Annotated in this window: 54 protein-coding genes and 1 tRNA gene (2 of these 55 running past the window's edge); 29 read left to right on the top strand and 26 right to left on the bottom strand. The window is 66.0% G+C overall.

Translation table 11 applies throughout. The annotated features are described in order from the left end of the window. Positions 1-100: the 3' portion of a DASH family cryptochrome gene (locus F9Z44_RS18145; protein WP_159608107.1), read on the top strand. It extends 1,223 nt beyond the left edge of the window; 100 of the gene's 1,323 nt are visible here — the last part of the coding sequence; its start codon lies beyond the left edge, outside the window; it ends in the stop codon at positions 98-100. Positions 101-112: 12 nt separating this feature from the next. Here F9Z44_RS18145 and F9Z44_RS18140 read toward each other — a convergent pair whose 3' ends face one another. The 4 genes from F9Z44_RS18140 to F9Z44_RS18125 form a co-directional block, all read right to left on the bottom strand. Then, positions 113-673 (bottom strand): YaeQ family protein, encoded by a 561-nt coding sequence (locus F9Z44_RS18140; RefSeq protein ID WP_159608803.1) that lies wholly within the window; start codon positions 671-673, stop codon positions 113-115. Between the two features lie 82 nt (positions 674-755). Next, positions 756-832 (bottom strand) — tRNA-Met (locus F9Z44_RS18135). Between the two features lie 67 nt (positions 833-899). Continuing rightward, positions 900-1,289 (bottom strand): high-potential iron-sulfur protein, encoded by a 390-nt coding sequence (locus F9Z44_RS18130; protein ID WP_236574183.1) that lies wholly within the window; start codon positions 1,287-1,289, stop codon positions 900-902. 160 nt (positions 1,290-1,449) lie between these two features. Beyond that, positions 1,450-2,238 (bottom strand): enoyl-CoA hydratase, encoded by a 789-nt coding sequence (locus F9Z44_RS18125; protein WP_159608106.1) that lies wholly within the window; start codon positions 2,236-2,238, stop codon positions 1,450-1,452. A 157-nt stretch (positions 2,239-2,395) separates the two neighbouring features. Here F9Z44_RS18125 and F9Z44_RS18120 point away from each other — a divergent pair, with 157 nt between their 5' ends. The 3 genes from F9Z44_RS18120 to paaK are packed head-to-tail and all read left to right on the top strand — an operon-like array spanning position 2,396 to position 4,928. Beyond that, positions 2,396-3,190 carry an enoyl-CoA hydratase-related protein gene (locus tag F9Z44_RS18120; protein ID WP_159608105.1) on the top strand — a complete coding sequence of 265 codons (795 nt, stop codon included), beginning with the start codon at positions 2,396-2,398 and terminating at the stop codon, positions 3,188-3,190. Further along, positions 3,190-3,630 carry a hydroxyphenylacetyl-CoA thioesterase PaaI gene (gene paaI, locus F9Z44_RS18115; protein WP_159608104.1) on the top strand — a complete coding sequence of 147 codons (441 nt, stop codon included), beginning with the start codon at positions 3,190-3,192 and terminating at the stop codon, positions 3,628-3,630. Before F9Z44_RS18120 ends, paaI begins: the two co-directional genes overlap by 1 nt. Continuing rightward, positions 3,627-4,928, top strand: coding sequence for a phenylacetate--CoA ligase PaaK (gene paaK / locus F9Z44_RS18110; RefSeq protein ID WP_236574182.1), 1,302 nt, complete (start codon positions 3,627-3,629; stop codon positions 4,926-4,928). The genes paaI and paaK overlap by 4 nt, the downstream gene beginning before the upstream one ends. An 11-nt stretch (positions 4,929-4,939) precedes the next feature. Here paaK and F9Z44_RS18105 read toward each other — a convergent pair whose 3' ends face one another. The 4 genes from F9Z44_RS18105 to F9Z44_RS18090 are packed head-to-tail and all read right to left on the bottom strand — an operon-like array spanning position 4,940 to position 9,119. Continuing rightward, positions 4,940-6,751: a M61 family metallopeptidase gene (locus F9Z44_RS18105; RefSeq protein WP_159608102.1), complete on the bottom strand. Its 1,812-nt coding sequence runs from the start codon at positions 6,749-6,751 to the stop codon at positions 4,940-4,942. Then, positions 6,751-7,209: a DUF3429 domain-containing protein gene (locus F9Z44_RS18100; RefSeq protein ID WP_159608101.1), complete on the bottom strand. Its 459-nt coding sequence runs from the start codon at positions 7,207-7,209 to the stop codon at positions 6,751-6,753. Before F9Z44_RS18100 ends, F9Z44_RS18105 begins: the two co-directional genes overlap by 1 nt. 11 nt (positions 7,210-7,220) lie before the next feature. After that, the gene (locus F9Z44_RS18095; protein WP_159608100.1) at positions 7,221-7,922 is read right to left on the bottom strand and encodes a DsbC family protein; all 702 of its coding nucleotides are present in this window, start codon (positions 7,920-7,922) and stop codon (positions 7,221-7,223) included. Positions 7,923-7,955: 33 nt separating this feature from the next. Beyond that, a complete protein-coding gene (locus tag F9Z44_RS18090) occupies positions 7,956-9,119 on the bottom strand; it encodes an FAD-dependent monooxygenase (protein WP_159608099.1) in 1,164 nt (387 codons plus the stop codon). A 100-nt stretch (positions 9,120-9,219) separates the two neighbouring features. Between F9Z44_RS18090 and F9Z44_RS18085 the strand changes: the two genes are divergently transcribed. Continuing rightward, positions 9,220-10,113, top strand: coding sequence for an MOSC domain-containing protein (locus tag F9Z44_RS18085; protein ID WP_159608098.1), 894 nt, complete (start codon positions 9,220-9,222; stop codon positions 10,111-10,113). A gap of 138 nt (positions 10,114-10,251) precedes the next feature. On the opposite strand, the gene F9Z44_RS18080 is transcribed toward F9Z44_RS18085, so the two are convergent. Next, positions 10,252-10,704 carry a hypothetical protein gene (locus F9Z44_RS18080; RefSeq protein WP_159608097.1) on the bottom strand — a complete coding sequence of 151 codons (453 nt, stop codon included), beginning with the start codon at positions 10,702-10,704 and terminating at the stop codon, positions 10,252-10,254. A 415-nt stretch (positions 10,705-11,119) separates the two neighbouring features. Between F9Z44_RS18080 and ychF the strand changes: the two genes are divergently transcribed. Further along, a complete protein-coding gene (gene ychF / locus F9Z44_RS18075) occupies positions 11,120-12,211 on the top strand; it encodes a redox-regulated ATPase YchF (RefSeq protein WP_159608096.1) in 1,092 nt (363 codons plus the stop codon). Positions 12,212-12,219: 8 nt separating this feature from the next. Beyond that, positions 12,220-12,993, top strand: a complete 774-nt coding sequence (locus F9Z44_RS18070; protein WP_159608095.1) for an RNA pseudouridine synthase — start codon at positions 12,220-12,222, stop codon at positions 12,991-12,993. Here the strand turns inward: F9Z44_RS18070 and F9Z44_RS18065 are convergent. Beyond that, complete coding sequence (locus F9Z44_RS18065) at positions 12,978-14,162, bottom strand: MFS transporter (RefSeq protein ID WP_159608094.1); 1,185 nt, start codon at positions 14,160-14,162, stop codon at positions 12,978-12,980. The genes F9Z44_RS18070 and F9Z44_RS18065 overlap by 16 nt on opposite strands. Continuing rightward, the gene (locus F9Z44_RS18060; protein WP_159608093.1) at positions 14,159-14,641 is read right to left on the bottom strand and encodes a YqaA family protein; all 483 of its coding nucleotides are present in this window, start codon (positions 14,639-14,641) and stop codon (positions 14,159-14,161) included. The genes F9Z44_RS18065 and F9Z44_RS18060 overlap by 4 nt, the downstream gene beginning before the upstream one ends. A 185-nt stretch (positions 14,642-14,826) precedes the next feature. On the opposite strand from F9Z44_RS18060, the gene dusB reads away from it, so the two are divergent. From dusB to purH, 3 genes are read left to right on the top strand one after another with little or no spacing between them, the layout of a single operon-like run. Beyond that, positions 14,827-15,858, top strand: coding sequence for a tRNA dihydrouridine synthase DusB (gene dusB, locus F9Z44_RS18055; protein ID WP_159608092.1), 1,032 nt, complete (start codon positions 14,827-14,829; stop codon positions 15,856-15,858). Continuing rightward, the gene (locus F9Z44_RS18050) at positions 15,855-16,091 is read left to right on the top strand and encodes a helix-turn-helix domain-containing protein (RefSeq protein ID WP_159608091.1); all 237 of its coding nucleotides are present in this window, start codon (positions 15,855-15,857) and stop codon (positions 16,089-16,091) included. Before dusB ends, F9Z44_RS18050 begins: the two co-directional genes overlap by 4 nt. Before the next feature lie 37 nt (positions 16,092-16,128). After that, positions 16,129-17,715, top strand: a complete 1,587-nt coding sequence (gene purH, locus F9Z44_RS18045) for a bifunctional phosphoribosylaminoimidazolecarboxamide formyltransferase/IMP cyclohydrolase (RefSeq protein WP_159608090.1) — start codon at positions 16,129-16,131, stop codon at positions 17,713-17,715. A gap of 67 nt (positions 17,716-17,782) precedes the next feature. On the opposite strand, the gene hemL is transcribed toward purH, so the two are convergent. Next, positions 17,783-19,090 (bottom strand): glutamate-1-semialdehyde 2,1-aminomutase, encoded by a 1,308-nt coding sequence (gene hemL / locus F9Z44_RS18040; protein ID WP_159608089.1) that lies wholly within the window; start codon positions 19,088-19,090, stop codon positions 17,783-17,785. A gap of 57 nt (positions 19,091-19,147) precedes the next feature. Further along, on the bottom strand, positions 19,148-20,089 hold the full coding sequence (thiD, locus tag F9Z44_RS18035) for a bifunctional hydroxymethylpyrimidine kinase/phosphomethylpyrimidine kinase (protein ID WP_159608088.1): 942 nt from the start codon (positions 20,087-20,089) through the stop codon (positions 19,148-19,150). A gap of 154 nt (positions 20,090-20,243) precedes the next feature. On the opposite strand from thiD, the gene F9Z44_RS18030 reads away from it, so the two are divergent. The 6 genes from F9Z44_RS18030 (at position 20,244) to F9Z44_RS18005 (ending at position 30,197) form a co-directional block, all read left to right on the top strand. Continuing rightward, positions 20,244-20,417 carry a rubredoxin gene (locus F9Z44_RS18030; protein WP_159608087.1) on the top strand — a complete coding sequence of 58 codons (174 nt, stop codon included), beginning with the start codon at positions 20,244-20,246 and terminating at the stop codon, positions 20,415-20,417. A 92-nt stretch (positions 20,418-20,509) separates the two neighbouring features. Beyond that, positions 20,510-20,908, top strand: coding sequence for a response regulator (locus F9Z44_RS18025; protein ID WP_159608801.1), 399 nt, complete (start codon positions 20,510-20,512; stop codon positions 20,906-20,908). Next, complete coding sequence (locus F9Z44_RS18020) at positions 20,908-21,273, top strand: response regulator (protein ID WP_159608086.1); 366 nt, start codon at positions 20,908-20,910, stop codon at positions 21,271-21,273. The genes F9Z44_RS18025 and F9Z44_RS18020 overlap by 1 nt, the downstream gene beginning before the upstream one ends. Before the next feature lie 27 nt (positions 21,274-21,300). Further along, positions 21,301-21,852 carry a chemotaxis protein CheW gene (locus F9Z44_RS18015; RefSeq protein ID WP_159608085.1) on the top strand — a complete coding sequence of 184 codons (552 nt, stop codon included), beginning with the start codon at positions 21,301-21,303 and terminating at the stop codon, positions 21,850-21,852. 62 nt (positions 21,853-21,914) lie between these two features. Beyond that, positions 21,915-24,167, top strand: a complete 2,253-nt coding sequence (locus F9Z44_RS18010) for a methyl-accepting chemotaxis protein (protein WP_159608084.1) — start codon at positions 21,915-21,917, stop codon at positions 24,165-24,167. Between the two features lie 33 nt (positions 24,168-24,200). Continuing rightward, positions 24,201-30,197: a hybrid sensor histidine kinase/response regulator gene (locus F9Z44_RS18005; RefSeq protein WP_159608083.1), complete on the top strand. Its 5,997-nt coding sequence runs from the start codon at positions 24,201-24,203 to the stop codon at positions 30,195-30,197. A gap of 3 nt (positions 30,198-30,200) precedes the next feature. Here the strand turns inward: F9Z44_RS18005 and F9Z44_RS18000 are convergent, their stop codons facing one another. Next, complete coding sequence (locus F9Z44_RS18000; RefSeq protein WP_236574181.1) at positions 30,201-31,379, bottom strand: DSD1 family PLP-dependent enzyme; 1,179 nt, start codon at positions 31,377-31,379, stop codon at positions 30,201-30,203. After that, positions 31,363-32,010: a histidine phosphatase family protein gene (locus F9Z44_RS17995; protein ID WP_159608082.1), complete on the bottom strand. Its 648-nt coding sequence runs from the start codon at positions 32,008-32,010 to the stop codon at positions 31,363-31,365. The genes F9Z44_RS18000 and F9Z44_RS17995 overlap by 17 nt, the downstream gene beginning before the upstream one ends. Positions 32,011-32,114: 104 nt before the next feature. Here F9Z44_RS17995 and F9Z44_RS17990 point away from each other — a divergent pair, with 104 nt between their 5' ends. Next, entirely contained in the window at positions 32,115-34,478 is a 2,364-nt protein-coding gene (locus tag F9Z44_RS17990; RefSeq protein ID WP_159608081.1) for a hybrid sensor histidine kinase/response regulator, read from the top strand. Between the two features lie 22 nt (positions 34,479-34,500). Here F9Z44_RS17990 and F9Z44_RS17985 read toward each other — a convergent pair whose 3' ends face one another. From F9Z44_RS17985 to F9Z44_RS17970, 4 genes are read right to left on the bottom strand one after another with little or no spacing between them, the layout of a single operon-like run. Then, the gene (locus F9Z44_RS17985) at positions 34,501-35,205 is read right to left on the bottom strand and encodes a hypothetical protein (protein WP_159608080.1); all 705 of its coding nucleotides are present in this window, start codon (positions 35,203-35,205) and stop codon (positions 34,501-34,503) included. A 41-nt stretch (positions 35,206-35,246) separates the two neighbouring features. Continuing rightward, positions 35,247-36,167, bottom strand: coding sequence for a tRNA 2-thiocytidine(32) synthetase TtcA (gene ttcA, locus F9Z44_RS17980; protein WP_159608079.1), 921 nt, complete (start codon positions 36,165-36,167; stop codon positions 35,247-35,249). 8 nt (positions 36,168-36,175) lie between these two features. Continuing rightward, complete coding sequence (locus tag F9Z44_RS17975; protein WP_159608078.1) at positions 36,176-36,550, bottom strand: dihydroneopterin aldolase; 375 nt, start codon at positions 36,548-36,550, stop codon at positions 36,176-36,178. A 15-nt stretch (positions 36,551-36,565) separates the two neighbouring features. After that, positions 36,566-37,357, bottom strand: a complete 792-nt coding sequence (locus tag F9Z44_RS17970) for an SDR family oxidoreductase (RefSeq protein WP_159608077.1) — start codon at positions 37,355-37,357, stop codon at positions 36,566-36,568. A gap of 29 nt (positions 37,358-37,386) precedes the next feature. On the opposite strand from F9Z44_RS17970, the gene F9Z44_RS17965 reads away from it, so the two are divergent. The 11 genes from F9Z44_RS17965 to F9Z44_RS17915 all read left to right on the top strand — a co-directional run bounded on the left by F9Z44_RS17965 (position 37,387) and on the right by F9Z44_RS17915 (position 46,504). Then, positions 37,387-38,499, top strand: coding sequence for a class I SAM-dependent methyltransferase (locus F9Z44_RS17965; RefSeq protein ID WP_159608076.1), 1,113 nt, complete (start codon positions 37,387-37,389; stop codon positions 38,497-38,499). Between the two features lie 2 nt (positions 38,500-38,501). Next, the gene (locus F9Z44_RS17960) at positions 38,502-38,696 is read left to right on the top strand and encodes a DUF2905 domain-containing protein (RefSeq protein ID WP_159608075.1); all 195 of its coding nucleotides are present in this window, start codon (positions 38,502-38,504) and stop codon (positions 38,694-38,696) included. A 40-nt stretch (positions 38,697-38,736) separates the two neighbouring features. Further along, a complete protein-coding gene (trxC, locus tag F9Z44_RS17955; protein ID WP_159608074.1) occupies positions 38,737-39,180 on the top strand; it encodes a thioredoxin TrxC in 444 nt (147 codons plus the stop codon). Between the two features lie 90 nt (positions 39,181-39,270). Continuing rightward, on the top strand, positions 39,271-40,251 hold the full coding sequence (gene glk / locus F9Z44_RS17950; RefSeq protein WP_159608073.1) for a glucokinase: 981 nt from the start codon (positions 39,271-39,273) through the stop codon (positions 40,249-40,251). A gap of 153 nt (positions 40,252-40,404) precedes the next feature. Continuing rightward, complete coding sequence (locus tag F9Z44_RS17945) at positions 40,405-41,721, top strand: ABC transporter substrate-binding protein (protein WP_236574180.1); 1,317 nt, start codon at positions 40,405-40,407, stop codon at positions 41,719-41,721. Between the two features lie 50 nt (positions 41,722-41,771). Continuing rightward, positions 41,772-42,644 carry a carbohydrate ABC transporter permease gene (locus F9Z44_RS17940; RefSeq protein ID WP_159608072.1) on the top strand — a complete coding sequence of 291 codons (873 nt, stop codon included), beginning with the start codon at positions 41,772-41,774 and terminating at the stop codon, positions 42,642-42,644. A 61-nt stretch (positions 42,645-42,705) separates the two neighbouring features. Then, positions 42,706-43,566: a carbohydrate ABC transporter permease gene (locus tag F9Z44_RS17935; protein WP_159608071.1), complete on the top strand. Its 861-nt coding sequence runs from the start codon at positions 42,706-42,708 to the stop codon at positions 43,564-43,566. 5 nt (positions 43,567-43,571) lie between these two features. After that, positions 43,572-44,657, top strand: a complete 1,086-nt coding sequence (locus F9Z44_RS17930; protein WP_159608070.1) for an ABC transporter ATP-binding protein — start codon at positions 43,572-43,574, stop codon at positions 44,655-44,657. Further along, a complete protein-coding gene (locus F9Z44_RS17925; RefSeq protein WP_159608069.1) occupies positions 44,654-45,553 on the top strand; it encodes an aldo/keto reductase in 900 nt (299 codons plus the stop codon). Before F9Z44_RS17930 ends, F9Z44_RS17925 begins: the two co-directional genes overlap by 4 nt. Before the next feature lie 111 nt (positions 45,554-45,664). After that, on the top strand, positions 45,665-46,162 hold the full coding sequence (locus F9Z44_RS17920; protein ID WP_159608068.1) for a GAF domain-containing protein: 498 nt from the start codon (positions 45,665-45,667) through the stop codon (positions 46,160-46,162). A gap of 90 nt (positions 46,163-46,252) precedes the next feature. Further along, positions 46,253-46,504: a hypothetical protein gene (locus tag F9Z44_RS17915; protein ID WP_159608067.1), complete on the top strand. Its 252-nt coding sequence runs from the start codon at positions 46,253-46,255 to the stop codon at positions 46,502-46,504. A 9-nt stretch (positions 46,505-46,513) separates the two neighbouring features. Here F9Z44_RS17915 and F9Z44_RS17910 read toward each other — a convergent pair whose 3' ends face one another. From F9Z44_RS17910 to F9Z44_RS17880, 7 genes are all read right to left on the bottom strand, one after another. Continuing rightward, positions 46,514-47,878 (bottom strand): sensor histidine kinase, encoded by a 1,365-nt coding sequence (locus tag F9Z44_RS17910; RefSeq protein WP_159608066.1) that lies wholly within the window; start codon positions 47,876-47,878, stop codon positions 46,514-46,516. A gap of 9 nt (positions 47,879-47,887) precedes the next feature. Further along, on the bottom strand, positions 47,888-48,583 hold the full coding sequence (locus F9Z44_RS17905; protein ID WP_159608065.1) for a response regulator transcription factor: 696 nt from the start codon (positions 48,581-48,583) through the stop codon (positions 47,888-47,890). Between the two features lie 41 nt (positions 48,584-48,624). Continuing rightward, positions 48,625-49,908 (bottom strand): multifunctional CCA addition/repair protein, encoded by a 1,284-nt coding sequence (locus F9Z44_RS17900; RefSeq protein ID WP_159608064.1) that lies wholly within the window; start codon positions 49,906-49,908, stop codon positions 48,625-48,627. 124 nt (positions 49,909-50,032) lie between these two features. Beyond that, entirely contained in the window at positions 50,033-50,722 is a 690-nt protein-coding gene (locus F9Z44_RS17895; RefSeq protein WP_159608063.1) for a glutathione S-transferase family protein, read from the bottom strand. Positions 50,723-50,828: 106 nt separating this feature from the next. Beyond that, positions 50,829-51,155 (bottom strand): metal-sensitive transcriptional regulator, encoded by a 327-nt coding sequence (locus F9Z44_RS23190; protein ID WP_159608062.1) that lies wholly within the window; start codon positions 51,153-51,155, stop codon positions 50,829-50,831. A 126-nt stretch (positions 51,156-51,281) separates the two neighbouring features. Next, on the bottom strand, positions 51,282-52,250 hold the full coding sequence (locus F9Z44_RS17885) for a complex I NDUFA9 subunit family protein (protein ID WP_159608061.1): 969 nt from the start codon (positions 52,248-52,250) through the stop codon (positions 51,282-51,284). A gap of 20 nt (positions 52,251-52,270) precedes the next feature. After that, on the bottom strand, positions 52,271-54,229 hold the full coding sequence (locus F9Z44_RS17880) for a lytic transglycosylase domain-containing protein (protein WP_236574179.1): 1,959 nt from the start codon (positions 54,227-54,229) through the stop codon (positions 52,271-52,273). 96 nt (positions 54,230-54,325) lie between these two features. Here F9Z44_RS17880 and F9Z44_RS17875 point away from each other — a divergent pair, with 96 nt between their 5' ends. Continuing rightward, on the top strand, positions 54,326-54,691 hold the 5' portion of the coding sequence (locus tag F9Z44_RS17875; protein WP_159608060.1) for a 5-formyltetrahydrofolate cyclo-ligase. The gene runs 288 nt beyond the window's last position; 366 of the gene's 654 nt are visible here — the first part of the coding sequence; the start codon lies at positions 54,326-54,328; its stop codon lies beyond the right edge, outside the window.

The following is a 54,691-nucleotide window of genomic DNA, read 5'->3' as shown; positions in this document are numbered from 1 at the left end:
GCGCGGCACCGACCCGCGTGGAGGACGGCGTTTCAACGTACAGAAACAGGCGCAAGACCACGACGCCGATGGCGCCTACCGCGCGCTGTGGCTCACCTGACGTCGGGGCGGGTCATTTCCAGCGGATCGGCTCGATGGCCACGCTGCCGCGGTCGCTCGAGAGCGTGAGCACACCCTCCTGCAAGGTGGCCTGCAACTGCATGCTGCGCTCGGCCATCTGGGCCAGGGCGGGCGCCACCTCGGTGGGCAGGCGCCAGACCTGCAGCCGGTCCAGCCGGGTGAGCTTGGTCAAAATGCCGCGCCACCACACGTCGGCCGCGCTGCCGAAAGCGTAGAGCACCACCGCGTCGGCCTTGCTGCAGGCCTTGGCCAGGGGTTTGTCTTCGGGCTGGCCGACTTCGATCCACAAGCGCTTGCGGCCCGTGAAGTCGGTGAGCGAGACGTCCGGATCGTCCGGGTCCGACAGGCCGGTGCCAAACGCCAGCGTGCCGTCGCCACGGCAGGTGTCCTGCAGCTCATGGGCATGGATCGCCAGGGCCACCAGACGCACCATCATGCGTTCGTCGGTCTCGCTCGGGTGGCGGGCCAGTGTGAGCGCGTGGTCGGCGTAATAGCTGTGATCGATGTCGGCGATCTGCAGGTTTGCCTTGAAGATGGTGGACTTGATGGCCATGGAGACTCGACGGGTGAGGCCGCAGCGGCTGGCGACCATGAAAAAAGCGGGCTCTGTTGCCAGAGCCCGCTTTTCGAATTGTTGGTGGTGATAGGTGGACTTGAACCACCGACATCAGCATTATGAATGCTGCGCTCTAACCAACTGAGCTATATCACCAACGCGGACGGCATTGTAGCTCAAATCATTTCCCGGCCCGGGCGCTTGAGCGCCCGAAGGCGGGGCTTCAAGTTGCCTTCTTGGCGTAGGAGCTGCACCAGCCGGCGGCCGCCACCTGCTTGCCCGCAAACAGCGGGCACGGACCGGACTGGGAGCCGGCGGCACCCTGGTACAGCGCGCAGTTGGCGCAGTTGCTGCCCTCAACAAAAGTGGGGTATTTGGTCTTGTCGGCGTTGGCTGCCAGGGCCACATAACCCAGCGCCACGGCGGTGGGGTCGGTGGCTTCGACCATCGGGCCTGCGGCGGCCGGTGCAGGCGCAGTGGCGGCGGGCGGTGCGGCCGGTGCGGGCGCCGGCGCCGGGGCGGCTGCGGCGGGTTCTTCCTGCTTGGAGCAGGCGGCTGCGAGCACGGCGCCGCTCACGGGCACCATCATCAAAAAGCGTCGGCGTGTGGTCATGGGGTTCTCCTGAATTTATGAGAGGGATGCAGGCCGGCGGCCCGCCCGCGCAGCACCCGAACTGTTGCCTTTCGGGCTACCTCTGCGCGTTGGCCGTTATACGCCTGCAATCCGCACCGGCGTGTTACAGCCTGTGCATCCCACCCGCGCGCTGCGCCATTCAGAGGTGCTTGAACTCGGGCTTGCGCTTGTTCACGAAAGCGTCCATGCCTTCCTTTTGGTCGGCGGTGGCGAACAGCGCGTGGAAGATGCGGCGCTCGAACATCACGCCGTCGGACAACGAGCCCTCGAACGAGCGGTTGACCGATTCCTTGGCCGCCATCACGCTGGGCAGCGAGAAGCCGCAGATGATGAGCGCCGCGCCCAGCGCTTCGTCCATCAGCTTGTCCAGCGGCACCACACGGCTCACCAGGCCGGCGCGTTCCGCTTCGGTGGCGTCCATCATGCGGGCGGTCAGCACCATGTCCATGGCCTTGGACTTGCCCACCGCGCGGGGCAGGCGCTGGGTACCGCCGGCGCCGGGGATCACGCCGAGCTTGATCTCGGGCTGGCCGAACTTCGCGTTGTCGGCGGCGATGATGAAGTCGCACATCATGGCCAGCTCGCAGCCGCCGCCGAGTGCGAAGCCGCTCACGGCGCCGATCACGGGCTTGCGGATGCTGCGGATGGTTTCCCAGTTGCGGGTGATGTAGTCGCCCTTGTAGACGTCGGCGAAGGTGTAGCCAGCCATGGCGCCGATGTCGGCACCCGCGGCAAAGGCCTTCTCGCTGCCGGTGAGGATCATGCAGCCGATGTCCTCATTGGCGTCAAACGTCTTGAGTGCATCGCCCAGCTCGTTCATCAGTTGCTCGTTGAGCGCGTTGAGCTGCTTGGGGCGGTTGAGCGTGATGATGCCCACCCGGCCTTCGGTTCGGACGGTGATGCATTCGGGCGCGGCGATGGCGGACATGGGGTCTCCTCGGGGGTCGGTGTTGGTTGGAAAGCTGTCCACTATAGCGGCCGGTACCAAGGGAAAACATTAACCGACCGATTGGTTGGTTAATGGTAAATTGCACCGCCGATCCATCCCGCCGAACACCCACCGCCAGCCGAGGAGACCCCCTGCCATGTCTGAAGCCACCGTCTTGTATGAAGAGCGTGGGGCCGTGGCCCTGGTCACGCTCAACCGGCCCGATGCGCTCAACAGTTTCACCCGCCAGATGCACCGCGAGCTGTGGGCCGCGCTGGACCGGGCCGAAGCCAACCCGGAGGTGCGTGCGTTGGTGATCACGGGTGCGGGGCGGGGCTTTTGCGCCGGGGCCGACCTGGCCGAGTTCGACTTCGAGCCCGGGCCCGATCTGGCGCAGCGCGCCGACCCCGGCCCGGTGATCGAGCAGGCGTTCAACCCGACCGCGCGGCGCCTGCAGGGCTTGCGCATGCCCACCATCGCGGCGGTCAACGGCGTGGCGGCGGGCGCGGGTGCGTCGCTGGCCATGTGCTGCGACATCGCGATCGCCGCCACCGGTGCCAGCTTCATCCAGGCCTTCAGCAAGATCGGGCTGGTGCCCGACGCCGGCGGCAGCTGGCTGCTGGTGGAACGCCTGGGGCTGGCGCGCGCCATGGCGCTGGCCTTGACCGGCGACAAACTGCCGGCCACTCAGGCGAAGGAGTGGGGAATGATCTGGGACGTGGCCGATGACTGCCTGGGCAGCTCGATGGCCCTGGCGCTGAAACTGGCCGCCATGCCGACCCGGGCGCTGGTGGCCACGCGCGCACTGCTGCGCGACGCTTCCACACGCACCTTGAGCCAGCAGCTCGATGTGGAACGCGACACGCAGTCGGCGCTGGGCAAGACGCACGATTACATCGAAGGCGTGATGGCGTTTCGCGAAAAGCGCCCAGCGCGTTTCAAGGGGGAATGATGAGTCCCCACGAACGAGCCGCCAAAGTCGGTCAGACGATGTTCGCGGTCGACACCGCCAGCAAGGACACCATGGGCATGGAGCTGCTGAGTTGCGAGCCGGGTCGCGCCAGCATCCGCATGGCGGTGCAGCCGCTGCACCTCAACGGCCACCAGATCTGCCACGGTGGCTTCATCTTCACACTGGCCGATTCCACCTTTGCCTTTGCCTGCAACAGCCACAACAAAAACGCGGTGGCCGCGGGCTGCAGCATCGAGTTCCTGCGCCCGGCGCACGCGGGCGACGTGCTCACCTGCGAGGGCGTGGAACAAACGCTCTCGGGCCGCCACGGCATCTACGACATGCAGGTGAGCAACCAGCGCGGCGAGGTGGTGGCCATGTTTCGCGGCAAGAGCGCGCAGATTCCCGGGACGGTGTTTCCCGAAGAAGGATGCCCATGAAAGCCTTTGCACTTGAGCCGATCGAGAAAGCCAGCATCGACGAGCTGCGTGCCTTGCAGCTCAAGCGCCTGCAGGCCACGCTGCGCCACGCTTACACGAACTCACCCGTTTACCGCGCCAAGTTCGACGCGGCGGGCGTGCACCCGGACGACTGCCGCAGCCTGGCCGACCTGGCGAAGTTTCCCTTCACCACCAAGAAGGACCTGCGCGACAGCTATCCGTTCGGCATGTTCGCCGTGCCGCGTGAACAGTGCGCGCGCATCCACGCCAGCAGCGGCACCACCGGCAAGCCCACGGTGGTGGGCTACACGCTGAAAGACATCGACACCTGGGCCACGGTGGTGGCGCGCAGCATCCGCGCCAGCGGCGCGCGGCCGGGTGATCTGGTGCACGTGAGCTATGGCTATGGCCTCTTCACCGGCGGGCTGGGTGCGCACTACGGCGCCGAAAAGCTCGGGCTCACCGTGGTGCCGTTCGGTGGTGGCCAGACCGAGCGCCAGGTCCAGCTGATCCAGGACTTCAAACCCGACATCATCATGGTCACGCCGAGCTACATGCTGGCCATTGCGGATGAATTCGAGCGCCAGGGGATCGATCCGCGCCAGAGCAGCATGCGCATCGGCATCTTCGGCGCCGAGCCCTGGACCAACGACATGCGCGTGGCGATCGAAGCCCGCATGGGGATCGATGCGGTCGACATCTATGGCCTCTCGGAGGTGATGGGCCCGGGCGTGGCCAACGAGTGCGTGGAAACCAAGGACGGACCGACCATCTGGGAAGACCACTTCTACCCCGAGATCATCGACCCCGAGACCGGCGAACCGGTGGCCGACGGCGAGATGGGCGAGCTGGTGTTCACCAGCCTGACCAAGGAAGCGCTGCCCATCATCCGCTACCGCACGCGCGACCTCACGCGCCTGCTCCCGGGCACCGCGCGCACCATGCGCCGCATGGAAAAGATCACCGGGCGCAGCGACGACATGATGATCGTGCGCGGCGTCAACGTGTTTCCCACGCAGATCGAAGAACTGATCTTGAAGCGCCCCGAGCTCAGCGCGCACTACCAGTGCGTGCTCACGCGCGAAGGCCCGATGGACAACCTCACCGTGGTGGTGGAAACACGCGCGGGTCTCTCACCGGAGAGCCTTGAGGCGCGCGCCGCGGCCAAGCAGCTGCAGCACGAGATCAAGGTGTACGTGGGCAGCAGCGTGGCCGTGGAACTCAAGCCCGAAGGCGGTGTGGAGCGCAGCCAGGGCAAGGCCAAACGGGTGGTGGATCTTCGTCAACCCGCAGCCTGAAGCCGCCCGGCTCAGGTGGGCGAGTGCGAAAGCCAGGCGTCCAGCCTGGCCGCGTCGCCCACCGCGAGCTTGACGGCCTGGGTTTCGGTGGGCCAGTCCAGCGGGCACTTGAGCAGGCGGTTGTCGCGCGAGACCAGTGCGGTGATGCGCGGGCGCTGGCCGCGCAGCATGGTCACGTCGTCGAGTTTGTGAATGCGCCAGGCCTCGGGCGTGCCACCTCGACGCACCGCTGCCAGTTCCAGGCCCAGCCACTCGTCACCAGCGGCCATGCCGGCCGCCTCGGCCGTGCCCCCGCGCAGCACGGTCTTGATCTGCACGCTGCCGCCCGATTCGGCCACGCGCAAGCCCAGTTGCTGGGCCAGTGGTGCCTTGTCGTGCGAGACTTTCGTGCCTTGGCCCTGCAGCAGGCTCATCAGGGGCAGATCGGCCGTGCTGTGCACCCAGGCGGCGATCTCGCCTTCGAAACTGCGCTTGCCCAGGCGCTTGAGGGCGCGCAGCAGATCGGCCTGGCGCATCGGGCCACCCTGACAGCGCTGCCAGAGTTCGCGCATCACGGCGTCCAGCGTGGTGTGGCCTTCAGCACGCAGCGTGAGGTCCAGGCACAGCGCCACCAGCGAGCCCTTGGTGTAGTAGCTCACCGTCGCGTTGGGCGTGTTCTCGTTCATGCGGTAGTACTTCACCCACGCATCAAAACTGGCTTGCGCCACGCTCTGCAGGTGGCGACCCGGCGTCTGTTGCACCTGGTTGATTGTCTTGGCGACCAGCTGCAGGTAGGCTGTGTCGTCGATGAGACCGGCGCGGCGCAGGATCAGGTCGTCGTAGTAGCTGGTGAAGCCCTCGAAGAACCAGAGCAGTTCGGTGTAGTTCTCGGCGGTGTAGTCGTAGCGCTTGAACTCGGCGGGGCGCAGGCGCTTGACGTTCCAGGTGTGGAAATACTCGTGGCTGATGAGGCCCAGCAGGGTGGTGTATCCGTCGGTGGCCTTGAGCGCGGCGGGTTTCTCACTGCTGGAGGAACGCAGCCGGGGCAGGTCGGCGCGTTGGCAGATGAGCGCTGTGGAGTTGCGGTGCTCCAGCCCGCCGTAGCCGTCAGCGCTGGCGTGCAGCATGAACACGTAGCTGGAAAACGGAGGGGCGCCATCCCCATGCCAGAAAGCGATCTGCGCTTCGCAGATGCGCCGTGTGTCTTCGATCAGGCGCTCGCCATCGAGCCAGGCGCCAGCGCCGCTGATGACGAAGCGGTGTTCCACGCCACCAGCGGTGAAGCGGCCGTTCCAGAAGCGGCCCATGTCCACCGGGCAGTCGGCCAGCTCGTCGTAGTTGTCGGCGCGGTAGTGGCCAAAACCGGCGGCGTCCACGCTGTGGGCGGGCAGCCCGGTGACGAGGTTCCAGCCTTGCGTCGAGGCGCCCGCCACGATCTCCAGCGCATGGGGCAGGTCTTCCTGCCCGGTCACCCGCAGGCACAGGCTGGTGGCGTTGAAGAAGCCGCGCGTGCTGTCCAGGAAAGCGGTGCGCACCGAGGCGTCAAACGCGTACACCTCGTACTGCAGCTCCAGCGGTTGGCCGGCCACGGCTGCGGCCTGCCAGTGGTTCTTGTCGAGTTGCCTGATCGCCACCGGCTGGCCGTTTTGCCAGGCCTGCAGGTTCTGCAGGTGCTGGGAAAACTCACGCACGAGGTAGCTGCCCGGGATCCACACCGGCAAGCCCATGCGCTGGTTCTTCGCGGGATGTTCGATCTGCAACGTGACGGCAAACAGGTGGGCGTTGGCGTCCTGGACCGAGACGGTGAAGCGCACGCTGGTGGCGGGGGTGGGACGTTTGGGCATCAGAGGGCTCCTGCGCCGATGAAACAACTCAGCGCCGCCACGGCGGAGAGCCGGAAACGCAACTGCAGCCAGGCGCCCAGTCCGGCTTGTGCATAGAGCTTGCGGTCGACCAGGTAACAGACGATCAACACCAGGCCAAGCCAAGCCAGGCCCGAGTGAGGCGGCATCACCAGGCCCGGCCAGGCCAGCAGCGAGGGCATGACGCCCCACAGGAAGTGGGTCTTGCTGTCGGGCGCACGGGTCAGCTGGCTCCAGCCGATGCCCCAGTGGATGCCGCCGAGAAAGGAGGCGATGAGGGCAGCGTAGGACGCCAGTGCCAGCGCCACCCAGGACTGCAGGTCGGGTGTGACCAGCCAGACCAGGAGGGCCAGCCCCACCAGGGGAATCAGGCCGGCATGGCCCAGTCGGTGGATGAGGGGGTGCTTGTGGGGTTCGCCGCCGGCGTCGGACAAAGGCATGCTGGACGGCATCAGTTGAGCATGTCTTCGATGCGGTCGGCCGTGATGTAACCCGGCACCCGGGTGTCATTGACGAAGATCAAGGTGGGCGTGCCCTTGATGCCGTGCTTGCTGGCCAGGCGGCTGTTGCGCTCGATGGCGGCGGTGTCGCAGCTGGCCGATGCGGGCGGCAGGCTGTTCACCATCCAGTCGCTGTAGGTCTTGGCCTTGTCCTTGGAGCACCAGATGCGGCGGGCCTTGTCGACCGAATCGTCGCCGAGCACGGGGATGAGGAAGACGTGGACCGTCACGTTGTCGATCTTGGCGAACTCGCGGTGCAGGCGTTTGCAGTAGCCACAGTTGGGGTCTTCAAACACCGCCATCTTGCGTTTGCCGTTGCCACGCACGAGGGTGAAGGCGTCTTTCATGGGCAAGTCCTTGAAAGCCAGCGCGGTGAGTTTTTCCAGGCGCTGTTCGGTCAGGTTGGCGCGGGCCCGGGTGTCGATCATGGCGCCCTGGATCAGGTAGTTGCCCTCGGCATCGGTGTAGAAGATGTCACTCTGGTTGATGCGAACCTCGAAGACGCCCGGCATCGGCGTCTTGCTGACCTCGTCGATCGACGGCAGGTTGGGCAGGCGCTCGGCGAGGTTCTTGCGGATGGTGGCCTCCTGCGCCAGCGCGCTCAGGGACAGGGCGGTCAGGGCCGCGAGCAACAAGGTCTTGAAGAATTTCATCTTGGGTGCGCTTTGAAGTGATCGGAAAGGGGGTCAGGCCGCCTGGCCCATGGCTTGTCGCGCCAGCCAGCGCTTGACGGGGCCACTGCGGTTGAAGCTGTTCAGGCCCCAGTTGCGCAGCGCCTGCACGCGGCTGTCATCGTGGGCAAAGAGACCAAACAGACCGTCGGTGATCCAGCCCATGGCGCCCACCTCGGCGGCTCGCGCGCGCTCGTAGCGGCGCAGCAGCTTGAGGTCGCCGAGGTCGCGCCAGTACTCGCGTTCGTGCAGCACGCGGGCCAGTTCGGCTGCATCGGCCAGGCCCACGTTGAGGCCCTGGCCCGCCAGCGGGTGCATGGCATGCGCCGCATCGCCGGCCAGCGCAACGCCACCAGTGGCGTTGCGGGTGATCCAGCGCTGCGCGCGCGAGAGTTCGAGGGGCCAGGCCTGGGCGGGACTTTCCATGTGCAGGGTGCCCAGGGTGTTGGCGCTGCGCGCCTGCACCGCCTGGGCCAGGACGGAGGGATCGGATTGCAGCCACAAGTTGGCCTGCTCTGCTGGAACAGACCACACCAGCGCCACCGAGTTCCCCTCGGCTCCGCCCAGGGGCAGCAGAGCCATCACTTCACCCTGGGCAAACCACTGGCGCGCCACGCCACCGTGAGGCCGCTCGCAGCGCAGCCGGGCTGCCACCGCCTTGTGGGCGTAGGGGCGCACGTCGAACGCGAGGCCCAGCTGCTCGCGGGTCTGGCTGCGTTTGCCCTCGCACACCACGGTGAGGGCCGCAGCCGGTGTCTCGGTCAGGCGTTCGATGCCGCCTTGAAATCCCACGGCATCGCTCAGGCGCTGCTCCAGCGCGGGCACGTCCACGATCCAGGTGAGGGCCTCGCTGCCCTGGTCGTTGGCCGAGAACTTCAATTCGCCGCCGTCGTCGCCCCAGACCTGCATGGCGCTCACCGGGGTGATGGGGGAGGCGTGCTGGTCGTTGGCATCGGCCTCGGGCCAGGCGCGTACCGAGCGCAGCAATTCGCGCGAGGCGCTGTTCAGGGCGTAGGCGCGCACGTCGGGGGCGTCGGTGCCGCGGGGGCCGCCAACCAGCGCCACGCGCAGGCGATCGCGTGCCAGCAACAAGGCCAGTGTCTGACCCACCACGCCCGCTCCCTGCACGGCGACATCAAAACGCCGGGGGGTACCAGCTCGCGGGGGTGTTGCATTCATAGAGGGATTTTAGGAGCAGGGCACAATCCGGGCCTCCCACGGGCCAAACCCATGCGGGCCGTCCCGGCTTTTCACCCCCGACCTTGCTGCACAACCCGCCATGAACCCAGCCGCCACCCCCACCGCCGTGCAGGCCACCATCGAAGAACTTTGGGTCTACCCGGTCAAGTCGTGCGCCGGCATCCAGGTGCGCGAATCCGAGCTGACCGACACCGGTCTGCTGTACGACCGCGCCTGGATGGTGGTGGATACCGAGGGCGAATTCGTCAGCCAGCGCGAATTGCCCCGCATGGCGCTGATCCAGCCGTCGTTCAAGATGGGCCAGCTGATGCTGCGTGCGCCCGGCATGCTGTCCCTGCACCTGGCGCTGGACGCTGCCGAAGACCCGCTCAAGGTGCGGGTGTGGGACGACGCGGTGGACGCTTACGACATGGGTGATGTGGCGGCCCAGTGGTTCAGCGATTTTCTGGGGCCAGACGCACCGGCGAATCTGAAGCGCCTGCGCCTGGCACGTTTCGACCCCGACGTGAAGCGTCCCTGCGATCCCGCCTGGACCGGCGGACGCGAGGCCACCACCCAGTTTGCAGACGGCTTTGGTCTGCTGGTCACCAGCAGCGCCTCGCTGGCCGACCTCAACGCCCGTTTGGTTGTCGCCGGCCACGAGCCGGTGGACATGCGCCGTTTCCGGCCCAACGTCGTGCTGGGTGGTGTGGAGTCGCACGACGAGGACCGCGTGGGGGCGCTGCGCATCGACACCCTGGATGGCGCCGCCGTGATCGAGCCGGTGAAGCCCTGCGGCCGCTGCCCCATCCCCAACATCGACCCCAACACGGCCATTTCAAGCGCGGTGGTGGGCGACACGCTGCAGACCTACCGGCAGGACCCGAGGCTCGACGGCGCCATCACTTTCGGTATGAACGCGATCGTGATCGAGGGTGATGGGCAGGTGCTTCGCGTGGGCCAGTCGGTCAGAGCCGACTGGCGCTTTGACTGAGGATCTTGTGTCTCTAGAGTGCTGGTTGATCCAAGAGCCTGGTGCTTTCTTGATTCACGTCGCCACCGACGGGCTTCGATGGCGATCCAGTGACTGGCCGTTGAAATGGCCATTCAACTGCGACCAACCTGGCGATATTCAGCAGCCCACGGCGCCAATGCGAAGCGTGCCCGACGTGGCGGTACCCGGACTTGGCGCCGCTGGGCAAAATCCGACCGCCTGGTTGGCCACGGCGCTCGTGCCGGTGCTGCAAACGCCGTAGGAGTACGAAGTGCCTCCATAGGTGTAGGTCACGATCGCATTCGACCCACTGCCAGTGACGGCCCAGTTGCCAATCTGCGCCGTCGGATCCGTTGGATCACCGGCTCCACGTTTGAAATCCCTCAGCACCCCCCCGCCAATGTGCTGTTCTTGTGCATCCCAGGTCGGAGCGCTGCCCACACACACGGTGTTGCCCAGCAGCACAGCGTTGATCTGGTTTTGATTCGACAGTTGTGTTCCCGTGCCGGCTGGGCAAGCGCAGGATTGAGCGAAGGCGCTTCCAGATAGGCCGATGGCCACAATTGCCACGAGTGTCGAGTGCTTGCTCATCAAATCACCTCCGGTGTTGTAAACAAAAGTTTGATGGTAGCTCAGAACATATTCGCGCGCCAAGCCACGTGGCCGTTGGAAAGCGTGTGCAGGCGAAGCGTCGCGCCGTGCACCGGACACCGACAAGTACTGACGGGCGCGCCCTGTGAACAAACGCCCCATGATCCCGATCTTGCGGGCGTCAAACGGGCCTGCTGGTCGCTGCGCCGCCATTGAGCAGCAAAGATTCGCTGATCAGTACAATCACGACCACTTTCCCCCTGGCAAAACGAGGACCAAGTCCTCAAAAACTCGACGAACTCCGGCTCGGTTCTCACTGTTTGCCGCACGTTCCCGCTTGTCGCGGCTCGGGCACCTCCACCACGCCGGTGTGGGGCTCGATGGTGCAGAGGGGGTTGATTTCAAAGGAATATCCATGAGCCTCCAATGCGGCATCGTGGGCCTGCCCAACGTGGGCAAGTCCACCCTTTTCAACGCGCTGACCAAAGCCGGCATCGCGGCCGAGAACTACCCCTTCTGCACCATCGAGCCCAACACCGGCGTGGTGGAGGTGCCTGATCCGCGGCTGGCGCAGCTGGCGGCCATCGTTGAGCCCGAGCGTGTGGTGCCGGCGATCGTGGAGTTTGTGGACATTGCCGGTCTGGTGGCGGGCGCGAGCACCGGTGAAGGCCTGGGCAACAAGTTTCTGGCGCACATCCGCGAGACCGACGCCATCGTCAACGTGGTGCGCTGCTTCGAAGACGACAACGTGATCCACGTGGCCAACAAGGTCGACCCGATCGCCGACATCGAGGTCATTCAGACCGAGCTCTGCCTGGCCGACCTGGCTGCGGTGGAAAAAGCCATTCATCGAGTGAGCAAGACCGCGCGCTCGGGCGACAAGGAATCGATCAAGCAGCTTGCCATCCTGGAGAGGTGCCAGACCGCGCTGAACGACACCCAGCCCGTGCGCACCATCGACTTCAGCAAGGACGAGCAGGCGCAACTCAAACAGTTCTTCTTGATCACGGCCAAGCCCGCGATGTTCGTGGCCAACGTGTCCGAAGACGGTTTCGAGAACAACCCCTTCCTGGATCGACTGCGCGCCTTCGCCGCCAAGCAGAATGCGCCCGTGGTCGCCATCTGCGCCAAGATCGAAGCCGAACTCTCCGAGATGGACGACGCCGACCGGCTCGAATTCCTCAAGGAACTCGGGCAGGACGAACCCGGCCTGAACCGCCTGATCCGCGCCGCCTACCAGCTGCTCGGCCTGCAGACTTACTTCACCGCAGGTGTGAAAGAGGTGCGCGCCTGGACCATCCATGTGGGCGACACCGGCCCGCAGGCGGCGGGTGTGATCCACACCGATTTCGAAAAAGGCTACATCCGCGCCCAGACCATTGCGTTTGACGACTTCATCGCCTTCAAGGGCGAGCAGGGCGCGAAAGACGCGGGCAAGATGCGCGCCGAAGGCAAGGATTACGTCGTCAAGGATGGCGACGTGATGAACTTCCTGTTCAGCAGCTGAACGCCAACATGACGCAACCCGGCCAGCCCGAACTCCAGCGCCTGGCCAAACGCCTGGCCGCGCAGCTACCGTGCTCGCGCAGCGACGCCGAAAACTACATCGCGGGTGGCTGGGTGCGGGTGGACGGCAAGGTGGTTGAAGAGCCGATGGAGCGCGTGCACGATGCCCAGACCGTGTTGCTCGACCCCAAGGCCAGGCTGGAGCCACTGGAGTCGATGACGCTGATCTGGCACAAGCCGGCCACGCGGGTGCTGCCCGACGAGCCGCTGCTGCCGGATGCGCTGGCCGCCAAGTGGTTCACCAGCGCCAACCGCTTCAAGGGCGACCGCTCGGGCGTGCGCCCGCTCAAGGCACATCTGCACAAGCTGCTGCCCGTGTCACCGCTGGGCACCAAGGCCAGCGGCCTGATGGTGTTCACCCAGAACCCGAGCGTGGCGCGCAAGATGACCGACGACGCAGCGCAACTCGAACACGAGTGGCTGGCCGAGGTGGCGGCCGATCCCGAACTGGAAGATGAAGCCCGACGCGAGGCGGTGATCAAGTCACTGGGCAAGGCGCTGTTTTTTGACGGCTGGGCCGTGCCCTCCGCGCGCGCCAGCTGGCAGAGCGAACTGCGCCTGCGCCTGGCCATCAAGGGCAACCGGCCGGGCCAGGTGGCGCACCTGTGTGAGCGCGCCGGACTGCAGCTCACCGCCTTGCGCCGCTTGCGGCTCGGCCGCATTTCGCTGGCCGGGCTGCCTGTGGGCGAGTGGCGCTACCTGCTGCCCTACGAGCGTTTCTGAATCGGCAAGCCCGTATTCGTCCGAGCGGCCAACACGCTCAGGGCCATGGCAAACACCAGCACCACCAGCCCCACCTGGTTGAGCTTGAGCATGCGGCCTTGCGCGATCATCAGCCCGCCCAATGCCGCGCCCATGGCCTGACCGGCGTACATGGCCGAGGTGTTGAGCGCCACCGTGGCCGGGGCCAATGCCGGTGAGATGTGCACCAGCCGCGCCTGCTGCGCCGAATTCACCGCGAAACAGCCCAGCGCCCACGGCACCAGCACCAAAGCTTGCTGCCACACACCGCCCTGGCCAAGCGGCCACAGCAGCAGGCTCAGCACGATCAGGCCGAGCGACATGAACACGGCGCGCGCCGCACCCACGTGGTCGATCCAGCGTGACATGCCCACGTTGCCCGCCAGACCAAAGGCGCCGAACCACAAGAACATGAGCGAGAGCGCACCGCCACCCAGCCCCAGGGTCTGCAGAAAGTAGGGCGCGAAGTACGAGAACAGCGTGAACTGACCGAAGGCCGAAAGCAGCGTCACGCCCACGGCCAGCATGAGTGGCGCCGAGCCCAGCGTGGCCTGCCAGGCCTGGCGCGACAGGGCAGCGGGCCGGATGCCGTTGGGCATCTCGCGCCAGACCCAGGCCGCGCTGGCCACCGACATCAGCGCCACCAGACCGAAAGCCCAGCGCCAACCCAGCGTGCCGCCGATCCAGGCCGACAGCGGCATGCCCATGACCGAGGCCACCGACCAGCCGAGGAACACGAAGGTGATGGCGCGCCCGCGTTGGTCGGGCCGCACCAGCAGGCCTACGCAGGCCGCCGCCTGCGGCGTGAAGACGGCCGGCGAGATGACGGCCAGCACACGCAGTGGCAGCAAGCCGGCGTAGCTCGGCGCCAGCGCGCAGGCCGCGGTGAGCAGGCCGTACCAGAGCAGCGAGAGTGTGAGCAGGCGGCGGCGGTCCCAGCCGGCGACCAGACTGGCAAAGGCGGGTGCGCCCAGGCCCATGAGGATGGCCGCAGCGGTGATGAGCTGGCCGGCCTGCGGGATCGACACGTTGAGCGAGCTGCTGATGTCGGTCAGCGTGCCCGGCACCACCATCACGCCGGTGCCGATCACGAAGTTGCCGACCATCAAGGCCCAGAGGGCGCGCGGCAGGCCCTGACGAGAAGTGCTCATGTGTTCAGGGCGCCAGGAAAGAACCAGAGCAGCGCGGCTGTCATGGTGAGGTAGCGGGCGAACTTGCCGATGGCCATGTAAGCCAGACAGGGCCAGAAGGGGAATTTCATCCAGCCTGCCACTGCGCACAGCGGGTCGCCCACCACCGGCAGCCAGGCGAGCAGACAGGCTTTGGGGCCGAAGCGTTCCAGCCAGTGCAATGCACGCAGTTCGGTGGCGCTGCCGCGGGCTTTGTCCACCACCTTGTGCGTGCCCAGGCCCATGAACCAGCTGACGCCGCCGCCCAGCGTGTTGCCGGCCGTGGCCACCAGGATGGCTGGCCAGAAGAGTTCGGGGTTGAGTTTGATCAGACCGAACACCGCGGGCTCCGAGCCCAAGGGCAGCAGCGTGGCCGAAACAAAAGCCACCACGAACACGGTGCTCAGCCCGAATTCGGGCAGGGCCAGCAGTTGCAGCAGGTGGGTGGACCAGTCGGGCATGGGGGCGGAAAAAACGCCGGCAGCCGGCGTTGCGTGATGTTGCGCGTGGTGTTGTGTGAAAGGCGAAAGAAAGGGTTTGCTTATCGCCTGCTGAAAAAACAGGCAGGTAGAATCTCGCTCCTTCGCATCCCGCATTGGCTGGGCCTGCGAAGGTCCCGTCCAACCACCCGCATTCTCCCACCGCCATGCAACTCGGGGCCTTCATCTTGCCCAATGCCCTGTTTGTCGCACCCATGGCGGGTGTGACCGACCGGCCGTTCCGCAAACTGTGCAAGCGACTGGGTGCCGGCTATGCAGTGAGCGAAATGGTGACCTCGCGCCCCGATCTGCAGGACAGTCTGAAGACCTCGCGTCGCGCCAACCATGAAGGCGAAGCCGCGCCGATTGCGGTGCAGATCGCCGGCACCGACGCGCAGATGATGGCCGACGCCGCGCGCTACAACATCGACCGCGGCGCGCAGATCATCGACATCAACATGGGATGCCCGGCCAAGAAGGTCTGCAACAAGTGGGCCGGCTCCGCGCTCATGCAGGACGAGACCTTGGCCATCGAAATCGTGCAGGCCGTGGTGACCGCTTGCCAGCCACACGGTGTGCCCGTCACGCTCAAGATGCGCACCGGCTGGTGCGCCAGCGTGCGCAACGCACCCACGCTCGCGCTTGCCGCCGAGTCCGCTGGTGTGCAGATGCTCACCGTGCACGGCCGCACGCGCGAACAGGGTTACAAGGGCCAGGCCGAGCACGACACCGTGGCCCACATCAAGAGCCGCGTGCGCATCCCGGTGGTGGCCAACGGCGACATCAACAGCCCCGAGCAGGCGCGCGAAGTGCTGCGGCGCACCGGCGCCGACGCCATCATGATCGGTCGCGCCGCGCAAGGGCGGCCCTGGATATTTCGCGAGATCGCACACTTCCTGGCCACCGGTGTTCACCTGTCGCCACCCGATCTGACCGAGGTGCGGGGCTGGCTGCTGGACCACCTGCACGACCACTACGATCTTTATGGCGAATTCACCGGTGTGCGCAGCGCGCGCAAGCACCTGGGCTGGTACGCGCAGTCGCTGCCGCTGCCCGCCGGGGCCGCTGCGGTGTTCCGCGCCCGCGTCAACGCCACCACCACCGTGGACGAACAGCTGCGCTGCGTGAGCGACAGCCTGGACGAATGGTCCTTTGAGACAACAACAATCCCGAGAGACGACTGGAAACTGGCCGCATGAAACAGAACAAACTGCACGACTGTGTGCGTGCCAGCATGGAAGACTTTTTCCACGACCTCAACGGTACCGACCCGGCCAACCTGCACGACATGCTGGTCAAGGCGGTCGAGAAACCGCTGCTGGAGGTGGTGATGGAACAGGCGCAACACAACCAGTCGCGCGCCGCGCAATGGCTGGGCCTGAACCGCAACACGCTGCGCAAGAAGCTGCTCGAACACAAGCTCATCGACTGAGCACGTCCCGATTCAAAAACCACCAACACCTTTTTTCATGCGCGCACTCATCTCTGTCTCCGACAAGACCGGCATCGTCGAACTCGCTCAGGCCCTGCACAGCCTCGGCGTGTCCCTCATCTCCACCGGCGGCACCGCCAAGCTGCTGGCCGACAAAGGCTTGCCCGTGACCGAGGTGGCCGAGGTCACTGCCTTCCCCGAGATGCTGGATGGCCGGGTGAAGACGCTGCACCCCAAGGTGCATGGTGGCCTGCTGGCCCGGCGCGATCTGCCCGAGCACATGGCGGCGCTCAAGACGCACGGCATCGACACCATCGACCTGCTCATCGTCAACCTCTACCCGTTTGAAGCCACGGTGGCCAAGCCCGGCTGCACGCTCGATGACGCGATCGAGAACATCGACATCGGCGGCCCGGCCATGGTGCGCAGCGCTGCGAAGAACTGGAAAGATGTGGCGGTGTTGACCGACGCATCGCAATACGCCGGCGTGATCGAAGAGCTCAAGACCACCGGCAAAGTCGGCGATGCGACGCGCTTTGCACTCTCGGTGGCGGCATTCAACCGCATCAGCAACTACGACGGTGCCATCAGCGACTACCTCTCCAGCATCACGTTCGAGGCTGGCGCTGCAGTGCCCGCCCGCAGCGAATACCCCGCGCAGGCCAACGGCCGCTTCGTCAAGCTGCAAGACCTGCGCTACGGTGAGAACCCGCACCAGACCGCTGCTTTCTACCGCGACCTGCACCCCGCGCCCGGCTCGCTCGTGACCGCGAAACAGCTGCAAGGCAAGGAGCTCAGCTACAACAACATCGCCGACGCCGACGCGGCGTGGGAATGTGTGAAGAGCTTCGATGTGCCGGCCTGCGTGATCGTCAAACACGCCAACCCCTGCGGCGTGGCCGTGGGCCGGGACGCGCTCGAGGCCTACAGCAAGGCCTTCCAGACCGACCCGACCAGCGCCTTCGGCGGCATCATCGCGCTCAACCGCGTTCTCGATGGCGCGGGTGCGGTGGCCATCAGCAAGCAGTTTGTTGAAGTGCTGATGGCGCCGGGCTACACGCCCGAGGCGCTGGAAGTGTTCAAGGCCAAGGCCAATGTGCGCGTGCTCGAAATCGCGCTGCCACCCGGCGGCCCGACCGCCTGGGACCAGGGCCTGAACCTCACCGATGTGAAGCGCATCGGCTCAGGCCTGCTCATGCAGTCGGCCGACAACCATGTGCTCCAGCGCGCCGACCTCAAGGTGGTGACGAAGCTGCAACCCACAGAACAGCAACTCGACGACCTCATGTTCGCCTGGACTGTGGCCAAGTTCGTCAAGTCCAACGCCATCGTGTTCTGCAAGGACGGCATGACCATGGGCGTGGGCGCCGGCCAGATGAGCCGGCTCGATTCCGCGCGCATCGCCAGCATCAAGGCAGGCCACGCCAAGCTGTCGCTGCAAGGCACCGCCGTGGCGAGCGACGCCTTCTTCCCGTTCCGTGACGGGCTGGACGTGGTGGTGGACGCGGGCGCGAGCTGCGTGATCCAGCCTGGTGGTTCAATGCGCGATCAGGAGGTGATCGACGCGGCGGACGAGCGCGGCGTGGTGATGGTGTATTCGGGCGTTCGCCACTTCCGACACTGAATCTGCCCGCCCAATGACAAAGGCCGCTGTGTTCACAGCGGCCTTTGTCATTGGGCTTCAGGCTGCGTCAGCGTGGCAGCAGTTTGAAGACCTCGCGCGCGGCCGCTACCGTGTCCGCGATGTCCTGCGCGGTGTGCGCGGCGCTCACAAAGCCAGCTTCGTAAAGGGCTGGCGCGATGTACACGCCGCGATCGAGCAGGCCATGGAAGAGTTTGTTGAAGGTGGGGCCGTCGGTGGTCATCACCTTGGCGTAGTTCTGCGGCAACTCGTCGAACAGGAAGAAGCCGAACATGCCGCCCTGGCTGTCGCCACACATCGCAACACCTTCGGCGTGGGCGGCAGCAGTCAGGCCATCCACCAGCGAACGTGTGGTGGTCGAGAGGTTCTCGAAGAAGCCAGGCTTCTGAATTTCCTTCAACGTGGCCAGGCCGCAAGCAGTGGCCACCGGGTTGCCCGAGAGGGTGCCGGCCTGGTACACGCCACCCAGAGGCGCCAGCTGTTCCATCACCGCGCGCTTGGCACCAAAGGCGGCCAGCGGCATGCCGCCACCGATCACCTTGCCCATCACCGTCATGTCGGGCTCGAAGCCTGGAATCAGCTGGGCGTACACGCTTTGCGCGCCGCCCAGCGCCACACGAAAACCTGTCATCACCTCGTCGAAGGCCAACAACGCGCCGTGCTGTGTGCACAACTCGTGGCAGCGTTTCATGAACGGCACGCTGGCACGCACGAAATTCATGTTGCCGGCGATGGGCTCGATCATCAGGCAGGCCACTTCGGGACCGTGCTCGACGAAAGCCGCTTCGAGTTGCTCGATGTTGTTGTACTCCAGCACGATCGTGTGCTGCACCACCTCAGGCGGTACGCCGGCACTGGTCGGGTTGCCGAACGTGGCCAGACCGGAGCCTGCCTTGACCAGCAGCGCATCGGCGTGGCCGTGGTAACAGCCCTCGAACTTGATGATCTTCTTGCGCCCGGTCGCACCACGCGCCAGCCGGATCGTGCTCATGCCCGCCTCGGTGCCCGAGCTCACCAGCCGCACCATGTCGATGCTCGGCACGAGCTTGATGATCTCTTCGGCCAGCTCCACTTCGCGCTCGGTGGGTGCACCGTAAGAGAAGCCTTCAAGCACCGCCTTCTGCACCGCTTCCACCACTGCGGGGTGGCCATGTCCCAAGATCATCGGACCCCAGGAACCGATGTAGTCGATGTGGCGTTTGCCGTTGGCGTCCCAGAAATACGCGCCTTGCGCTCGTTGCACGAAGCGGGGCGTGCCACCCACCGCGCGGAACGCGCGCACCGGTGAATTCACACCACCAGGAATCAAGGCCTTGGCGCGGTCAAACAGTTGCTGGTTGCGGTCGACAGTGGTCATGGAGCAAAGCTGCGTTGGTGGGAAAACTCGCGCAAGCTTGCGCTGCGCGCGGGAGATTCAATGCCGGGTGGTGTCGAGGGGGAAATCGTCGGCGTCGAGCGTGCTGTCCGACGCGGATTCCGCCGAAGCGTCTTCGCCCTCTTCATCTTCCTCGTGTGCCCAGAACAACCGGTCGGGCACGGCATGGCCCATGCCGGGCTGAAAGCCCGCATCAAGGCATTGGTCCAGATACGTCAGGGCCTCGGCGCAGGCCGATTGCAGATCGGTGCCGCCAGCAATCAGTGCGCACAAGGCCGCCGACAGTGTGTCGCCCGCGCCGGTGAAGGTGGCCTCGAACCGCTCGTATCGCGCTGTGGCCAGCACCGCTTCTGGCGAAGCCAGGTGGCTCTCGAGGTATTGATCGGCGGCGTTGAAGCCGGTGACCAGGGTGTAAGGCACGCCATGCACGGCGGCCGCCCGTGCCACGTCGCGCGGGCTCGGCGGGCGGTCGCCCTCCCACTCGGGCAGCAGCCAGCGGCACAGCGTGCTGTGGTTGCCCACCAGCACGGTGGTCTGTGGCAACAGCAACTCGGCACTGGCGTCGAGGTAGGTCTCGATGGCGAGCTCATCCCACCAGGAAAGATCGGGCATGTACGCGATGACGGGCACATCGGCGTAGTCGGCGGTGATCTCCGCCACCACGCTGAGGTTTTCGGGGTTGCCCACGAAGCCGACCTTGAAGGCCTGCACCGGCATGTCTTCGAGCGCGCAGCGCGCCTGATCGGCCACGGCTTCCTCGTCAAAGGCAAAGTGATCGTGGACATCGGACGTGTCGCGCACGTAGGCGCCGGTGACGACCGAGAGCACATGCACTGAAGCACTCGACATGGCCGTGATGTCGGCGCTCAGGCCGCCCGCGCCGCTGGGGTCGTTGGCGTTGAACACCATCACGCAGGGCAGGGTGGCCTCCCCCGGTGGTGGGAGTGCTGCAGGTGTTGTTTTTTCGGGTGTATCGGGCATGGGTTGAGAGAGGGACCGAATTCGTGTGGAAGATGCCCGCAGAATGATCCTGGCGCTTCAAACAAGGGATTGGACAGAGGCCAGAATCCATTTCCAGCGGGCTGTACCTCGCTCGATACAATGCTTGCATTCTATGACAAGGCCCCCTATAACCATGACCGAAACCAAGACTTGGATGTGCCTGATTTGTGGCTGGATTTACGACGAAGCGCAAGGCGCGCCAGAGCACGGCGTACCGGTCGGAACCCCTTGGGCACAGGTGCCGATGAACTGGACCTGCCCCGAGTGCGGCGCTCGCAAAGAGGACTTCGAGATGGTCCAGATCTGATCACGAGACCCCGTGCATCTGGCCTGAGCAGACCAAGGCACGGGCTCTCCGGCCCGAGTGCCGCACTTCCTGACCCATCCTGGAGCCTGTGAATCGTGAGCCCAACACCTGCCCTGAAAGTCCTGGTCGTCGACGACAGCAACACCATCCGGCGCAGCGCCGAAATCTTTCTCAAGCAGGGTGGACATGAGGTCCTGCTGGCCGACGATGGTTTTGACGCGCTGGCCAAAATCAACGACTACCAACCCGACCTGGTCTTCTGCGACATCCTGATGCCTCGCCTTGACGGGTATCAGACCTGCGCCATCATCAAGCGCAACGCCAAGTTCGCCAGCATCCCTGTTGTCATGCTGTCTTCCAAGGACGGCGTCTTTGACAAGGCCCGCGGACGCATGGTGGGCTCCCAGGATTACCTCACCAAACCCTTCACCAAAGACCAACTGCTGCAAGCCGTGCAGCAGTTCGGCGCCAACCTAGCCGGAGCTGCATGATGGCCATCCACAAAATTCTCGTTGTTGACGACTCAAAAACCGAACTCATGGTGCTGTCCGATCTGCTGAGTAAAAACGGCTACAGCGTGAGAACCGCTGAGAATGCGGACGAGGCCTTCCGTCGCTTGGGGGAGGAAAAGCCCGACCTGATCCTGATGGACGTTGTGATGCCCGGTCAAAATGGATTTCAGTTGACGCGTGCCATTACCCGCGATCCTCAGTATTCGAGTATTCCGATCGTGATGTGCACCAGCAAGAGCCTGGAGACGGATCGGGTCTGGGGCATGCGGCAGGGGGCTCGCGACTATGTGACCAAGCCTGTGAACGGTGAAGAGTTGCTGTCGAAGATCCGGGCGCTGGCCTGAACCACCTTGAATTGAACCCCACCGAGCATGGCCAAACGACAATCACTGAAGGAGCTGCAAGAACGGTTGGCTCAGCGATTGAGCGTTGCCAAAACAGAAGCCGTGACGGCCGCCTGGCTGGCGGTGGAGTCCAACGGAAGCCGCTACCTCCTTCCGCTGGTTCAGTCCGGTGAAATTTTCCCTTGGTCTGCGGTCCAACGCGTTCCGTACACCAAGTCCTGGTACCTGGGCGTTGCCAGCCTGCGGGGCGGCCTGCATGGTGTCATTGATCTCGCGGCGTTGGTGGAATCGGGGTCGCTCGTCGCTGGCTCGGGTGCGCTGGCGAGCCAGGGCGAGCGCATCACTTCCGAATCGCGCCTGGTCAGTCTGCACACCGCGCTGGGTGTGAACGCCGTGATCTGGATTGATCGTCTCCTGGGATTGCGAAGTGCCGCCATGTTCAGCGGCTTCGGGTCCAAGCCGGATGGCGCACCGGCCTATTTCAATCGATCGTTGGTGGATGCCCAGGGCTTGTTGTGGCAAGAGCTGGATTTGCAGGTGTTGGTTGGCGAACCCGAATTCCTCGCAATTGCGGCCTGACGACCCCCAAAGGTCGACCGGTCCGATCTTTTCTCATTTGTTTTCTGTTGGAAGGTGTTTACATGGCCACGCTTGATCGATTCCAGGGACTGTTCAAGAAAAAAGCCGATGATGAACGCGACCTGCACGCCGTGACTGATCAGGAAGCTGCCGAACTGGCGGCTGCCCGCTTGGCCCCCGTCCCTCAGGCAGACGACTTCTCCGGCAATCTGCTGATGTCCGAAGACGACGATGGCGCAGAGCAGTCGGGATTGATCTCGGTGCCTTTGCTGGGGCGCCGGCCCGCCGAGCAGCACCAGCGCACGCTGGCCGCGTCGCTGGCCTTCGGTCTGGTCGTGCTCGGCGCGGTCACCTTCTTCGTCTTGAGCCAGACAGAGAAAGTCAGTCAGCAATTGGCTGCCAGCGGTCAGGCCCTGATGCAGTCGCAGCGCCTGGCGAAGAGTGTTTCCCAGGCTTTGATCGGCAGCCCCACGGCATTCCCGGAGGTGCGTGACAGCTCCGATGTTCTGTCGCGCAGCCTGCGAGGCCTCAAACAAGGCGACGCCGAAATGTCCATCGACGCCTTGGGGCCTGATTACGCGGCCCGACTCGACGAACTGCTGCCAAGGATTGACGCAGCTGAGAAAAATGCGACTGCGGTTTTGTCACAGGAAAGCATCTTGACGCAGGTGGGCAACGCATTGCGCACCATCAACCGTCAGTCTTCGGACCTGCTGGAGATCGCCGAGACGATCTCTTCGCTGAAGCTGCAGCAAAACGCACCAGCTGCGGAAATCTCTGCTTCCGGCCAGCTCGTGATGTTGACCCAGCGCATCGGCAAATCGGCCAACGAGTTTCTGACGCTTGAAGGCGTGAGTCCAGAGGCCGTGTTCCTGCTGGGCAAGGACTTGAACACGTTCAAGGAAATCTCGGAAGGTTTGCTCAGTGGAAGCGAAGAGCTGCGCCTGGCCGCAGCCAAGGATGAGCAGGTGCGCGAGCGCCTCGGTGCACTGCTGAAGCTGTATGAGCAAACCCGGGTGGAAGCGGGCGCCATTCTGGGCAACCTGCAGGGTCTGGTGTCGGCGCGCGAAGCCCAGGCCAGCATCATTGCGGACAGTGAGCCCTTGCGTCTGGGATTGCAGAACCTTCAGTCGGAGCTCACCTCGCGTTCGGGGTTGAGCGGTGGCGAATTCGGCGCCTTGCTTTTCTCGGCCCTGTTTGCGCTGTTGTGTGCCGGTGGCCTGGCCTATGTGCAGTTGCAGGAGAGCCGGCAGCGTCAACTGACGGCTGAGTCGCAGCGTCTGGCGGCCGAGTCGCTGGAGCAGGATGCCAAGCGCGTCAACGACGCCAACCAGGCGGCCATCTTGCGTTTGATGAACGAATTGCAGACGGTTGCTGAAGGTGACTTGACCCAGGAAGCCACGGTGACTGAAGACATCACCGGTGCCATTGCCGACTCGGTGAACTACACGGTGGAGGAACTTCGATCGCTGGTGGGCAACGTGCAAGCCACGGCCACGCGCGTGGCGCAAACGACGTCAGCGGTGGAAAGCACGTCCACCGAACTGCTGGCAGCGTCGACCGAACAGCTTCGGGAAATTCGCGAAACGGGTCAGTCGGTGCTCGACATGGCGCAGCGAATCAACCAGGTGTCCGGTCAGGCGCAGGAGTCGGCCACGGTGGCCCGTGCATCGCTGGTGGCAGCCGAGTCGGGTTTGCAGGCGGTGCAGGACGCGATCGGCGGTATGAACTCGATCCGTGATCAGATTCAGGAAACCTCCAAACGCATCAAGCGGCTGGGTGAGTCGTCACAGGAGATCGGTGAGATCACCGAACTGATCTCCGACATTACCGAACAGACCAACGTGCTGGCACTGAACGCCGCCATCCAGGCCGCGTCAGCTGGCGAAGCTGGCCGAGGCTTCTCCGTGGTGGCAGAAGAGGTGCAGCGACTGGCCGAACGCTCTGCTGATGCGACACGACAGATCTCGGCGCTGGTGAAGGCGATTCAGACCGACACGCAAGACGCGGTGGCCGCCATGGAACGTTCAACGCAGGGTGTGGTCGAGGGAGCCAAGCTCTCCGACAACGCGGGTACCGCACTGTCCGAGATCGATCGCGTGTCGCGCCGACTTGCCGAACTGATCGAGCAGATTTCCAACGCGGCGTCGCGAGAAGCCGATTCGGCCAACGAGGTGGCTGGAAACATCCAGCACATTTTTGCCGTGACGGAGCAGACCGGCGAGGGAACCCGCTCCACGGCCCAGCAGGTGCGTGAACTCTCGGCGATGGCCGAAGAACTTCGCCAGTCGGTATCGCGATTCAAGATCGCCTGATCGCTTCAGTCGGACCCTCATTCCAAGATCAACATGCTCGAAACCGCCACCGACAGTCTGCAGATGGACCCACCTGTCGCCGACCTCGGTCCGCTGGCATGGGTGTTCGAGGAGCTGCGCAAGTCGCTCGATGCGGCCAACAAGGCGATCAAACGATTCGTGCGCGAAACGGATCAGTCGCGAATGGACGACTTGCAGGCAGTCGATCCGGCTTCGCTGCGTCAGGCGCGGCAGTCGCTGCACCAGGCAGTTGGTGCCCTGGAGATGGTGGGGCTGGGGGCTCCCGCCCATGTGCTCAGGGCCATGGAGGCCGCGGTTCAACGGTTTGTCCAGCGACCACAGAGTTGCAACGAAGAGTCGGCGGCCAAGGTCGAGCGCGCCAGCTTCGCCTTGGTGGAGTACCTTGAAGCGGTCCTGAACAACAAGCCGGTGCAACCCGTTGCCTTGTTCTCCCAATACCGGGACGTTCAAGAGCTGGCTGCGGCCGAGCGCGTGCACCCAGCCGATCTTTGGCCGTTCGATCACCATGGCGTGGATGTGGCTGCGCCAACCGACAGACCACCGCTCGAGTGCAGTGCTGCCATCCGCTCCTTGTTTGATCGTCTGGTGTTGCTGGCGGTCAAGACGGAAAGCCAGGCGGCAGTGCAGCAGTTGGTGAAGATCTGCGCGGGACTGTCTGCCGGAGCAACGGATATCCGAGCTCGAACTTTTTGGCGTGTGGCCGCCGGCTTCTTTGAAGCGGTTGCGCACCGCTTGTTGCCCAGCGACGTCTATGTCAAGCGGGCCTTCTCGCGAATCCTGATGCAGTTCGTGACTCTGTCGCAAGGCAAGTCTCAGGTGTCTGAGACGCTGCTGCACGATCTCCTGTTTTTCTGCGCCCAGCCGCACGACGTGTCCGTTCAACTGGCGCCGCAACTGGCGGCCGTCCGGCAGGCGTTTGGTTTGGGCCGCGTTGCGGCGGTCGACTACCACGTGGCCACGCTGGGCCGCTACGACCCGGCGGTCCTCGCGCAGGCGCGCAAACGCATCAACGCGGCCAAGGAGGCCTGGTCGCTGTATTCCGGTGGCGATGCCAGCCGCGCGCGTCAGGTCGCCGATCAGTTCGGCTTGATCGGGGACTCTCTGCTCAAGTTGCACCCCTCCAGCACGGTGCTGGCCCAGGCCTTGGTGAGGGCGGCGGACCATGCGGTGCGAGAGCCCGGCGGCGTGCGACCTGAGCTGGCCATGGAAGTGGCCACCACCACGCTGTACCTCGAAGCGGCTTTTGAAGATTTTGACCCCAGCGCGCCCGAGCTCACCGAGCGCACGCAGGCGCTGGCCGATCGTCTTGATGCCGTGATCGCAGGCCAGCCAGCGCAACCGCTGGACGCCTGGATGGAGCAGCTGTACCGCAGGGTGAGCGACCGCCAGACCATGGGCAGTGTGGTCGGTGAACTCAAGGTCTCCTTGGGGGAAGTCGAGAAGTCGCTTGATCAGTTCTTCCGCACACCGCAGGAGAAAGCAGGTCTGCACGTCGCCGCATCGCAACTGGCACAGATGCGTGGCGTGTTGTCGGTGCTGGGGCTTGAGCAAGCGGTCCATGCCGTCACCCGCATGCGCGCCACGGTCGAGCAGATCCTCGACACCGACGTGGACGAGGCCCAGGCTCGCGAAGCTGGGACGTTCCAGCAGCTGGGCAACAACCTGAGTGCGATGAGTCTGCTGGTGGACATGCTGAACTACCAGCCGACTCTGGCCAAGAAGCTGTTCGTCTTTGACGAAGACAAGGGCGAACTGCTCCCCCTCATGGGGCGCACGATCAATGCGGAACTGCGTCACCCGCCGGCGCGCGACGAGGCCCGCGCCATCAGCAATGGTGTGCAGCAGGTCGTCAACGAGGTCCAGGGTGGCATGAACCTGGTCGACCTGAGCCAGCAGCTCGACTCGCTGGCCGAACAGGCCACGCTGGCCGAGCAGTCGGGCGTGGCGCGTGCTGCGCGCGAGGCCGCTGGTGCGGTGGTCGGCAACGATGCCGCGGCAGGTGCCCAGGCCTTGGTGGGGTTGTCCGAAGCGTCCCACGCTGCGCATGAGGACGAGCCGGTCGACACCACTGGTGAAGACAACGACGAAGACGATCTGCTCGACATCTTCCTGGAGGAAGCCCGGGAGGTGGTGGGCAACGGCCTGGACGCCATCGGGCAGTTGCAGGCGCAGCCGGGTGATCTGGAGCACCTCACCACCCTGCGCCGTGCGTTCCACACCCTCAAGGGCAGCTCGCGCATGGTCGGGCTGGAGGAGTTTGGCCAGGCTGCTTGGTCCATGGAGCAGTTGGTCAACACCGTGTTGGCCGAACAGCGCCCGGCAAGTCAGCCCTTGCTGGTGCTGACGGGACAAGCGATGACCGACTTTGCCCGGTGGGTGGACGACATTGCTGCCCGGCGCGAAGGGCATTGGAAGGCGCAGCCCTTCAAGGTCAGCGCCGAAGCGCTGCGTGAGCAAGGCATCTACCTGCCTTTGACGCATGCGGCCGAGATCGAGGTTGCGCCTGCAGCCAACGAGGACGAACTGCAGTTCGAGTTGTCGGCGCCCGTGGAATCCGACGCCCCCGCCGCAGAGCCTGCTGCACTGGAGGTCGCCGATGCGGCGCCTTCAGCCGTCGAGGTCATCGAAGTTTCAGTGCCTGACATGGACCTGAGCCTGGACTTTGGCGAGTTGGTGGATGTCGATGACGGGTCTTCACCGGCGGCACCCGAAGACAGCATTCAGTTCGACACATCGTTCCTCGACTTTGAACCACCGGCGGCTCCCATTGACTTGCCAGTTCCCGCGCAGATGCTTGCGGACATCGACTTCGGCAGCCTGGCGGCGTTCTCGTCCAGCGAGGTGGCCAAGGCAGAAGAACTCGACGCCCCGCCAGCAGCGGCCGACGCTGCGGCCCCGTTGCTCGAAGAGCCGGTCGCGCTGATTCAAGGTGCCGAGGTGCAGGAACCCGATCCTGTGGAAACCCCCGAAGTGCCAGCCGAGGCGGACATGCCCGACGAGCAGACGCGGGTGATCGGTTCGCTGCGCATCGGTCTCAAGCTGTACAACGTGTACCTCAACGAGGCGGACGAGTGGTCGCGCCGCTTGTGCACGGGGCTGGCCGAATGGGCGCTTGAACGTCACGAGCCGGTGCCGGAGCAGTCTGAAGCGCTTGCGCACTCGCTGGCCGGCAGCTCTGCAACGGTCGGATTCCAGTCGCTGTCGGACATCGCCCGGGCGCTGGAGCATGCCATCGGGTCGGTGGGCCTTCACCAGCGGGCGGGCGCTGCGGCCACAGCCGAGCAGGCCCGCTTGTTTGTCGATGCATCCGAAGACATTCGCCGACTCCTGCACCAGTTTGCCGCCGGCTTCCTCAAAGAGCCCGATCCACAGCTGATGGACGCGCTCTACCGTGTGGTCCACGATCCGGTGCCTGACGAATCCCCACGGCAGGCCGATGACCTGGTGGTGATGGACGAACCGGTGATCGAGACACCTGTGCACGAAGAACCGGCGCCCGTCCAGCCGGACGCCGCCGTTTCGAGCTTTGCGCCACTGACCACGTTCGACCTGCCTGCCCTGACCGAGACCACGATCGATTTTGTCGCCCCCCACGTCGACACCCATCGCATGGAACATGCAGTGGTGCAGGACATCGACGACGACATTGATGCGCTGGACACGATCGACATCGATCTGTTCCCGATCTTTGCCGAAGAGGCCCAGGAACTGCTGCCCCAACTCGAAGGCGCGCTGCGCCAGTGGGTGGCGCGTCCGGACAACGGTAGTGCCCGATCGGAAGTGCTGCGCAACCTGCACACCCTCAAGGGCAGTGCGCGTCTGGCGGGTGCATTGCGTCTGGGCGAGATGGTTCACCGCATGGAAACCACGGCCGAGCGGCTGGGCTCCGACGTGCAACGCAGCTCCGAACTGGAGCCTTTGCAGTCCGCGTTTGATGCCATCAGCGCCCGTTTTGAAGTGCTGCGCCGTCAGGACCCCGAATCTGTGGATGTGGTGCAGACAGCTCCCGAGCAGATCGTGCTGTCCGAGTCTGTTGCCGTTGCGGCGCCAGCCGCTGCAGAAGGTACAACTGCACCGTCGACGGACACCGTCGCCAGGCGGGGCATGGAAGGGCTCACCATGCCGGTGGCGCCTACGGCATTGCAGGCTCGCGCGGGTGCTGCCGTGCGGGTGCGTCCCGAGCTGCTGGACCGACTGGTCAACCAGGCCGGCGAGGTGATGATCACCCGCTCGCGCATGGAATCCGAACTTGTGACCCTGCGCGGCTCGCTGAAAGACCTCACGGGCAACCTGGACCGATTGCGTGGCCAGTTGCGTGACATTGAGCTGCAGGCCGAGACGCAGATGCAGTCGCGGCTGGCCCAGGCGCGCGACGCCGACCAGTCGTTCGACCCGCTCGAATTCGACCGGTTCACCCGCGTGCAGGAGCTCACCCGCATGATGGCGGAGTCGGTGAACGACGTGGCCACCGTGCAGCGCAACCTGCAACGCGCGGTGGAATCGACCGAAGACAGCCTGGTGGCCCAGGGCCGGCAGACCCGCGAACTGCAGCGCGACCTCCTGCGCACGCGCATGGTCGAATTCGAAGGCATTTCCGAGCGGCTGTACCGCGTGGTGCGGCAAGCGTCCAAGGAAACCGGCAAACAGGTGCGCCTGGACATCACGGGCGGCAACATCGAAATGGACCGTGGGGTGCTCGACCGCATGACCGCGGCGTTCGAGCATCTGTTGCGCAACAGCGTGGTGCATGGCATCGAGACGCCCGAGGCCCGTGTGGCCGCCGGCAAATCGGCCGAAGGCCAGATCGAGATCACGCTGGCGCAGGAACTCAACGACGTGTCGGTGGTGTTTGCCGACGACGGTGCCGGACTGGACTTGGTGCGCTTGCGCGAGAAGGCGACCGCGCAAGGGCTGGTCGCGCCCGGCGCGGACATCAGCGATGCACAGGCGGCTCAACTCGTTTTCGAGCCGGGCATCAGCACCGCGCGCGAAATCTCCGAGCTGGCTGGCCGGGGTATCGGCATGGACGTGGTGCGCAACGACGTGGTCGCGCTGGGCGGTCGCATCGAGACCGCCACCCAGGCGGGGCGGGGCACCAATTTCAAGCTGGTGCTGCCGCTGACCACCGCCGTGACGCAGGTGGTGATGCTGCGCGCTGGCGCACTCACACTGGGCGTGCCGTCCAACCTGGTGGAACTGGTGCGTCGCGTGAGCAGCGACGAACTGAGCAAGGCCTACGCCAGCGGTTCGCTGATCGTGGCGGGCGAAGAAGTCCCATTCTTCTGGGCGGGCGCTCTGTTGCAGTCCTCGGTGCAGTCGTTGGAGAACAAGGGCCGCACGCTGCCGGTCATGATTTTCCGAAGCGCGGCACAACGGGTGGCCATGCACGTGGACGAGGTCCTGGGCAACCAGGAAGTCGTGGTGAAGAACCTGGGCTCACAGCTGTCGCGCCTGCCCGGTCTGGCCGGCATGTCGGTGCTGGCGTCGGGCGCCGTGGCCTTGATCTACAACCCGGTCGCTTTGGCCACCGTGTACGGCGAACAGGTGCGCAGCTGGGTGCTTGGTCGGCAGAAGGCTGCATTGGCCATGCCTGAGGACACGCCGGTCCCCATGGAGATGGCAGTCAATGCCGTGCCACTGGTGCTCGTGGTCGACGATTCCATCACCGTGCGCCGTGTGACACAACGCCTGCTGCAGCGCGAAGGCTACAGGGTCACGCTTGCGGCCGATGGCCTGCAGGCTCTGGAACGCCTGCAGCAAGAGCGCCCGACGGTGGTGCTGTCCGACATCGAGATGCCGCGCATGGATGGCTTCGACCTCGTGCGCAACATCCGCAGCGATGCGCGGCTGTCCGACTTGCCGGTGATCATGATCACTTCTCGCATCGCGGAGAAACACCGCGAACATGCGCGCGAACTGGGTGTGGATCATTACCTCGGCAAGCCCTACTCCGAAGACGAGCTGCTGGCCCTGATCGGCCACTACGCCAAAGTCACAGCCGAGGCCTGAGCCTCAGCCCAGGCAGCCGCGTGCGTCTACCCGCACGATGCGCTCCACCTGGCCGGCGGCCAGTCCACCGCGCACACCGACCATGAAGTCGTGCAGGTTGACCGTGGGGTCGCAGTGGCCCGGCACCAGCCAGACGATTTCGCCCAGCGCCGGCAGCGGGTGGCTGCCGGCGGTGCGCAGCAAGCCGTGTTCATCACCACCGCTGGTGTAGCTCAACCCCTGGGGAAACCACACGCCGGGCATGCCGCTGTCGATGGCGTGGCTCTTGTGGCCGGCGTCGCACACCGCATGGTCGGCGCAGCGGCTCATCACCTGGCTTTTCACGAACAGGGCGTGTTCAAACACCGGCGCCAGCGGCGTGGCCTCGTTGCTGGCGTAGTCGGCGTCCATGAACAGGTAAGAGCCCACCTGCAGTTCGCCCCACACGCCGCTGGCGGCCTCCAGGGAAAACGTGCCGGTGCCTGCGCCCGTGACCAGGGGCACCTCGATGCCGGCGGCCCGCAGGGCCTCGCGGGTATCGAGCACGGCGCGGGTGGAGGCTGCCATGGCTTCGGCGCGCTCGGTGGCTGTGCGGCGGTGCTGGGCACCACCGTGGTAAGCCTGCAGCCCGGCAAAGCGCAGCACCGGGTGGGTCGCAATCGCTTGCGCCAGTGCCACGGCGGGCGCACCGGGCGCTGCGCCGCAGCGGCCTTGTCCCACGTCGATTTCCACCAGTACGCCCAGACACGCCGGTGCGTTCACGCCGGCCGCGTGCAGCGCCTGTGCCAGCCGCTCGACACCCAGCGCGCTGTCGACTGCAATTGAGAACTTCGCTGGAAAGTCGCGCACCGCCTGCGCCAGGCGCAGCAGCTTTGACGGCGCGATCACCTCGTTGCTGATGTAGACGTCTCGCACACCTGCCTCGGCCAGCGCGAGCGCTTCGTCGGTCTTCTGCACGCACACGCCCACCGCGCCGTGGGCCATCTGCAGCTGGGCCAGCTCGGCACTCTTGTGCATCTTGGCGTGCGGGCGCAGCCGCAGGCCGTGCTCGTTGGCGAATGCCGCCATGCGCGCCAGGTTGCGGTTCATGGCGTCGAGGTCGATCACCAGCGATGGCGTGTCGACGACCTCCACGCCGTGGCCGACCCAGGTCTGCGCCCGGCGCCAGCGCTTCAGTGAAGCGGCTTCATGCATGGCGTTCATCCAGGACTTTTCCGTGATCGGATTGCAGGTGACTGGTGTCGGCCCAGCCCACCAGGCTCAGCCCCTCGGGCGACCACAGCAACCGGTTGATGGCGGTGTTGGTCAGCTCCCAGCTGCGCGCTGCTTGCAGTCCCAGGCGCGTGGCGGAGCGGTACAGGATGTCGAGCACGCCCCCGTGCGCCACCAGGAGAATCTGCTCACCCGGGTGGCGCGCGGCGATTTCCTCCACGGCGGACACGACGCGCGCCTGGAGCTGCACAAGCGATTCACCGCCCACGGGCGCGAAATCGGGCACACGCTTGCGCCAGGCCAGGGATTCCTCGGGAAAGCGCTGTTCCAGCTCTCTCCAGGTGTGGCCTTCAAAACGCCCGAAGCAGCGTTCGCGCAGACCCACATGCGTGGTCACGGTCTGGCTGCGTGTGCGGGCCACGGCTTGCGCGGTCTCCAGGGCGCGCAGGAGGTCGCTGGCGTAGCAGGCGGTGATGGGTTCGTCGCGCAGGGCGTGGGCCAGCTGGGCCGCCTGCCAGCGACCGTGTTCATTGAGTTCGATGTCGGTGTGGCCCTGGATGCGCGTGTCGCGGTTCCAGGCGGTTTCACCGTGGCGCACGGCCAGGATGCGGGTGACTTGCACAGGGTGTCCTTGAAGGCGGGCGGAAGGCTGCAACTGTACCGGTGACGCCACTTTCGCGGGTGTTGCATGCTGTGAAAGCGTGGCGTTGCGACACAATCTGCGACATGACGCTGCCGCCAACTCCGGCCGACGGGGATTTCTCAACCCTGTTCAATTTCCTGCCCATCGGGGCCTACCGCAGCTCGCCCGAGGGGCAAATGCTGCGCGCCAACCAGGCGCTGGTGCAGCTCAACGGATATGCGTCAGAGCCGGAATTGCGTGACGCGGTGAACGACATCGCCAACGAGTGGTACGTCGACCCCGCGCGTCGCGCTGAATTCAAGTTGCTGCTCGAGCGCGACGGTTACGTGCGCGGCTTCGTCTCGGAAATTCATCGCCACAAGACGCGCGAGCGCGTCTGGATCAGCGAGAACGCACACGCGGTGCGCGGTGCGTCGGGCGTGCTGCTGTATTACGAGGGCACGGTGGAAGACATCACCGAGCGCATGCGCGATCAGAAGGCGCTGCGCGACAGCGAGGAGCAACTGCGCCTGATCACCTCCCAGATGCCAGGGGCCGTGTTCGCCGTGCATGTGCGGCACGACGGCGAGCGCGAGTACCGTTTTCTCAGCGCCGGTATCCGCGAGCTGTATGGCCTTGAGGCGGACGATCTGATGCGCAACGCCGCGCTGCTGGCCCGCTACATCCACCCCGAAGACATGGGCATGCTGGAGCGCGATCGCCAGGCCATCCTGTCGGGTGCATCGGATCTGGACACCGAATTCCGCGTCGTGCTGCCGGACGGGCGCATCAAGTGGATCTGCAACCGGTCCTGCGCGGTGTCAGCGGACGAGCGGGGTTTCCTGCGCGTGGGTGTGCTGTTCGACATCACCGATCGCAAGGAAGCCGAAGCCGCCTTGCACGCGAGCGAGACACTCTGGAAACTGGCCCTGGAGAGCGCGGGCGACGGTGTGTGGGACTGGAACATCCGCACCGGAGAAGAGTTTTTCTCCAGCAGCATCAAGGCCATGTTCGGTTACGCCCACGACGACATTGCCAACCTCTCCGCCGAACTCGACGCGCGCACCCACCCCGATGACGTGGCCCAGATGGAGCTGGACCGCACGGCGCACTTTGAGGGGCGATCACCGATGTACCGCAACGAGCACCGCATCCGTTGCAAGGACGGGCGCTGGAAGTGGGTGCTGTCGCGCGGGGTTGTGATTGCGCGCGACGACAACGGCATGCCGCTGCGCATGGTCGGCACGCACACCGACATCACCGAACTCAAGGAGGCCGAATCCCAGCAGCGTGCGCTCGAAGTGCAGTTGCGCGAGTCGCAGAAGATGGAAGCCATCGGCACCCTGGCCGGCGGCGTGGCGCACGATTTCAACAACCTGCTTGCCGCCATCCTGGGCAACCTCGTGCTGGCGCGAGAGGACGTGGGCGAACTCCACCCAGCGCAGGAGAGCCTGGCCGAAATCAACCGTGCTGCGATCCGCGCACGCCAGCTGGTGCAGCAAATCCTGACCTTCAGCCGCCGCCAGACGCAGGAGATGCAGCGCCAGCCGCTCAAGCCGCTGGTGGAAGAAGCCCTGGGACTCATGCGTTCGCTGCTGCCGGCCGGACTCAAGCTGGTCACGCGCCTGCCTTCTTCGGGCCTGCAAGTGCTGGCCGATGCCACCCAGATGCAGCAGGTGCTGATGAACCTGTGCACCAACGCCTGGCAGTCCATGGAGGGCGGCTCGGGTGACATCACCGTGGCGCTGCGCGAGGTGCTGCTGGACGCGTCTCAGGCGCTGCAACTGGGGGGGCTGACCAGCGGCGCCTACGCCTGCCTGAGCGTGGCCGACAACGGCCCGGGCATGGACATCGCGACGCAGCGCCGCATCTTTGAGCCGTTCTTCACCACCAAGGCGCCCGGTGCCGGCACCGGCCTGGGGCTGGCGGTGGTGCATGGCATCGTCAAGGCGCACCGGGGCGCGATCGACGTGCACACCCGGTTGGGCGAAGGCACCCGCTTCGATGTGTACCTGCCGCTGACCGCCACCGCCGAGGCCGCGGACCCGGTCGCCGAGGAGGTCGTGCCGGCATCCCCGGCGGATGCACTGCCGGGCAGGCATGTGGTCTACATCGATGACTACGAAGCGCTGGTGTTTCTGGTCGGGCGCCTGCTGCGCAAGCAAGGCCACCGGGCCACCACGTTCGAATCGGGTGAAGCAGCGCTGACCTGGATGCAGGCCCACCCCGATGTGCATGTCGACCTGGTGGTGAGCGACCAGAACATGCCGGGCCTCTCGGGCGTGGAGACGGCCACCGAGATCCGCCGCCTGCGCCCCGACCTCAAGATCGCCATCATTTCCGGCCATGTCAACGACCGCTTGCTGGCCGAAGCCAGCGCGGCCGGCGTGAGCGACGTGATGGGCAAGCAGGACAGCATGGACGCGCTCGGCGAGGCCATTCGCGATCTGCTGGAGCGCAGCGCCTGACGCCCTGCCCGGGCTCGGCAGCTCAGCGCGGCACTTCGATGTTGACCTGACGCAACCCCTCGGGCGGTGCCGGGAAGTCGCGCAGGGCCGCATCCAGCATGGCCAGCCACAAGGCGTTGGAGCTGTTCCAGCGGCCGTCGTGCGCGGCGCGGGTTTCGTACACCACCCGGCCGCTGGCCGCATGGCGGATCACCATCGATACCTCACGCTGGTAGTAGGGGGTCTCCATGCGCAGGAAGAGCGGCGCGTAGATGATCTGGCCCGTGCCGGTCACCACGTAGTCGCGCCCTGGAAAACCGAAACCCGGCCCGAATCCACCGCCCAGGTACCCGTCGTAGGGGCTCTCCCAAGGCGCACGGGGCAGGCGCAGCGTGCCTGCGCTCACCTCCACCGTCCAGGGAGCCGTCACGCCGGCGGCCGCGGGCGTCCAGCCGACCTTGGCCAGCGACAGGGTGGCGAGCTTCTCAAGATCGTCTTGTCCGGCTCCGCTGCGGTTGTCTTGCTGCGACGGCAAGCGGGCGAAGCGGAATACCTGGGGAGCCTGGGGGATGGTCACCGGCGCGGAGGCGCCCGGCGGTGTGGGGCGGTCGGCCCAGCGCGCGTAGCTGCGCACCTGGTTGTCCACCAGGAAGACACTGGCGCAGCCACTGAGCGCGAGCAAGGCGAGCGCTGCGGTGCAGATCCGGAACAGGCCTGCCCATGAGCGGGCTGACGATGGGGTCTTCATGTAGCCTCCTTCGTGGATCGCGATCGCCAGGCCGGTGGGCTTCAGTGCGTCGCGGAAATCGATATGACTGCGCGCGCAGGTTCTGCGTTCCCCTCGGCGCCAGCTTCTGCGGGCCAAGCCGGCGCCACCTTGGGCAGTGGCTCTTCGTCAAAGGCCTTGTCGCCGTCCTCGCTGGCCTCGCCGGTGGCCTGGATGGTCTCGAACGGAAACAGCGAACGGTCCATGAGGTGGCTGGGCACGATGTTCTGCAGCGCCGAGAACATGTTTTCCACGCGGCCCGGAAAGCGTTTCTCCCAGTCTTTCAGCATCAGGCCCACCTGCTTGCGCTGCAGGTTTTCCTGGCTGCCGCACAGCGTGCAGGGAATGATGGGGAACTGCCGCACCTCGGCCCAGCGGGTGAGGTCCTTCTCGGCCACGTAGGCCATGGGGCGGATCACCACGTGCTGCCCGTCGTCGCTCACCAGCTTGGGCGGCATGCCCTTGAGCTTGGCGCCGAAGAACATGTTGAGCAGCAGCGTCTGAAGGATGTCGTCGCGGTGGTGGCCCAGCGCGATCTTGGTCGCACCCAGCTCGCTCGCCACGCGGTACAGGATGCCCCGGCGCAACCGGCTGCACAGGCTGCACATGGTCTTGCCTTCGGGGATCACGCGCTTGACGATGGAATAGGTGTCCTGGTTCTCGATGTGGAACTTCACGCCCAGCTTGGTGAGGTAGGCCGGCAGGATGTCGGCTGGAAACCCCGGCTGCTTCTGGTCGAGGTTGACCACGATCATCTCGAAGTTGATCGGCGCGCGCGCCTGCAGCTTCTGCAAGATGTCGAGCATGGCGTAGCTGTCCTTGCCGCCCGAGAGGCAGACCATCACGCGGTCGCCTTCCTCGATCATGTTGTAGTCCACGATCGCGCGGCCGACCTCGCGGCACAGGCGTTTTTCGAGTTTGTGGTTTTCGTGTTCGGTGTTCATGGGCGTTCTCACCACTGGCCGCTTTCCATCCGGATCGCGACCTCGCAGTCGTCAAAAATTTCCAGTTTGGCGATCTTCACCCGCACGCCGATCACGCCGGGCATCTGCATCAGGCGGCGCGTGAGTTTGCCGATCAGGCTCTCCAGCAGGTTCACGTGTTCGGCGGTGCACTCGTCGATGATGAGCTGGCGCACCTTGCGGTAGTCGAGCACATGGCCGATGTCGTCGTCGTGCGGCAGCAGCGGCTGCGTGCCCTGGTTCAACTCGGCGTCCACCTGAATCGGCTGCGGCGCCGATTTTTCATGGTCGAGGATGCCCAGGTTGGCGTTGAAGCGCAAACCGCTGAGCGTGAGGATCTGGGTGCCGGCGTAGGTGGCGGTCATGGGCATCGGTCCGGTTTACATGAGCGAAAAATCGCGCTCGAAGCGCATCAGGTGCTGGCCGCCGTCCACCAGCAGCGTGGTGCCTGTGATGGACGAATTGCTCAGCGCGAAGGCCACTGTGGCGGCCACGTCTTCGGGGGTGGACGAGCGGCCCAGCGGCGACTGCTGGTGCAGGGCGGCGAACTGCTCGTCGCTCAGCAGGTGGCTGGTGAGCGTGAGGCCCGGCGCCACGCCCACCACGCGCACGCGCGGGGCGAGTGCCAGCGCCAGCATGGTGTTGGCGGCTTCCAGCGCGGCCTTGGAGAGCGTGTAGCTGAAGAAGTCCGGGTTCATGTTCCAGAGCTTCTGGTCGAGCAGGTTGACCACGGCGCCGCGTGCGTCGCGCGCGCTCAGGTGGGCGTGCAGGGCCTGGGCCAGCAGCACGGCTGCGCCGGTGTTGGCACGCAGGTGGGTTTCCATGGCGGCAAAACCGAAGCTCGCGGCGCTGTCGTGCTCGAAGGTGGAGGCGCTGTTGACCACCGCGTCGATCTGCCCGAAGCGCGCCACCACGGCCGGCAGCAGCGCGCGCACGCTGGCCTCGTCGCCCAGGTCGGCGAAGAAGGGAGCAGCGCTGTCGGGGCGGCCGGTGAGGGCGTTGCAGTCGGCGGCGGTCTGCTGCGCATCGGCCACCGAGTGGCGGTGGTGCACGGCCACGTTCCAGCCGGCGCGCGCCAGGGTGAGTGCGATCTCGCGGCCCAGGCGCTTGCCGGCGCCGGTCACGAGCACGGTGCGCGCTGCCAGGCTAGCGGGGGAGTCAGAGGAGGGCATTGGGCGACAATCCGGGGGTGCAGACCCCCATGGCAACAGAACCGACGAGTTTAACGAGCGACCTCCTTGCGCGGGTGGCCGGGGCCATCGCACAGGCTGGGGGCTGGCTGCCGTTCGACCGCTTCATGGCCATGGCCTTGTACGAGCCTGGCCTGGGCTACTACGCCAACGCCTCGGCCAAGTTCGGCCACACGCCACAGAGCGGCAGCGACTTCGTGACCGCCCCCGAACTCACGCCGCTGTTTGGCCACACCCTGGCCCGCCAGGTGGCCCAGACGCTGGACGCCACCGGCACCGACGCCGTGTGGGAGTTTGGTGCCGGCACCGGCGCACTCGCCTTGCAGGTCATTGAAGCCCTGGCCGAACAGGGCCGGCCACTGCGCCGCTACACCATCGTCGATCTGTCGGGCAGCCTGCGCGAACGCCAGCGTTTCACGCTGGCCGCGCACGCGGACGTGGTGCGCTGGGTCGATGCGCTGCCCGAGCGCATGGAGGGCGTGGTGCTGGGCAACGAGGTGCTGGACGCGATGCCGGTGCAGTTGCTGGCGCGCGTGGGCGGCGCGTGGTTCGAGCGCGGTTTGGCCTGGACCGATGGCCAACCGGCCTGGGCAGACCACCCCACCGCGCTGCGCCCGCCGGTGGAGGTGCCCGGCGAGCACGACTACCTCACCGAAATCCACCCGCAAGCCGAGGCCTTTGTGCGCACCCTGGCCGACCGGTTGCAGCGCGGCGCGGCGTTTTTTCTCGACTACGGTTTCCCCGAGGCCGAGTACTTCCACCCGCAGCGCCACATGGGCACGCTGATCTGCCACCGCGCGCACCGCAGCGACAGCAACCCGCTGGCTGATGTGGGGCAGAAAGACATCACCGCACACGTGAATTTCACCGGCATCGCCCTGGCCGCGCAGGATGCGGGTCTGCAGGTGCTGGGCTACACCAGCCAGGGCCGCTTTCTGCTGAACTGCGGTTTGCTCACGCTGGCTCAAGCCGCCGACACGCGCCAGAACGCGATGATGCAGAAGCTGATCAACGAACACGAGATGGGTGAGCTGTTCAAGGTGATCGCGCTGGCGCCCGCCGCCAGCGCACAGGGCTGGCTGCCGCTGGGCTTTACAGCCGGCGATCGCACCCACAGGCTCTGACCATGATCCGCTGGATGATCGTCATCTTCCTGGCCCTGCTGCTCATCAGCTGGTTCACGCCGCTGCTGCAGCGCCTGGGCTTCGGGCGCCTGCCGGGTGATGTGCGCTTCAAGGCATTCGGGCGCGACTGGAACCTGCCGTTCGCCACCACCATCGTGCTGAGCATGCTGGCCAGCCTGATCAGCTATCTGGTCTGAGGCGCTTGCATTCGCTGCGGCGGCCACCATCTGAACGACCATGAGCACCGACCTCCTGCACATCGTCTGCCCCCACTGCCACACCACCAACCGCGTGGCCCGCGACAACTTGGCTCAATCGCCCGACTGCGGCAAATGCCACCAGCCGCTGTTCACCGGCCACCCGGTGGCGCTGGACGAGACGGCTTTCGAGAAGCACATTGCCCGCTCCCAGGTGCCTGTGCTGGTGGACTTCTGGGCGCCCTGGTGCGGCCCGTGCCGCGCGATGGCGCCGCAATTTGAAGCCGCCGCGCGCGAGCTTGAGCCCCACATGCGCCTGGCCAAGGTGAACACCGAAGAGGCGCAGCAGCTCGGCGCGCGGCTGCAGATCCGCAGCATCCCCACGCTGGCGCTGTTCGTGGGCGGGCGCGAGGTGGCCCGCCAGCCCGGCGCCATGGGCGCGGCCGACATCGTGCGCTGGGCGCGGGCGCAGCGCACGGGTTGACCCCGGTGCCCGCGCCGCAACGGCCGGGCTATCATGCGCCGCTTTGCGCAGCCTGCCCCAGGTGTTGCGCACCCACGGAGGCGCACCGCCATGTCCCCTGAAACTTCCGAGACCGGCCGCCTGCTGGCCGATGTGGGCGGCACCAACGCCCGTTTTGCCTGGCAAGACGATGCCAGCGCGCCAGTGTCCGATGTGCGGGTGTTGGCCTGCGCCGATTTCCCCACGTTGCAGGCCGCCATGCACAGCTACCTCGATGGACTGGGCCACGGCCGGCCCGCCATGGCCGCCATCGCCATCGCCAACCCCATCACCGGTGATCAGGTCCGCATGACCAACCACGACTGGGCCTTCTCGCAGGCGGCGGTGAAGGCCGAGTTCGGCCTGGCCCACCTGCGCCTGCTCAACGACTTCACCGCGCTAGCCCTGGCCCTGCCCGATGTGCCGGCCAGCGAGCTGCGCCAGGTTGGCGGTGGCGTGGGCCAGCCCGACAAGGCCAAGGCCTTGCTGGGGGCGGGCACGGGCCTGGGTGTTTCGGGTCTGCTGCCCGATGGCGCCGGTGGCTGGGTGCCGCTGGAAGGCGAGGGTGGCCATGTGACCTTGCCCGCAGTGAGCGCGCGCGAGCGGCTGGTGATGGACGGCCTCACGCGGCTGTATGGTCGCGCCTCGGCGGAGCGGCTGTGCAGTGGCCAGGGGCTGGTCGACGCCTTCACGCTGCTGTGCGAGGCCGACGGCGTGGCCCTGAGCGGATTGGGCACACCCGCCGCCGTGGCCGACGCCGCGCTGAAAGCCCGCCAGCCCCAGGCCCTGGAAGCGCTGAACATGCTGTGCGCCATGCTCGGTTCGGTGGCTGGCAACCTGGCGCTCACGCTGGGTGCGCGTGGCGGTGTCTTTATCGGCGGAGGCATCGTGCCGCGCCTGGGCAGCTGGTTCGACAGCTCGCCGTTTCGCGAGCGCTTCGAGTCCAAGGGCCGCTTTCAGACCTACCTCAAGGACGTGCCCGTGTGGGTGATCACGTCGGCGCAGTCGCCGGCCTTGCTCGGCGCTGCGCGGGCGCTCTCCGGTTTGCGCTGACCCGCACCGCGCCCGCGGTCTGCGGGTTTCTCCGGATGTGGTTGTTAATTAATTAATGAAAAATTAATGACCCCCGGCGATCCGAACGTCTGTTCAAAAAAAACGCTCGCCGGGTTCATCCACGAGGCCGCAGGCCCACCACCGGAGACACCCATGAAATTCCCAGTCACCCTCGGTGCGGCCCTGGTGGCCGCCATGCTCGCCACCGCTTGCGGCAAAAAAGAAGAGGCTGCGCCCGTGGCCGCCACCCCGGCGCCGGCCGCAGCGCCCGCTGCCGCGCCCCAGCAGACGGTGGAGGTGCTGCACTACTGGACCTCGGGCGGCGAAGCCAAGTCGGCCGCCGGGCTCAAGGCCATGCTGGAAGCCAAGGGGCACCTGTGGAAAGACTTCGCCGTGGCCGGCGGCGGTGGTGAAAACGCCATGACCGTGCTCAAGAGCCGTGCCGTGTCGGGCAACCCGCCCACCGCCGCCCAGGTCAAGGGCCCGGCCATCCAGGAGTGGGCCAACGAAGGCATGCTGACCAGCATCGACAGCGTGGCCCAGGCCGAGAAGTGGGACGAGCTGCTGCCCAAGGTGGTGGCCGACGTGATGAAGTCCAAGGGCAGCTACGTGGCCGCGCCGGTCAACGTGCACCGCGTCAACTGGATGTGGGCCAACCCCGAGGTGCTGAAGAAGGCCGGCGTGGACGGCATGCCCAAGACCTGGGACGAGTTTTTCGTGGCGGCCGACAAGATCAAGAAATCGGGCAACGTGGCGCTGGCCCACGGGGGTCAGAACTGGCAGGACTTCACCGTGTTCGAGTCGGTCGTGCTCGGCGTGGGTGGCCCGCAGTTCTACACCGACGCGTTCGTCAAACTCGACCCGGCCGCGCTGACCAGCCCGACCATGACCAAGGCGCTCACGACCTTCCGCAAGCTCAAGGGCTACACCGACGCCGCCTCCACCGGACGCGACTGGAACATGACCACCGCCACCGTGATCCAGGGCAAGGCCGGCTTCCAGTTCATGGGCGACTGGGCCAAGGGCGAGTTCACCGCCGCCGGCCAGAAACCCGGTGAAGGTTTCCTGTGCGCCGCCGCGCCCGGCACGGCCAACGCGTACACCTTCAACGTCGACTCCTTCATCATGTTCAAGCTGAAGGACGAGGCCGCGCAGAAGGCCCAGGCCGATCTGGCTTCGGCCATCCTGAGCACCGCGTTCCAGGAAGTGTTCAACCAGAACAAGGGTTCCATCCCGGTGCGCCTGGGCCACGACATGAGCAAGTTCGACGACTGCGCCAAGCTCTCGGCCAAGGACTTCGTGGACACCGCCAAGTCGGGCGGCCTGGTGCCGTCCATCGCTCACGGCATGGCGGTGGAGCCGGCCAAGCAGGGCGCGATCCAGGACGTGGTGACCCAGTTCTGGAACGACGACAAGCTCAGCGTGGCCGACGCGCAGAAGCGCATCGCCCAGGCCGCGGCCGCCAAGTAAGCGCAGACCGCGAGGCAGGTGCAAACCCCGGGGTTTGCACCTGACAGCCCATGAACAAGAACATCGACCACATCCTGCCCAAGCTGGTGCTCGCACCGGCCTTCGTGCTGGGGCTGGCCTTCATCTACGGCTTCATGGCCTGGAACGGCCTGCTCTCGGTGACGGCCTCGCGCATGCTGCCCAACTACGAGCTGGTGGGGCTGGCGCAGTACGGCCGCTTGTGGGAGATGGACCGCTGGTGGGTGGCGCTGAAGAACCTCGCCATCTTCGGCGTGCTCTACGTGGGCCTATCGATGGCGCTGGGCATCTTCCTGGCGATCCTGCTCGACCAGAAGGTGCGCGGTGAAGGCTTCATCCGCACCGTCTACCTCTACCCCATGGCGCTGTCCTTCGTGGTGACGGGCACCGCCTGGAAATGGATCCTCAACCCCAGCGAGGGCCTGCAGAAAGTGGTGCAGGACATGGGCTGGACCACCTTCACGTTTGACTGGCTGGTGCAGTCCGACATGGCCATCTACTGCGTGGTGATTGCCGGCGTGTGGCAGTCGGCGGGCTTTGCGATGGCGCTGTTTCTGGCTGGCCTGCGCGGCATCGACGACAGCATCATCAAGGCCGCGCAGATCGACGGCGCCTCGCTGCCCCGCATCTACCTGCGCATCGTGTTGCCGGCGCTCAGCCCGGTGTTCTTTTCCACGCTCATGGTGCTGGCTCACCTGGCCATCAAGAGCTTCGACCTCGTGATGGCGCTCACCTCGGGCGGCCCGGGTTACGCCACCGACGTGCCGGCCACCTTCATGTTTGCCATGAGCTTCAGCCGCGGGCAGATCGGCCTGGGCGCGGCCAGCGCCACCATCATGCTGGCCACCGTGGCGGCCATCGTGGTGCCCTACCTCTACAGCGAACTGCGGAGCAAACCCCGATGAGCGCCGCGCCGGGCCGTTCCCAAGCAAGCTCGCACCGCAGTGCGCTGCACGGAGGTTTCCAATGATCGCTAAGCAGAGACTGCTGGGCCGATTCGTGCTCATGACCACCTTGCTGGTCGGCGCCGCGTTCTTTCTCGCGCCGCTCTACGTGATGCTCGCCACCTCGTTCAAGGACGCCGACGAGATCCGCAATGGCAACCTGCTCAGCTTGCCGGGCAGCCTCAATTTCTCCGCCTGGGGCCAGGCGTGGTCGAGCGCCTGCACGGGGGTGGACTGCAACGGCCTGCAGCCCTTCTTCTGGAACTCGGTGTTCATGGCCATCCCCGCGGTGCTGATCTCCACCACCTGGGGTGCGCTCAATGGCTACGTGCTGAGCCTGTGGAAATTTCGCGGCAGCGAGACCTTTTTTGGTCTGCTGCTGTTCGGTGTGTTCATGCCTTTTCAGGTGGTGTTGCTGCCCATGAGCCAGGTGCTGGGTTGGATGGGTCTTTCCAGCTCCATTGGCGGGTTGATCCTGGTGCATTGCCTGGCCGGCTTGCCCAGCACCACGCTCTTTTTTCGCAACTACTACGCGGCCGTGCCGGGCGAACTTCTGCAGGCCGCCAAGCTCGATGGCGCGGGTTTCTGGCAGATCTTCCTGCGCATCATCGTGCCCATGTCCACACCCATCGTCATGGTCACCCTCATCTGGCAGTTCACCCAGATCTGGAACGACTTTCTTTTCGGCGTGGCTTTCAGCGGTGCCGATTCCAAGCCTGTCACGGTGGGCCTGAACAACCTGGCCAACACCACCAGCAGTGTGAAGGCCTACAACGTGGACATGGCTGGTGCCCTGATTGCCGCCTTGCCCACGGTGGCGGTCTATGTGCTGGCGGGTCGGTATTTTGTGCGCGGCCTGACGGCTGGCGCTGTGAAAGGTTGAACTCCATGGTCGCATCCACTGCATCCGCGCTCGACATCCGGGGCGTGCGCAAATGCTTCGGCAAGGGCGACCGGCAGGTCGAGGTCTTGAAAAAGATCGACATCGCCGTCGCACCGGGCGAATTCCTCATCCTGGTCGGGCCCTCGGGCTGCGGCAAGTCCACCCTGCTGAGCATCATCGCGGGGCTGGAAGAGCCCACCGAGGGCGCGATCCATATCGGCTCGCGCAACGTGGTGGGCGTGGCGCCCGCGCAGCGCGACATCGCCATGGTGTTCCAGAGCTACGCGCTCTACCCCACCATGAGCGTGGCCGACAACATCGGCTTCGCGCTGGAGATGCGCAAGGTGCCCAAGCCCGAGAGAGTGCGGCGCATCGCCGAGGTGGCCGCCATGCTGCAGATCGAGCACCTGCTCGACCGCCGGCCGAGCCAGCTCTCGGGCGGCCAGCGCCAGCGCGTGGCCATGGGCCGGGCCCTGGCGCGCCAGCCGCAGCTGTTTTTGTTCGACGAGCCGCTGTCCAACCTGGACGCCAAGCTGCGCGTGGAGATGCGCGCCGAGATCAAGCGCCTGCACCAGGCCAGCGGCATCACCAGCGTGTACGTGACGCACGACCAGATCGAGGCCATGACGCTGGGCAGCCGCATCGCCGTGATGAAAGACGGCATCCTGCAGCAGCTCGGAACGCCCGACCAGATTTACAACCGCCCCGCCAACACCTACGTGGCCACGTTCATCGGCTCACCCACCATGAACCTGGTGCCCGGGCGCAGCGTGGCCGAGGCGGGCCGGGGCTTCAGCATCGCCGGTGCGGACCTGCCACTGGCCTGCCCGGGCGCGGGCAGCACCGCTGCGCTGATGGGTCTGCGGCCCGAGCACATCATCCTGTCGGACAGCGCGCCCTGGCGCGGCGAGGTCAGCGTGGTCGAGCCCACCGGGGCCGACACCTTCGTGGTGATCAAGACCGAGGCCGGCGACGTGACGGTGCGCACTGCGCCACAGGTGCGCGTGGCACCCGGCGACCGTGTGGGGCTGGAGGTGCAGGCGCTGCATGTGAACTGGTTCGACCCGGACTCTGGCCAGCGGCTCGCATGAGCAGGGTGCCCCTCATCGAGAGCCGGGGCGCGGTGTTCTCGCGCATCGCCGCTGGTGCCTGGCGCATGGCGGAGTGGGGCCTGACCCCGCAGCAGCGCCTGGGCTGGATCGAGGCCTGCCTTGACCTGGGCATCACCACCTTCGACCACGCCGACATTTACGGCGGCTACACGGTCGAGGCGCTGTTTGGCGAGGCGCTGGCGCTGCAGCCTGCGCTGCGCCAGCGCATGCAGATCGTGGGCAAGTGCGGCATCCGCCTGGTGAACCCGCAACGCCCCGGCAACCTCGTCAAGCACTACGACACTTCGCCCGCGCATGTGCGCGCCTCGGTGGAGAACTCGCTCCAGCAACTGCGCACCGACCACCTGGACGTGCTGCTCATCCACCGCCCCGACGCGCTGATGAACGCCGCCGAGCTGGCCGATGTGTTCACGCGTTTGCGCACCGAGGGCAAGGTGCTGCACTTCGGCGTGTCCAACCACACGCCCTCGCAGCTGGCCTTGCTTGATGCCCACATACCGTTGGTCACCCACCAGCTGGAATGTTCACCGCTGCACCTGGACGCGCTGCACGACGGTGCCTTCGACCAGGCGCAAGCCTTGGGCTTCTTGCCCATGGTCTGGTCGCCGATGGCGGGCGGCCGGCTGTTCACCGGGGGCGATGACGCTTCGGTGCGCGTGCGTGGTGTCTTGACCGCCCTGGCCAGCGAGTGGGGAAGCTCGCCGGAGGCGGTGGCCATTGCCTGGCTGCTTCGCCATCCCGCGCGCCCGGTGCCGGTGCTCGGTTCGCGGCGTGCGCAGGCTTACCAGCAGGCTGCGGATGCCATGACGCTGAACATGGACGCGCAAAGCTGGTACCGCGTGTGGTCGGCGGGCGCCGGGCGCGCGGTGGCCTGATCGCGCTGCGCAGTCCAGCTTTCCCGGCAGACAAGCCGGGGCAAACCTGAGAAAGTCGCGTGACAGCGGTTTGAACTCCACTCGCCGCGCAGCCATTCTTCGAGGTTCATCATGGTCATCGCTCCCATTCCGGGCAACGAGGTCGCGCGTCTGAAGGCGTTGCGTGACCTGCTGGTGCTCGATACACCGCCCGAGGCGCGCTACAACAGCATCGTCGAATTTGCAGCAGCCGAATTCAATGTCCCGATGGCGGTGATATCGCTGGTGGACAACGACCGCCAGTGGTTCAAGGCCAGCGTCGGCCTGGATGCGTGTGAGTCCTCGCGCGACAGCTCGTTCTGTGGTCATGCCATCCTGACACCGAGCACCATGGTTGTGCCCGACGCGCTCGACGATATCCGTTTCGTGGACAACCCCATGGTGACCGGCGAGCCCCACATCCGCTTTTACGCGGGCGCGCCGCTGTGTCTGCCCGACGGCGAGATCGTGGGTACCTTGTGCATCATCGACCGGCAGCCCCGGCATTTCGAGCCCCACGAACTGCTCGCCCTGGGGGCCCTGCGCGAGCTGGTGGTGAATCAGTTGATGACCGCAGCCGTGATCTCCTGAGAGCATCCAAGCGGGTGCCTCCCGCGTGCCTGTCACCCGCTGCGCTAAGCTGTGTTCGTGTTCGCATCCTTCCCCACCCAAGGAGCCTCCATGAACCAGCCAGCCCTTCGCATCGCCCTCGTGTTCAACCCCGAAGACCAGACCTGGATGCGCCGCAGTTCACTTGCCGTGCCCGATTTCTGGCGCGGTCACGGGGTGGCGCCCGCCACCGGCGATGTGTTCCGCCTGGGTGGGCGGCAGTTCACCGTGCAGGGGCGGCTGTGGGAGCAGGACGGCGAAGGCACGGTGCTGCGCGTCTTTGTCGGCAGCGCACACGCCGAAAGCGATTCGGTGTTTGGCTGAGCGCCTCGGTCAACCGAGCTGCAGCACCACGCGCAGACCGTGTGGTGTCGCCCGCTCCACCGTGGCATCTCCTCCATGCCGCCGGGCGATCTCGCGCACGATGGCCAGGCCAAGGCCGCAGCCGCCGGGCAGTTCGCTGGCGCGCCAGAAGCGCTGGAACACATGGGCCATCTCCTCGTCGGTGAGCCCCGGGCCGTTGTCTTCGACCACGAGTTCAGCACCTGAAGCGCGTGCAGCCACCTCCACGGTGACGCTGCTGCCGCGCGGTGTGTAGCGCAGCGCGTTGTCGATCAGGTTGGCCAGGGCCTCGCTCAGTTGCAGTGCATCACCTTGCAGGGGCAGGTGATCGGCGCCTTCATAGCCCAGGTCGACGCCGGCGGCCATGGCGCGCGGGGTCCATTCGCGGGCCACGTCACGCGCCAGTTCGGCCAGGTCCAGTGGCTCGCGACGGGCGTGGGTTTCGTTGCGGGCCAGTGTGAGCAACTGGTGCACCAGGTGGGCGCTGCGTTCAGCGCCGGTGAGCACCTTGGTCAGTCGCGCGCCCAGCACCGGGTCCCGCGTCTCGCGCTGCGCCAGCTCCACCTGGCTGATGAGCCCGGCCAGTGGGGTGCGCAGCTGGTGGGCTGCGTCGTTGATGAAGCGTTTCTCCTGCACCACGCTGCGCTCCACTTCGCCCAGCAGGCCGTTGACGGCCTGGACCAGGGCGTGCACTTCACTGGGCGCCTGCGTCATGCCGATGGGCGACAAGGCGTTGACCGAGCGGTTCTCCAACTGGCCAGTGAGGCGTTTGAGCGGAGCCAGGCCACGGCGGATGCCACCGTACACCAGCAAGCTCAGCAGCGCGCCGATGCCCAGCAGCGGGACCAGCAGGTCGGCCACCAGTTCACGCGCAATCTGTTGCTGCGCGGCGGTGCTTTTGCCCACTTGCACACGCAGCGTCTGCGGTGCGCTGTCCTCGCCGTAGCTCACGTCCAGGGCCACGATGCGCAGTGGCTGGCCGCCCAGGGTGGCGCGGTAGAGCAGGGGCTCGCCAAAGCGCGCGGGTGCAGCGGGTGGAGCGGGCAGGCTCGGGTTGCCCAGCAGGAACTGGCCGGGTGGTGACGTCACCAAATAGCTCAACGGGTCGGTGGGGTCCTGCGCCAGCACGTCTTGCGCGGCGCGCGGGAAGTCGATCAGCAGGCCCGAGCCGATGGGCTTGACCTGCCGCGCCAGCGCGCGCACCGACTGCATGAGCGACTGGTCGATGGCCTTTTCGGCGTAGCTCAGTGCGATGCGGTAGGTGAGCAGGCCGCCACCTGCCCACAGCACCAGCTGCGGCAGCAGCAACCACAGCAGCAGCTGGCGGCGCAGCGACAGGAGCGAGGGCTTGCTCAATTGGCCCTTTTACCCGGTGGTTTTCTCGAGCAGGTAGCCCAGGCCGCGGATGTTGCGGATGTTCAGCGGCGAGCCGGTGAGCTTGCGGCGCAGACGGTGCACGTACACCTCCAGCGCATTGGAGGCCAGCGTGCCCGCCTCGCCGGGCACGGTCTGCCAGGCACTCAGCACATCGTCGCGGCTGACCACGCGGCCGGTGTTGCGCACCAGCAGGTCCAGCAGCGTCCATTCGCGGGGCGTGAGGTCGATGGCCTCCTGGCCGAGCCAGGCGCGCTGCAGCTGGGCGTCCAGGCGCAGCGGATGGTTGCTCTCGGCGGGCTCGCTGGCGCTCGCAGAAGGCAGGTTGGCGCGGCGCAGCAGGGCTTGAAGGCGCGCCTGCAATTCATCGAGGCTGAAGGGCTTGGTGAGGTAGTCGTCGGCGCCGGCATTGAGGCCGGCCACGCGGTCTTCCACGCCGTCGCGCGCGGTCAGCACCAGCACGGGGAGGGCAGGCAGGCGCCGGCGCAGCGTGCGCAACACGGTGAGACCATCCACCCGGGGCAGACCCAGGTCCAGCACCACACCGTCAAACGGTTCTGCCTGCAACAGATCGAGCGCCACCTGTCCGTCTTCGGCGGTGCTGATGCGGTGGCCGGCCTGCATGAGCTGGGCGCTGAGGCCGTCGCGCAGGAGTTCGTCGTCTTCCACGATCAGGAGGTGTGCCATGGCGGGATTATCCCGCCACACCGCAAGCCGGATGAGACACCTCAGGTGGCTGCGGTTCGCGCGTCCAGCGCGGCTGCCACCGCAGCCACCCGTGCCTTGTGTATCTGTTCGCCCACCTTGGGCCCGGTCAGGCCGTTGGCCTGGGCCTGCGCGGCGATGCTGGCGGTGTCCACCGACTGTGCCCAGACCAGCGCCTGCGCGAGCCGCCCGCGTTGGGGGTAAGCGCTCTCGCTCATGCCCAGCCGTCCGCGCGCATCGCATTCGCAGGCCAGCAGCACCTCGTGAAAACGCGCTGGCTTGCGCAGGGCGTCGCAACGCTCCAGCAGGCGCACCAGCGCTGCGGCGCCCAGCGATTCGCTGCGGTGGATGTTGCCGTGCTCACGCGCCACCACGTCGGCCAGTTCGCGGCAGTCCACCGGCACACGCAGCCGCTCGCACACACCCTTGAGCAGGCGAGCGCTGCGCTCTTCGTGGCCAATGTGGCGCGGCAAGACATCGGCCGGGGTGGTGCCCTTGCCGAGGTCGTGCCCCAGGCAGGCGAAGCGCACCCCCAGTGGCGTGGCCAGGCGAGCACTCATGTCGAGCACCATCATCAGGTGCACGCCGGTGTCGATTTCAGGGTGGTGTTCTGCGCTTTGCGGCACGCCCCAGAGCCGGTCCACTTCGGGCAGCAGGCGCTTCAATGCGCCGCAGTCTCGCAGCACGTCGAACATCCGGCTGGGGCACTGTTCCATCAGCCCGCGCGCGAGCTCCTGCCACACGCGTTCGGCCACCAGATGATCGACCTCGCCGTGGTCCACCATGCGCTGCATCAACGAAAGCGTTTCCGGCGCTACCGAGAAATCGGGGAAACGCGCAGCGAAACGCGCCAGCCGCAGGATGCGCACCGGGTCTTCGGTGAAGGCGTCGGTGACGTGGCGCAACACGCGGTCTTTCAGGTCCTGCCTTCCGTTGTGGGGGTCGATGAGCTGCGCGCGGGCGGGATCATTCGCCTCGTCCGCCGCCACGGCCATCGCATTGATGGTGAGGTCGCGCCGGGCAAGATCGTCTTCCAGCGTCACACCCGGTTCCGCATGCACGGCAAAGCCCCGGTAGCCCGGCGATGTCTTGCGCTCGGTGCGGGCCAGGGCATATTCCTCGCGCGTGGCGGGGTGCAGGAACACCGGGAAGTCCCGCCCCACAGGCACGAAGCCTTGTTCCACCATGGCCCCGGGCGTGGCACCCACGACCACCCAGTCGCGGTCCACGTGCGAGGCTTCGGGCGCGCCTGCGGCTCGCGCCAGCAGCGCGTCGCGCACGGCGCCGCCCACGAGATAGGTTTTCATGCCGCCAAGTTTAGGCCCCCGCGCAGCGGCGCAGCGTGGGGGCTATCGATACGCCGCAGGGCCGTCCCAAGGCGAATCAACCCCCTCGGGGGGCAGCGACCCGCGCAGCGGTGGAGCGTGGGGGCTATCTGCCCAGGCGGTAAGGCTCGTCGAAGTCGATGAAGTCGTGCTCGGCCAGCGCGTCGTCGATCCAGGCCTTCACACCCGGCAGCGCACACACGCGTTCCACGTACGCGGCCAGATCGGCGGGCAGCGGCAGTTCGTAGGTCTTGATGCGCATGCACACCGGGGCAAAGTAGGCGTCGGCGATGGTGAACTCGCCAAACAGCAGGGCACCGGCGGGTTGCGCCGCGAGCAACTCGCCCCACAGGCCGCCCAGGCGTGCCATGTCGGCACGCACCGCAGGCTTGTCGCGCCACACCAGCCGGCCGATGTCGGGCAACGAAGCCTCGATGTTCATGGGGCAGTGGTTGCGCAGCGCGGTGAAGCCGCTGTGCATTTCGGCGCACACACTGCGCGCGCGGGCCCGGGCTCGCGTGTCTTTTGGCCACAGTTGCTTGTCGGGAAAGCGCTCGGCGAGGTACTCGGCGATCGCGAGCGTGTCCCAGATGGCAAAGCCATCGTCCACCAGCACCGGTACCTTGCCCAGCGGGTTGACGGTACGCAGGCTCTTCTTGAAGCTGGAATCGATGTCGAACGAGTCGAAGCGCACCATCACTTCTTCAAACGGAATGCCAGCCTGCTTGAGGAGCACCCAGGGTCGCATCGACCAGGAGGAATAGTTCTTGTTGCCGACGTAGAGTTGCAGTGACATGGGGCCTCCTGAAAAGTGCCCCATGGTAAGGATTTCACGCCCGCGGATTGATGCCCGATTGCGCGCCGATTGATCCGCTGCGCGACCGGCTCGCGGGCGGATGTGTTCAGGCGTACTTTTCCAGGATGCGGGTAGAGCGCTCGACCTCGCGGAAGGTATGGACCTCGGAGTCGGACGTGGACACGGCTTCCATCACCGAGGTGGCCATCATGCGGTAGAAGGCTTTGTCCATGGCCTTGCGTGCGGCCGACATCTGCTGGGCCACGTCTTCGCAAGAACGGCCATCCTCGACCATGTCGATCAGTCCACGGACCTGACCTTCGATGCGCTTGAGGCGGTTGATCACGTCTCGCTGGTGTTCGGTGCGGTAGCCGGGCGCAGCGGAGACGCCGGTTCTGCGGCTGGTGGGAAGTTTCAGGTTGGAGACTGTCATCTGGGTTCCTGGGTTGGTGTTGTACTGTGTACGGTTTAATGTAAACCCGAAAAACCCACGAATAAATGACACCTTGGTGTTATTTATTGCTCATCTAAGCAGCCAAAAGTCACATTCGGTTTGGCCTCAGGCGTTCTGACCTTGCGACCGTTCGTCCCGCCTGAACTCCAGCAGTTTGCTGCGCCCGCCGCGGCGGCCCAGGTAGCTGGGTGCGATCGTGTACACGCTGGCGGGCGCAATACCCAGCGCGGACAGACCGGGCCATTGGTGGGTGGCCACGTTGTCTATCGACATGGCATCCAGGTTGTCGCGGCTCATCAGCGGTTCGCCGGGCATGAGTTCCATCAAGCGGGCTTGCAGGCGCGCCAGGAAGTCGGGCAGAGGCAAGACTGGGCGCTGTTGGCTGCCATACCGCCCCGCGATGCCCACCAGCTCGGTCAGCGTCATCACGTCGGGGCCAGCGCACTCAAAGGTCTGCCCGACCGCGCTTTGGGGCAGACCCTGATCGGCAATGCAGGCCGTCACGGCGTTGGCCACGTCTTCCACCCACACCGGCTGAAAACGGGCGGCTGCGCCGGCCAGTGGCACCACGGGAAAGATCGACTGCAGGCTGGCAAAGACGTTGAGGAAGCGGTCTCCGGCGCCGAAGATGACGCTGGGCCGCAGGACGGTCAGGTCCAGCCCGGCGGCGCGCAACAGCTCTTCGCCACGCGCCTTGCTGCGCTGGTAGCGCGAGGGTCCGTCCAGGCTCACTCCGAGCGCGCTGATGTGCACCAGGCGGCGCACGCCATCGGCCAGGCAGGCCTCCGACAAGGCCAGGGGCAACTCCACGTGCACACGCTCGAAGGCTTCTTCGCTGCCGTGCAGGATGGCGATGAGGTTGACCACGGCGTCGTGGCCCGTGACCAGCCCCAGCAGTTGGGCGGGGTCGTGCACGTCGGCCTCGATCACGGTCACGCGCGGCAGGTGTTGCACTGCGGCGGCGTTGATGGCCCGGCGTGTGGGCACGGTAATGCGCCAACCCTGGCGGTGCAGCTTTTCACAGACGTGGCGACCGACAAAACCGGTGCCGCCCAGGACAAGGATGTTTTTCATGGGTGCAGGTGTCCGGATGTTCAGGGGAGATCGCGGTTGATGGTGGCATCACCGCCGACACGAGGACCGATCGTGCCCAGGCGTGCACGCAAGGACTGTGGCTGCCCCGTGAGCAGCGCAGCATAGCTGGTGGTGTTGGCCAGCACGCGTTTGACGTAGTCACGCGTCTCTTCAAACGGGATGTTTTCGGCCCAGATGTCACCAGGCAGCACCGGGCCGTTGCGCCAGCTGCGCGGACGACCTGGCCCCGCGTTGTAGGCGGCTGCAGCCATGGGCAGAGAGCCCTCGAAATCGTCGAGCGCGAGCTTGAGGTATGCGGTGCCGATGAGGATGTTGGTGTCGCGCTCGGTGATTTGCGTGGGCTGGAAACTGGTCAGGCCGATCTTGCGGGCGGTCCAGCGCGCGGTGGCCGGCATCACCTGCATGAGACCCGATGCGCCCACACCGGAGCGCGCGTCGGTCACGAACCGGCTTTCCTGGCGGATCAGGCCGTACACATAGGCCGGGTCCAGGCCGATCTCTTTTGATCGGCTCACCACCGCCGCACGGTGCGGCGTGGGAAAACGCTGGGCGTGGTCTTGCGTGGTGGGTGTGCGCAGGCTGGTGTTGATGCAGCGGTCCCACAGCTCGGCGTCGCAGGCCAGCGCGGCGGCGGCCAGCAGTTCGCGTTCGCCCATGCCGCCGGCGTCGTGCAGGTTGGTGGTGTAGTTCCACTCGCGAATGCCTTCGTTGCGCAGGCCCAGCCGAATGGCGATCAGCGCGCGGCGCAGACCTGGGTGGCGCTGCGCGGCCGAGGTTTCTTCGGCGCTCAGGGGCGCGGGGGCGGGCGGTGTGTTGATGGGACGGCCGAGGTCTTCGAGTGCAAGCTGTTCGTAGAAGCCGCGTTCGGAGGCGATCGATTCCAGCAGCGTGCGGGCCTGCGCCGAGGCCGTGGTCGCGTCGGGCAGCTTGAGCGCCTGCAGGGCACGCGCCTTCCAGTAGATCCAGTCGGGCTGGCCCTGCTGCGATTCGCTCATGGCCGCCACGGCATCGCGCACCTGGCCCCAGGCGCCCGCGCGCATCCCGGCGCGCGCCTTCCAGGCCAGGTGGTCGTCGTGCATGAAACGGTCTTCGCCGTTGGCGAAGTACGTGAGGGCCTGGCTTTCCAGCTTTTGTGCCGAGCGTTTGCCGATCACGCCCCAGACCCAGCTGCGCTCCTCTTTGGTGAGCTGGGCTTTCCAGCGCGTGCGGTCCATCTCCAGGGCCGCCGCCGGCGGGTCATTGAAGGCCAGCTTGATGATGGCCAGGGTCACCAGCTCTTTGGTGCGGGGGCGAATGGCGGTGATCTTCTCGTCAAGGTACTTGACGGGGTCACCGGTGACGGTGTCGACCATGCCGGCCCAGTCGGGGTCGAGCAGCCCCACGGCCTGGCTGGCCACGCGTGGGCGGTTGGCGTCCACGGCCAGACGTGCGCGTTGCCAGGCGGCTTCGGGCTTGAGGTGGCCGCTGGCCAGCAACGACTGCGCGGCGGTGGCGCAGCCATCGTCGGCTTCGCGCTGGGCATGCCAGAGCGCACGCACGCGCTCGGCGGCGAGTTCGGCCGGCATGCGGCCGCTGGCAGCGTCGAGCATGAGGGCATAGCAACTCACCTGCCGGTCGTCGTTCATGCGAAAGCGCGGCAGCTCGGCGGAGAAGTTGGTCCAGTCGCGTGCGCGGCCCAGCAGCAGCAGCCAGTCGTTGCGCAGCCGGTCTTCCCAGTAGGTACCGGCCATGCGGTCCAGGGCCGCGCGGATCTCGACCGGGCTGGCGCTTTCCAGGCGGGCTTTCATGCTCCAGTAAACCGCCAGCGGCTCCAGGGCGTGGCCGCGTACTGCGGGCAGCAGGTTGGCGAGCTGGGTGGTGTTGTTGCGGCGGAAGGCCTCTCGCATCTCCAGCAAGGAGGCATCGGCCCCGGCGCCGCTTTGTGCGTGTGCCAGCCCCGGCAACACCAGCACGGCCATAATGAACCGCAGAGCCCACCGATGCATGCTCGGCATGGTCGCCGCGTTCTGCGCTTTTGATTCCCGTTTCACACCAACCTGTTTCATGCGTTGATTATGGACACCAAAGACGGCCAGAGTTCCCTTCCACCCCACAGGAAACAGGCCGAAGGATCAACGGCGGCGACCCTGAAAAGCGAATGGCGCAAGTCATTGGTCGAAAAACGCCTGGGCCTGGCCGACCGCGGGTTTCGCAACGACATGCTGCAGCGGGTCATGCGGGTGTGGCTGATCGAGCGACCGGATGCTGTGATCGGCGCGTACTGGCCCATCAAGGGCGAGTTTGATCCCTTGCCGGCGCTGTTTCGCTGGCAGGAAGCCGGCCTGGAAGAAGACGCGCAAGGCGCGCAGAAGCACCGGCGCATTGGTCTGCCGGTGGTCAACAAGGTCGACAAGACGCTGACCTTCTACACCTGGTACCCG

Source organism: Hydrogenophaga sp. PBL-H3 (assembly GCF_010104355.1).
Lineage (GTDB): Bacteria > Pseudomonadota > Gammaproteobacteria > Burkholderiales > Burkholderiaceae_C > Hydrogenophaga.
Note: the sequence above shows the minus strand (reverse complement) of the source record. Positions and strands in the feature narration are given on the sequence as shown.

What these genes read in the sequence shown, in the direction of transcription:
- F9Z44_RS18030 (WP_159608087.1), top strand. Translation starts at nt 20,244, where the DNA reads ATGACCGAAACCAAGACTTGGATGTGCCTGATTTGTGGCTGGATTTAC.
- F9Z44_RS18020 (WP_159608086.1), top strand. Translation starts at nt 20,908, where the DNA reads ATGGCCATCCACAAAATTCTCGTTGTTGACGACTCAAAAACCGAACTC.
- F9Z44_RS18000 (WP_236574181.1), bottom strand. Translation starts at nt 31,379, where the DNA reads ATGAACGCCATGCATGAAGCCGCTTCACTGAAGCGCTGGCGCCGGGCG.
- F9Z44_RS23190 (WP_159608062.1), bottom strand. Translation starts at nt 51,155, where the DNA reads ATGACAGTCTCCAACCTGAAACTTCCCACCAGCCGCAGAACCGGCGTC.
- F9Z44_RS17895 (WP_159608063.1), bottom strand. Translation starts at nt 50,722, where the DNA reads ATGTCACTGCAACTCTACGTCGGCAACAAGAACTATTCCTCCTGGTCG.
- F9Z44_RS18010 (WP_159608084.1), top strand. Translation starts at nt 21,915, where the DNA reads ATGGCCACGCTTGATCGATTCCAGGGACTGTTCAAGAAAAAAGCCGAT.
- paaI (WP_159608104.1), top strand. Translation starts at nt 3,190, where the DNA reads ATGAGTCCCCACGAACGAGCCGCCAAAGTCGGTCAGACGATGTTCGCG.
- ttcA (WP_159608079.1), bottom strand. Translation starts at nt 36,167, where the DNA reads ATGAACACCGAACACGAAAACCACAAACTCGAAAAACGCCTGTGCCGC.
- thiD (WP_159608088.1), bottom strand. Translation starts at nt 20,089, where the DNA reads ATGCCCGATACACCCGAAAAAACAACACCTGCAGCACTCCCACCACCG.
- F9Z44_RS17975 (WP_159608078.1), bottom strand. Translation starts at nt 36,550, where the DNA reads ATGACCGCCACCTACGCCGGCACCCAGATCCTCACGCTCAGCGGTTTG.
- F9Z44_RS17990 (WP_159608081.1), top strand. Translation starts at nt 32,115, where the DNA reads ATGACGCTGCCGCCAACTCCGGCCGACGGGGATTTCTCAACCCTGTTC.
- F9Z44_RS18090 (WP_159608099.1), bottom strand. Translation starts at nt 9,119, where the DNA reads ATGAATGCAACACCCCCGCGAGCTGGTACCCCCCGGCGTTTTGATGTC.
- F9Z44_RS18065 (WP_159608094.1), bottom strand. Translation starts at nt 14,162, where the DNA reads ATGAGCACTTCTCGTCAGGGCCTGCCGCGCGCCCTCTGGGCCTTGATG.
- F9Z44_RS18130 (WP_236574183.1), bottom strand. Translation starts at nt 1,289, where the DNA reads ATGACCACACGCCGACGCTTTTTGATGATGGTGCCCGTGAGCGGCGCC.
- F9Z44_RS18140 (WP_159608803.1), bottom strand. Translation starts at nt 673, where the DNA reads ATGGCCATCAAGTCCACCATCTTCAAGGCAAACCTGCAGATCGCCGAC.
- F9Z44_RS17935 (WP_159608071.1), top strand. Translation starts at nt 42,706, where the DNA reads ATGATCGCTAAGCAGAGACTGCTGGGCCGATTCGTGCTCATGACCACC.
- F9Z44_RS18050 (WP_159608091.1), top strand. Translation starts at nt 15,855, where the DNA reads ATGAAACAGAACAAACTGCACGACTGTGTGCGTGCCAGCATGGAAGAC.
- F9Z44_RS18095 (WP_159608100.1), bottom strand. Translation starts at nt 7,922, where the DNA reads ATGAAATTCTTCAAGACCTTGTTGCTCGCGGCCCTGACCGCCCTGTCC.
- F9Z44_RS18100 (WP_159608101.1), bottom strand. Translation starts at nt 7,209, where the DNA reads ATGCCTTTGTCCGACGCCGGCGGCGAACCCCACAAGCACCCCCTCATC.
- F9Z44_RS17885 (WP_159608061.1), bottom strand. Translation starts at nt 52,250, where the DNA reads ATGAAAAACATCCTTGTCCTGGGCGGCACCGGTTTTGTCGGTCGCCAC.
- F9Z44_RS17970 (WP_159608077.1), bottom strand. Translation starts at nt 37,357, where the DNA reads ATGCCCTCCTCTGACTCCCCCGCTAGCCTGGCAGCGCGCACCGTGCTC.
- F9Z44_RS18085 (WP_159608098.1), top strand. Translation starts at nt 9,220, where the DNA reads ATGAACCCAGCCGCCACCCCCACCGCCGTGCAGGCCACCATCGAAGAA.
- ychF (WP_159608096.1), top strand. Translation starts at nt 11,120, where the DNA reads ATGAGCCTCCAATGCGGCATCGTGGGCCTGCCCAACGTGGGCAAGTCC.
- F9Z44_RS17965 (WP_159608076.1), top strand. Translation starts at nt 37,387, where the DNA reads ATGGCAACAGAACCGACGAGTTTAACGAGCGACCTCCTTGCGCGGGTG.
- hemL (WP_159608089.1), bottom strand. Translation starts at nt 19,090, where the DNA reads ATGACCACTGTCGACCGCAACCAGCAACTGTTTGACCGCGCCAAGGCC.
- F9Z44_RS17900 (WP_159608064.1), bottom strand. Translation starts at nt 49,908, where the DNA reads ATGAAAACCTATCTCGTGGGCGGCGCCGTGCGCGACGCGCTGCTGGCG.
- F9Z44_RS17985 (WP_159608080.1), bottom strand. Translation starts at nt 35,205, where the DNA reads ATGAAGACCCCATCGTCAGCCCGCTCATGGGCAGGCCTGTTCCGGATC.
- dusB (WP_159608092.1), top strand. Translation starts at nt 14,827, where the DNA reads ATGCAACTCGGGGCCTTCATCTTGCCCAATGCCCTGTTTGTCGCACCC.
- F9Z44_RS17880 (WP_236574179.1), bottom strand. Translation starts at nt 54,229, where the DNA reads ATGGCCGTGCTGGTGTTGCCGGGGCTGGCACACGCACAAAGCGGCGCC.
- F9Z44_RS18070 (WP_159608095.1), top strand. Translation starts at nt 12,220, where the DNA reads ATGACGCAACCCGGCCAGCCCGAACTCCAGCGCCTGGCCAAACGCCTG.
- F9Z44_RS17930 (WP_159608070.1), top strand. Translation starts at nt 43,572, where the DNA reads ATGGTCGCATCCACTGCATCCGCGCTCGACATCCGGGGCGTGCGCAAA.
- F9Z44_RS18005 (WP_159608083.1), top strand. Translation starts at nt 24,201, where the DNA reads ATGCTCGAAACCGCCACCGACAGTCTGCAGATGGACCCACCTGTCGCC.
- F9Z44_RS17925 (WP_159608069.1), top strand. Translation starts at nt 44,654, where the DNA reads ATGAGCAGGGTGCCCCTCATCGAGAGCCGGGGCGCGGTGTTCTCGCGC.
- F9Z44_RS17940 (WP_159608072.1), top strand. Translation starts at nt 41,772, where the DNA reads ATGAACAAGAACATCGACCACATCCTGCCCAAGCTGGTGCTCGCACCG.
- F9Z44_RS18120 (WP_159608105.1), top strand. Translation starts at nt 2,396, where the DNA reads ATGTCTGAAGCCACCGTCTTGTATGAAGAGCGTGGGGCCGTGGCCCTG.
- F9Z44_RS18015 (WP_159608085.1), top strand. Translation starts at nt 21,301, where the DNA reads ATGGCCAAACGACAATCACTGAAGGAGCTGCAAGAACGGTTGGCTCAG.
- paaK (WP_236574182.1), top strand. Translation starts at nt 3,627, where the DNA reads ATGAAAGCCTTTGCACTTGAGCCGATCGAGAAAGCCAGCATCGACGAG.
- purH (WP_159608090.1), top strand. Translation starts at nt 16,129, where the DNA reads ATGCGCGCACTCATCTCTGTCTCCGACAAGACCGGCATCGTCGAACTC.
- F9Z44_RS17945 (WP_236574180.1), top strand. Translation starts at nt 40,405, where the DNA reads ATGAAATTCCCAGTCACCCTCGGTGCGGCCCTGGTGGCCGCCATGCTC.
- trxC (WP_159608074.1), top strand. Translation starts at nt 38,737, where the DNA reads ATGAGCACCGACCTCCTGCACATCGTCTGCCCCCACTGCCACACCACC.
- F9Z44_RS18105 (WP_159608102.1), bottom strand. Translation starts at nt 6,751, where the DNA reads ATGCCCAAACGTCCCACCCCCGCCACCAGCGTGCGCTTCACCGTCTCG.
- F9Z44_RS17915 (WP_159608067.1), top strand. Translation starts at nt 46,253, where the DNA reads ATGAACCAGCCAGCCCTTCGCATCGCCCTCGTGTTCAACCCCGAAGAC.
- F9Z44_RS18080 (WP_159608097.1), bottom strand. Translation starts at nt 10,704, where the DNA reads ATGAGCAAGCACTCGACACTCGTGGCAATTGTGGCCATCGGCCTATCT.
- glk (WP_159608073.1), top strand. Translation starts at nt 39,271, where the DNA reads ATGTCCCCTGAAACTTCCGAGACCGGCCGCCTGCTGGCCGATGTGGGC.
- F9Z44_RS17905 (WP_159608065.1), bottom strand. Translation starts at nt 48,583, where the DNA reads ATGGCACACCTCCTGATCGTGGAAGACGACGAACTCCTGCGCGACGGC.
- F9Z44_RS18125 (WP_159608106.1), bottom strand. Translation starts at nt 2,238, where the DNA reads ATGTCCGCCATCGCCGCGCCCGAATGCATCACCGTCCGAACCGAAGGC.
- F9Z44_RS17920 (WP_159608068.1), top strand. Translation starts at nt 45,665, where the DNA reads ATGGTCATCGCTCCCATTCCGGGCAACGAGGTCGCGCGTCTGAAGGCG.
- F9Z44_RS17960 (WP_159608075.1), top strand. Translation starts at nt 38,502, where the DNA reads ATGATCCGCTGGATGATCGTCATCTTCCTGGCCCTGCTGCTCATCAGC.
- F9Z44_RS18060 (WP_159608093.1), bottom strand. Translation starts at nt 14,641, where the DNA reads ATGCCCGACTGGTCCACCCACCTGCTGCAACTGCTGGCCCTGCCCGAA.